Origin of the sequence: Paenibacillus piscarius, from assembly GCF_022234545.1 — a bacterium.
Lineage (GTDB): Bacteria > Bacillota > Bacilli > Paenibacillales > Paenibacillaceae > Paenibacillus_AQ > Paenibacillus_AQ piscarius.
In genome coordinates this window covers 1-55,864 of record NZ_JAIEUI010000030.1, presented here as the reverse complement: position 1 = coordinate 55,864, position 55,864 = coordinate 1, and the positions used below count along the sequence as shown (strand labels likewise).

71 protein-coding genes and 1 other annotated feature (1 of these 72 cut by a window edge) are annotated in these 55,864 nt (G+C 51.1%); of the genes, 4 read left to right on the top strand and 67 right to left on the bottom strand.

The genetic code is table 11. The features are described 5' to 3' along the window. The 34 genes from rplM to K1558_RS30030 all read right to left on the bottom strand — a co-directional run. On the bottom strand, nt 1-391 hold the 5' portion of the coding sequence (gene rplM / locus K1558_RS30195; protein ID WP_036692430.1) for a 50S ribosomal protein L13. It extends 47 nt beyond the left edge of the window; only the first 391 of its 438 coding nucleotides appear in the window; the start codon lies at nt 389-391; its stop codon lies beyond the left edge, outside the window. 187 nt (nt 392-578) lie between these two features. Next, a complete protein-coding gene (gene truA, locus K1558_RS30190) occupies nt 579-1,406 on the bottom strand; it encodes a tRNA pseudouridine(38-40) synthase TruA (RefSeq protein ID WP_238655670.1) in 828 nt (275 codons plus the stop codon). Between the two features lie 157 nt (nt 1,407-1,563). Next, nucleotides 1,564-1,929 (bottom strand): 50S ribosomal protein L17, encoded by a 366-nt coding sequence (gene rplQ / locus K1558_RS30185; protein WP_019908254.1) that lies wholly within the window; start codon nt 1,927-1,929, stop codon nt 1,564-1,566. 43 nt (nt 1,930-1,972) lie between these two features. Further along, nucleotides 1,973-2,917, bottom strand: coding sequence for a DNA-directed RNA polymerase subunit alpha (locus tag K1558_RS30180; RefSeq protein WP_238655669.1), 945 nt, complete (start codon nt 2,915-2,917; stop codon nt 1,973-1,975). A gap of 132 nt (nt 2,918-3,049) precedes the next feature. After that, nucleotides 3,050-3,445, bottom strand: a complete 396-nt coding sequence (rpsK, locus tag K1558_RS30175; protein ID WP_062520357.1) for a 30S ribosomal protein S11 — start codon at nt 3,443-3,445, stop codon at nt 3,050-3,052. 19 nt (nt 3,446-3,464) lie between these two features. Beyond that, nucleotides 3,465-3,833: a 30S ribosomal protein S13 gene (gene rpsM, locus K1558_RS30170; protein ID WP_036721817.1), complete on the bottom strand. Its 369-nt coding sequence runs from the start codon at nt 3,831-3,833 to the stop codon at nt 3,465-3,467. Between the two features lie 18 nt (nt 3,834-3,851). After that, nucleotides 3,852-3,965, bottom strand: a complete 114-nt coding sequence (gene rpmJ, locus K1558_RS30165) for a 50S ribosomal protein L36 (RefSeq protein ID WP_003322638.1) — start codon at nt 3,963-3,965, stop codon at nt 3,852-3,854. 53 nt (nt 3,966-4,018) lie between these two features. Next, the gene (gene infA, locus K1558_RS30160; RefSeq protein WP_018753971.1) at nt 4,019-4,234 is read right to left on the bottom strand and encodes a translation initiation factor IF-1; all 216 of its coding nucleotides are present in this window, start codon (nt 4,232-4,234) and stop codon (nt 4,019-4,021) included. Nucleotides 4,235-4,236: 2 nt separating this feature from the next. Then, complete coding sequence (locus K1558_RS30155) at nt 4,237-4,545, bottom strand: KOW domain-containing RNA-binding protein (RefSeq protein WP_238655668.1); 309 nt, start codon at nt 4,543-4,545, stop codon at nt 4,237-4,239. 11 nt (nt 4,546-4,556) lie between these two features. Next, a complete protein-coding gene (gene map, locus K1558_RS30150) occupies nt 4,557-5,309 on the bottom strand; it encodes a type I methionyl aminopeptidase (RefSeq protein WP_238655667.1) in 753 nt (250 codons plus the stop codon). A gap of 4 nt (nt 5,310-5,313) precedes the next feature. After that, nucleotides 5,314-5,958 (bottom strand): adenylate kinase, encoded by a 645-nt coding sequence (locus K1558_RS30145; protein ID WP_238655666.1) that lies wholly within the window; start codon nt 5,956-5,958, stop codon nt 5,314-5,316. A gap of 98 nt (nt 5,959-6,056) precedes the next feature. Further along, the gene (gene secY / locus K1558_RS30140; RefSeq protein ID WP_238655665.1) at nt 6,057-7,355 is read right to left on the bottom strand and encodes a preprotein translocase subunit SecY; all 1,299 of its coding nucleotides are present in this window, start codon (nt 7,353-7,355) and stop codon (nt 6,057-6,059) included. Continuing rightward, nucleotides 7,355-7,795 (bottom strand): 50S ribosomal protein L15, encoded by a 441-nt coding sequence (gene rplO / locus K1558_RS30135; RefSeq protein WP_238655664.1) that lies wholly within the window; start codon nt 7,793-7,795, stop codon nt 7,355-7,357. The genes secY and rplO overlap by 1 nt, the downstream gene beginning before the upstream one ends. A 41-nt stretch (nt 7,796-7,836) precedes the next feature. After that, nucleotides 7,837-8,022 (bottom strand): 50S ribosomal protein L30, encoded by a 186-nt coding sequence (rpmD, locus tag K1558_RS30130; protein WP_019908243.1) that lies wholly within the window; start codon nt 8,020-8,022, stop codon nt 7,837-7,839. 14 nt (nt 8,023-8,036) lie between these two features. Next, nucleotides 8,037-8,534 (bottom strand): 30S ribosomal protein S5, encoded by a 498-nt coding sequence (rpsE, locus tag K1558_RS30125; protein WP_036652980.1) that lies wholly within the window; start codon nt 8,532-8,534, stop codon nt 8,037-8,039. 27 nt (nt 8,535-8,561) lie between these two features. Further along, entirely contained in the window at nt 8,562-8,930 is a 369-nt protein-coding gene (rplR, locus tag K1558_RS30120; RefSeq protein ID WP_238655663.1) for a 50S ribosomal protein L18, read from the bottom strand. An 84-nt stretch (nt 8,931-9,014) separates the two neighbouring features. Beyond that, on the bottom strand, nt 9,015-9,557 hold the full coding sequence (gene rplF / locus K1558_RS30115; RefSeq protein WP_238655662.1) for a 50S ribosomal protein L6: 543 nt from the start codon (nt 9,555-9,557) through the stop codon (nt 9,015-9,017). A 30-nt stretch (nt 9,558-9,587) separates the two neighbouring features. Next, a complete protein-coding gene (rpsH, locus tag K1558_RS30110; protein ID WP_238655661.1) occupies nt 9,588-9,986 on the bottom strand; it encodes a 30S ribosomal protein S8 in 399 nt (132 codons plus the stop codon). A gap of 32 nt (nt 9,987-10,018) precedes the next feature. Then, entirely contained in the window at nt 10,019-10,204 is a 186-nt protein-coding gene (locus K1558_RS30105; protein ID WP_036589425.1) for a type Z 30S ribosomal protein S14, read from the bottom strand. Nucleotides 10,205-10,248: 44 nt separating this feature from the next. After that, nucleotides 10,249-10,791 carry a 50S ribosomal protein L5 gene (gene rplE, locus K1558_RS30100; RefSeq protein WP_238655660.1) on the bottom strand — a complete coding sequence of 181 codons (543 nt, stop codon included), beginning with the start codon at nt 10,789-10,791 and terminating at the stop codon, nt 10,249-10,251. A 30-nt stretch (nt 10,792-10,821) separates the two neighbouring features. Next, nucleotides 10,822-11,175: a 50S ribosomal protein L24 gene (gene rplX, locus K1558_RS30095; protein WP_019908235.1), complete on the bottom strand. Its 354-nt coding sequence runs from the start codon at nt 11,173-11,175 to the stop codon at nt 10,822-10,824. Nucleotides 11,176-11,232: 57 nt separating this feature from the next. Further along, nucleotides 11,233-11,601, bottom strand: a complete 369-nt coding sequence (gene rplN / locus K1558_RS30090; protein ID WP_036680556.1) for a 50S ribosomal protein L14 — start codon at nt 11,599-11,601, stop codon at nt 11,233-11,235. Nucleotides 11,602-11,641: 40 nt separating this feature from the next. Beyond that, on the bottom strand, nt 11,642-11,908 hold the full coding sequence (rpsQ, locus tag K1558_RS30085) for a 30S ribosomal protein S17 (protein WP_036692400.1): 267 nt from the start codon (nt 11,906-11,908) through the stop codon (nt 11,642-11,644). A 43-nt stretch (nt 11,909-11,951) separates the two neighbouring features. After that, entirely contained in the window at nt 11,952-12,149 is a 198-nt protein-coding gene (gene rpmC / locus K1558_RS30080; RefSeq protein WP_019908232.1) for a 50S ribosomal protein L29, read from the bottom strand. Then, on the bottom strand, nt 12,139-12,573 hold the full coding sequence (rplP, locus tag K1558_RS30075) for a 50S ribosomal protein L16 (protein ID WP_020427064.1): 435 nt from the start codon (nt 12,571-12,573) through the stop codon (nt 12,139-12,141). Before rplP ends, rpmC begins: the two co-directional genes overlap by 11 nt. A 2-nt stretch (nt 12,574-12,575) precedes the next feature. Beyond that, complete coding sequence (gene rpsC / locus K1558_RS30070) at nt 12,576-13,241, bottom strand: 30S ribosomal protein S3 (protein WP_238655659.1); 666 nt, start codon at nt 13,239-13,241, stop codon at nt 12,576-12,578. Nucleotides 13,242-13,254: 13 nt separating this feature from the next. Beyond that, nucleotides 13,255-13,587 carry a 50S ribosomal protein L22 gene (rplV, locus tag K1558_RS30065; RefSeq protein WP_019908228.1) on the bottom strand — a complete coding sequence of 111 codons (333 nt, stop codon included), beginning with the start codon at nt 13,585-13,587 and terminating at the stop codon, nt 13,255-13,257. Between the two features lie 31 nt (nt 13,588-13,618). Next, a complete protein-coding gene (gene rpsS / locus K1558_RS30060) occupies nt 13,619-13,897 on the bottom strand; it encodes a 30S ribosomal protein S19 (RefSeq protein WP_019908227.1) in 279 nt (92 codons plus the stop codon). Nucleotides 13,898-13,973: 76 nt separating this feature from the next. Further along, a complete protein-coding gene (gene rplB, locus K1558_RS30055; RefSeq protein ID WP_238655658.1) occupies nt 13,974-14,804 on the bottom strand; it encodes a 50S ribosomal protein L2 in 831 nt (276 codons plus the stop codon). Between the two features lie 27 nt (nt 14,805-14,831). Next, nucleotides 14,832-15,125 (bottom strand): 50S ribosomal protein L23, encoded by a 294-nt coding sequence (rplW, locus tag K1558_RS30050; RefSeq protein ID WP_238655657.1) that lies wholly within the window; start codon nt 15,123-15,125, stop codon nt 14,832-14,834. After that, nucleotides 15,125-15,748: a 50S ribosomal protein L4 gene (gene rplD, locus K1558_RS30045; protein ID WP_238655656.1), complete on the bottom strand. Its 624-nt coding sequence runs from the start codon at nt 15,746-15,748 to the stop codon at nt 15,125-15,127. The genes rplW and rplD overlap by 1 nt, the downstream gene beginning before the upstream one ends. Before the next feature lie 25 nt (nt 15,749-15,773). Beyond that, nucleotides 15,774-16,397: a 50S ribosomal protein L3 gene (gene rplC / locus K1558_RS30040; protein ID WP_238655655.1), complete on the bottom strand. Its 624-nt coding sequence runs from the start codon at nt 16,395-16,397 to the stop codon at nt 15,774-15,776. A 39-nt stretch (nt 16,398-16,436) separates the two neighbouring features. Continuing rightward, nucleotides 16,437-16,745 (bottom strand): 30S ribosomal protein S10, encoded by a 309-nt coding sequence (gene rpsJ / locus K1558_RS30035; protein ID WP_009226637.1) that lies wholly within the window; start codon nt 16,743-16,745, stop codon nt 16,437-16,439. 282 nt (nt 16,746-17,027) lie between these two features. Beyond that, complete coding sequence (locus tag K1558_RS30030) at nt 17,028-17,747, bottom strand: Crp/Fnr family transcriptional regulator (RefSeq protein WP_238655654.1); 720 nt, start codon at nt 17,745-17,747, stop codon at nt 17,028-17,030. A gap of 161 nt (nt 17,748-17,908) precedes the next feature. Between K1558_RS30030 and K1558_RS30025 the strand changes: the two genes are divergently transcribed. Together K1558_RS30025 and K1558_RS30020 are read left to right on the top strand one after the other, a co-directional pair. Further along, nucleotides 17,909-18,358, top strand: a complete 450-nt coding sequence (locus tag K1558_RS30025) for a V4R domain-containing protein (protein WP_238655653.1) — start codon at nt 17,909-17,911, stop codon at nt 18,356-18,358. A 27-nt stretch (nt 18,359-18,385) separates the two neighbouring features. Then, the gene (locus K1558_RS30020; RefSeq protein ID WP_238655652.1) at nt 18,386-18,727 is read left to right on the top strand and encodes a cupin domain-containing protein; all 342 of its coding nucleotides are present in this window, start codon (nt 18,386-18,388) and stop codon (nt 18,725-18,727) included. A gap of 87 nt (nt 18,728-18,814) precedes the next feature. On the opposite strand, the gene tuf is transcribed toward K1558_RS30020, so the two are convergent. From tuf to K1558_RS29895, 25 genes are all read right to left on the bottom strand, one after another. Continuing rightward, complete coding sequence (gene tuf, locus K1558_RS30015) at nt 18,815-20,005, bottom strand: elongation factor Tu (protein WP_238655651.1); 1,191 nt, start codon at nt 20,003-20,005, stop codon at nt 18,815-18,817. A 107-nt stretch (nt 20,006-20,112) separates the two neighbouring features. Next, nucleotides 20,113-22,191, bottom strand: a complete 2,079-nt coding sequence (gene fusA / locus K1558_RS30010; protein WP_238655650.1) for an elongation factor G — start codon at nt 22,189-22,191, stop codon at nt 20,113-20,115. A gap of 47 nt (nt 22,192-22,238) precedes the next feature. Beyond that, complete coding sequence (gene rpsG / locus K1558_RS30005) at nt 22,239-22,709, bottom strand: 30S ribosomal protein S7 (protein WP_020427074.1); 471 nt, start codon at nt 22,707-22,709, stop codon at nt 22,239-22,241. Nucleotides 22,710-22,754: 45 nt separating this feature from the next. Continuing rightward, on the bottom strand, nt 22,755-23,174 hold the full coding sequence (gene rpsL, locus K1558_RS30000) for a 30S ribosomal protein S12 (RefSeq protein WP_020427075.1): 420 nt from the start codon (nt 23,172-23,174) through the stop codon (nt 22,755-22,757). Nucleotides 23,175-23,309: 135 nt separating this feature from the next. Beyond that, nucleotides 23,310-23,561: a ribosomal L7Ae/L30e/S12e/Gadd45 family protein gene (locus K1558_RS29995; RefSeq protein WP_238655649.1), complete on the bottom strand. Its 252-nt coding sequence runs from the start codon at nt 23,559-23,561 to the stop codon at nt 23,310-23,312. A 178-nt stretch (nt 23,562-23,739) separates the two neighbouring features. Continuing rightward, a complete protein-coding gene (rpoC, locus tag K1558_RS29990) occupies nt 23,740-27,351 on the bottom strand; it encodes a DNA-directed RNA polymerase subunit beta' (protein ID WP_238655648.1) in 3,612 nt (1,203 codons plus the stop codon). Nucleotides 27,352-27,465: 114 nt separating this feature from the next. Beyond that, the gene (rpoB, locus tag K1558_RS29985) at nt 27,466-31,011 is read right to left on the bottom strand and encodes a DNA-directed RNA polymerase subunit beta (protein ID WP_238655647.1); all 3,546 of its coding nucleotides are present in this window, start codon (nt 31,009-31,011) and stop codon (nt 27,466-27,468) included. Between the two features lie 428 nt (nt 31,012-31,439). Continuing rightward, the gene (locus K1558_RS29980) at nt 31,440-32,036 is read right to left on the bottom strand and encodes a class I SAM-dependent methyltransferase (protein WP_238655646.1); all 597 of its coding nucleotides are present in this window, start codon (nt 32,034-32,036) and stop codon (nt 31,440-31,442) included. Nucleotides 32,037-32,168: 132 nt separating this feature from the next. Next, nucleotides 32,169-32,528: a 50S ribosomal protein L7/L12 gene (gene rplL, locus K1558_RS29975; protein ID WP_238655645.1), complete on the bottom strand. Its 360-nt coding sequence runs from the start codon at nt 32,526-32,528 to the stop codon at nt 32,169-32,171. A gap of 62 nt (nt 32,529-32,590) precedes the next feature. Next, nucleotides 32,591-33,094, bottom strand: a complete 504-nt coding sequence (gene rplJ, locus K1558_RS29970) for a 50S ribosomal protein L10 (protein ID WP_238655644.1) — start codon at nt 33,092-33,094, stop codon at nt 32,591-32,593. A 63-nt stretch (nt 33,095-33,157) separates the two neighbouring features. Further along, nucleotides 33,158-33,311 (bottom strand) — a sequence feature (ribosomal protein L10 leader region). Between the two features lie 68 nt (nt 33,312-33,379). Then, nucleotides 33,380-34,072, bottom strand: a complete 693-nt coding sequence (gene rplA / locus K1558_RS29965; protein WP_238655643.1) for a 50S ribosomal protein L1 — start codon at nt 34,070-34,072, stop codon at nt 33,380-33,382. An 80-nt stretch (nt 34,073-34,152) separates the two neighbouring features. Continuing rightward, nucleotides 34,153-34,578: a 50S ribosomal protein L11 gene (rplK, locus tag K1558_RS29960; RefSeq protein WP_042131235.1), complete on the bottom strand. Its 426-nt coding sequence runs from the start codon at nt 34,576-34,578 to the stop codon at nt 34,153-34,155. Between the two features lie 74 nt (nt 34,579-34,652). Next, nucleotides 34,653-35,186 (bottom strand): transcription termination/antitermination protein NusG, encoded by a 534-nt coding sequence (gene nusG / locus K1558_RS29955; RefSeq protein ID WP_238655642.1) that lies wholly within the window; start codon nt 35,184-35,186, stop codon nt 34,653-34,655. 21 nt (nt 35,187-35,207) lie between these two features. Beyond that, the gene (gene secE, locus K1558_RS29950) at nt 35,208-35,399 is read right to left on the bottom strand and encodes a preprotein translocase subunit SecE (protein WP_036692354.1); all 192 of its coding nucleotides are present in this window, start codon (nt 35,397-35,399) and stop codon (nt 35,208-35,210) included. Nucleotides 35,400-35,419: 20 nt separating this feature from the next. Further along, on the bottom strand, nt 35,420-35,569 hold the full coding sequence (rpmG, locus tag K1558_RS29945) for a 50S ribosomal protein L33 (RefSeq protein WP_074086515.1): 150 nt from the start codon (nt 35,567-35,569) through the stop codon (nt 35,420-35,422). Between the two features lie 318 nt (nt 35,570-35,887). Further along, nucleotides 35,888-36,532 carry an RNA polymerase sporulation sigma factor SigH gene (gene sigH / locus K1558_RS29940; RefSeq protein ID WP_019908203.1) on the bottom strand — a complete coding sequence of 215 codons (645 nt, stop codon included), beginning with the start codon at nt 36,530-36,532 and terminating at the stop codon, nt 35,888-35,890. A 192-nt stretch (nt 36,533-36,724) separates the two neighbouring features. After that, on the bottom strand, nt 36,725-37,246 hold the full coding sequence (locus K1558_RS29935; RefSeq protein WP_238655641.1) for an NYN domain-containing protein: 522 nt from the start codon (nt 37,244-37,246) through the stop codon (nt 36,725-36,727). A 2-nt stretch (nt 37,247-37,248) separates the two neighbouring features. Next, a complete protein-coding gene (gene rlmB, locus K1558_RS29930; RefSeq protein ID WP_238655640.1) occupies nt 37,249-38,010 on the bottom strand; it encodes a 23S rRNA (guanosine(2251)-2'-O)-methyltransferase RlmB in 762 nt (253 codons plus the stop codon). Between the two features lie 60 nt (nt 38,011-38,070). Beyond that, nucleotides 38,071-38,508 (bottom strand): Mini-ribonuclease 3, encoded by a 438-nt coding sequence (locus K1558_RS29925; RefSeq protein ID WP_238655639.1) that lies wholly within the window; start codon nt 38,506-38,508, stop codon nt 38,071-38,073. Further along, nucleotides 38,505-39,911: a cysteine--tRNA ligase gene (gene cysS, locus K1558_RS29920; protein WP_238655638.1), complete on the bottom strand. Its 1,407-nt coding sequence runs from the start codon at nt 39,909-39,911 to the stop codon at nt 38,505-38,507. Before cysS ends, K1558_RS29925 begins: the two co-directional genes overlap by 4 nt. 51 nt (nt 39,912-39,962) lie before the next feature. Further along, nucleotides 39,963-40,655 carry a serine O-acetyltransferase gene (cysE, locus tag K1558_RS29915; RefSeq protein WP_238655637.1) on the bottom strand — a complete coding sequence of 231 codons (693 nt, stop codon included), beginning with the start codon at nt 40,653-40,655 and terminating at the stop codon, nt 39,963-39,965. 472 nt (nt 40,656-41,127) lie between these two features. Next, a complete protein-coding gene (gene gltX, locus K1558_RS29910; protein WP_238655636.1) occupies nt 41,128-42,591 on the bottom strand; it encodes a glutamate--tRNA ligase in 1,464 nt (487 codons plus the stop codon). 59 nt (nt 42,592-42,650) lie between these two features. After that, nucleotides 42,651-43,139 carry a 2-C-methyl-D-erythritol 2,4-cyclodiphosphate synthase gene (gene ispF / locus K1558_RS29905; protein WP_238655635.1) on the bottom strand — a complete coding sequence of 163 codons (489 nt, stop codon included), beginning with the start codon at nt 43,137-43,139 and terminating at the stop codon, nt 42,651-42,653. Next, nucleotides 43,136-43,828 (bottom strand): 2-C-methyl-D-erythritol 4-phosphate cytidylyltransferase, encoded by a 693-nt coding sequence (gene ispD, locus K1558_RS29900; RefSeq protein WP_238655634.1) that lies wholly within the window; start codon nt 43,826-43,828, stop codon nt 43,136-43,138. Before ispD ends, ispF begins: the two co-directional genes overlap by 4 nt. A 93-nt stretch (nt 43,829-43,921) precedes the next feature. Then, nucleotides 43,922-45,010: a PIN/TRAM domain-containing protein gene (locus K1558_RS29895; protein ID WP_238655681.1), complete on the bottom strand. Its 1,089-nt coding sequence runs from the start codon at nt 45,008-45,010 to the stop codon at nt 43,922-43,924. 209 nt (nt 45,011-45,219) lie between these two features. Between K1558_RS29895 and K1558_RS29890 the strand changes: the two genes are divergently transcribed. Continuing rightward, a complete protein-coding gene (locus K1558_RS29890) occupies nt 45,220-45,615 on the top strand; it encodes a nucleoside triphosphate pyrophosphohydrolase family protein (RefSeq protein ID WP_238655633.1) in 396 nt (131 codons plus the stop codon). A 138-nt stretch (nt 45,616-45,753) separates the two neighbouring features. Here the strand turns inward: K1558_RS29890 and pssA are convergent, their stop codons facing one another. The 8 genes from pssA to K1558_RS29850 all read right to left on the bottom strand — a co-directional run bounded on the left by pssA (nt 45,754) and on the right by K1558_RS29850 (nt 55,352). Beyond that, the gene (gene pssA, locus K1558_RS29885; RefSeq protein WP_238655632.1) at nt 45,754-46,494 is read right to left on the bottom strand and encodes a CDP-diacylglycerol--serine O-phosphatidyltransferase; all 741 of its coding nucleotides are present in this window, start codon (nt 46,492-46,494) and stop codon (nt 45,754-45,756) included. Nucleotides 46,495-46,557: 63 nt separating this feature from the next. After that, the gene (gene disA, locus K1558_RS29880; protein ID WP_238655631.1) at nt 46,558-47,634 is read right to left on the bottom strand and encodes a DNA integrity scanning diadenylate cyclase DisA; all 1,077 of its coding nucleotides are present in this window, start codon (nt 47,632-47,634) and stop codon (nt 46,558-46,560) included. A 13-nt stretch (nt 47,635-47,647) separates the two neighbouring features. Beyond that, nucleotides 47,648-49,015 carry a DNA repair protein RadA gene (gene radA, locus K1558_RS29875; RefSeq protein WP_238655630.1) on the bottom strand — a complete coding sequence of 456 codons (1,368 nt, stop codon included), beginning with the start codon at nt 49,013-49,015 and terminating at the stop codon, nt 47,648-47,650. 180 nt (nt 49,016-49,195) lie between these two features. After that, complete coding sequence (gene clpC, locus K1558_RS29870; protein WP_238655629.1) at nt 49,196-51,664, bottom strand: ATP-dependent protease ATP-binding subunit ClpC; 2,469 nt, start codon at nt 51,662-51,664, stop codon at nt 49,196-49,198. Nucleotides 51,665-51,701: 37 nt separating this feature from the next. Next, complete coding sequence (locus K1558_RS29865) at nt 51,702-52,766, bottom strand: protein-arginine kinase McsB (RefSeq protein ID WP_238655628.1); 1,065 nt, start codon at nt 52,764-52,766, stop codon at nt 51,702-51,704. Between the two features lie 28 nt (nt 52,767-52,794). Further along, nucleotides 52,795-53,316, bottom strand: a complete 522-nt coding sequence (locus K1558_RS29860) for a protein-arginine kinase activator protein McsA (protein ID WP_238655627.1) — start codon at nt 53,314-53,316, stop codon at nt 52,795-52,797. A gap of 30 nt (nt 53,317-53,346) precedes the next feature. Then, a complete protein-coding gene (locus K1558_RS29855) occupies nt 53,347-53,808 on the bottom strand; it encodes a CtsR family transcriptional regulator (protein ID WP_238655626.1) in 462 nt (153 codons plus the stop codon). Between the two features lie 362 nt (nt 53,809-54,170). After that, a complete protein-coding gene (locus K1558_RS29850) occupies nt 54,171-55,352 on the bottom strand; it encodes a GNAT family N-acetyltransferase (RefSeq protein ID WP_238655625.1) in 1,182 nt (393 codons plus the stop codon). 99 nt (nt 55,353-55,451) lie between these two features. Here K1558_RS29850 and K1558_RS29845 point away from each other — a divergent pair. After that, on the top strand, nt 55,452-55,864 hold a 413-nt coding region (locus K1558_RS29845; protein WP_238655624.1), incomplete at its 3' end, for a hypothetical protein.

The window sequence follows — 55,864 nt, the reverse complement described above, 5'->3', positions numbered from 1 at the left end:
GTTCAGCGCCTGCATATACTTTGAGTCTCAGCTTCATGTGATTGCCTTGACGAGTCTTAGGAATCATACCATGAACTGCGAATTCAATCATACGCTCAGGTTTGGTCTTGATCAGGTCTTCTGCAACAGTAACCTTCAAGCCGCCTGGGTGCATCGAGTGACGGTAGTATTTCTTGTTCTGCATTTTCTTGCCTGTAAGGTGAATCTTCTCAGCGTTGATAACAATTACGAAATCTCCAGTATCAACATGTGGAGTGAATTGCGGTTTGTGTTTGCCGCGGATCAGGGCAGCGGCTTCGCTTGCCAAACGACCAAGTGTCTTGCCTTCGGCATCAATAATGTGCCAATTGCGTTCAACTTCGTTCGGCTTCGCCATATAGGTGGTACGCATGAATGTTTCCTCCTTGTTCTCGTACGAAAATCATCTGTTTCGTATATCTTGTTTTGCCTTTGGATTACGATTTTGTAAGTTGAATTAGCTTGATTGGTTGGCATTTCCTTGATCGGGGCTGTGGGATAGCCATCAAGAAAACACAACTTTTATATTACAGCATAAAACCGATGAGCGCAAGTGATTTTTAACTTTCAGAGACACTATTTTGCGAAAAAATAGAAGTCTCCTCTTCAGTTAGCACACTCTCGTCATATTCCACACTCCAGAGCGCCAGACCCTTGGATACAGCCGTAGGTCCGGCCGCTCCGCGGTCACAAGCCGCAAGTATGACGGGGATCCGATCCGCGCTGATCTTGCCTTCCCCGACCTGCATCAGCGTGCCCATAATAATGCGTACCATATGCTGCAGAAAGCCGCTGCCGGTAAGATAGGTATGAATGACTCCCTGGTCGGGAGAGCCCGGACGGCACATGCTACGGTCCACTTCAATATACGCTTCAAAGATCGTCCGGACGTGGGAGGTCTTGGTAGAGTGTCTGGATGCAAAGGAAGTGTAATCGTGGGTACCCAGCAGCGCCGCCAAGCCCTGCTCCATCGCCTGAAGATCCAGCCTGCCCGGATGATGATGCTGCCAGCGCCGCTGGAAGGGGTCCGGGAACCGGTTGCCGTTGATCGTGTACCGGTAGGTTTTGCGTTTCGCCCCTCTGCGCGAGTGGAACGAGAGCGGCACCTCAGCGGCCTCAGTAACCACGATATCCTGCGGCAGCCTGGCATTCAGTGCCAGACACCAGCGCTCCAGCGGAATCTGGGAGGAGGTGATGAAGTTAAAGGGCTGGCCATACGCATGAACACCTGCATCTGTCCGTCCCGAGCCCGTTATTTTGAGCGTCTCGCCGGTCAAATGCAGAATGGCATGTTCCAGCTTGTCCTGAATCGTATTGCCCTGAGGCTGGGTCTGAAAGCCATCATAATGGGTCCCGTCATAATTGACTCTCATCAATAGATTGCGCATTTCATTCTCCTCTTTCAAAAAAAAAGAGCCCCGGCGGGAGCTCCTTCTACTCTATCCAAGGTGATTCCCGCGGTTATTTGCACAGCAGGGGGATTATGCCCTGCAGTACAATAACGTTAAACGTAGTGCGTACATCCGGAAATCAAGGCTTGTGAAACTACGCGCGGTCTACCAGTTCAAGATAAACCATAGGCGCAGCATCGCCACGGCGAGGTCCCAGCTTCAGGATACGGGTGTATCCGCCTGGACGCTCGGTGTAACGAGGAGCAATGTCAGAGAACAGTTTCTGGATTGCATCTTGTTCACCATCTACAGTCTCGCGACGAACAAATGCAGCTACTTGACGGCGAGCATGAAGATCGCCCTTTTTCGCTTTAGTGATCAGTTTCTCAGCGATGGAACGAACTTCCTTCGCTTTGGCTTCTGTTGTCTGAATACGTTCGTATAGGAACAGATCCGTTACCATATCGCGGAACAATGCTTTACGCGCGCTGGAATCACGGCCCAATTTTTGGTATGCCATTTTGTTTTCCCTCCTTCACTCAAGTCTCAAGTGCTACGACAAGCTATTCTTCTGTACGCAGTCCCAATCCAAGCTCCTCAAGCTTCTCTTGTACCTCTTCCAAAGATTTGCGGCCCAGGTTACGAACCTTCATCATATCTTCTTCAGTTTTGGTAGTCAGCTCTTGCACGGTATTAATACCGGCGCGTTTGAGGCAGTTGTAGGAACGGACAGAAAGATCAAGCTCCTCGATCGTCATCTCGAGTACCTTTTCCTTTTTGTCTTCTTCTTTTTCAACCATAATTTCGGCGTCTTTCGCTTCGTCCGTAAGACCTACGAACAGAACGAGGTGCTCGTTCAAAATTTTGGCTCCCAGGCTAACGGCTTCTTCCGGTCGGATACTGCCATCTGTCCAGATTTCCAGCGTCAATTTGTCGTAGTTGGTTACTTGACCGACACGGGTATTATCAATACCGTAATTCACACGTGAAATAGGGGTGTAGATAGAGTCAACTGGAATTACACCAATTGGCTGATCGTCGCGTTTGTTCCGGTCCGCTTGGACGTAGCCGCGACCACGGCCTGCAAAAATGCGCATGTGCAGTCTCGCGCCGGGTCCCAGCGTTGCAATATGAAGATCCGGGTTCAGGATCTCAACATCGCTGTCCGCACGAATATCACCTGCGGTAACGATGCCCTCTCCTTCAGCATCAATCTCGAACACTTTCTCTTCGTCCGAATGAATCTTCAGCGAGAGAGCTTTAAGGTTCAGGATGATCTCCGTCACATCTTCCATTACGCCGGGAACGGTCGAGAACTCATGCAGAACGCCGTCAATTTGGACCGAAGTCACTGCGGCTCCCGGAAGGGAGGACAGCAGAATCCGGCGAAGCGAGTTCCCCAGAGTCGTGCCATATCCACGTTCCAGCGGTTCAACTACGAATTTCCCATAGGTCCCATCCTCATTGGCTTCTACGGTCTCAATCTTCGGCTTTTCGATTTCTATCACGAGTGTACCCCTCCTTCAAACGTCGCTCCTATATGAAACAGTCACCCCATCAGGTGTATCATGTAGTATGCCTAAACACCTATTATTAGCAGATGCGTCAGAATTATACCACAATCACAATTCTGATTTCTACTAAACGCGGCGACGCTTCGGCGGACGGCATCCATTGTGAGGAACTGGAGTAACGTCTTTAATGAGGTTAACTTCTAGGCCGGCGGCCTGAAGGGAACGGATGGCTGCTTCGCGGCCCGCGCCCGGTCCTTTAACCATAACTTCTACAGACTTCATGCCGTGTTCCATCGCTGCCTTAGCGGCAGTCTCGGCTGCCATTTGCGCTGCAAATGGAGTCGATTTACGGGAACCTCTGAATCCTTGACCGCCGGAGCTTGCCCAGGAAATTGCATTTCCGTGAGGGTCCGTGATCGTAACGATCGTGTTGTTGAACGTGGAACGGATGTGTGCCACGCCAGACTCGATATTTTTCCGGTCGCGACGTTTGGTACGTACGACTTTTTTCGGTTTAGCCATTGTCTCTTCTCACCTCTTCTTATTTCTTTTTGTTTGCTACAGTGCGACGCGGGCCTTTACGGGTACGGGCATTGGTTTTGGTGCGTTGACCGCGAACAGGCAATCCACGACGGTGACGGACACCGCGGTAGCAGCCGATCTCAGTAAGACGCTTAATATTCAAGGAAATTTCACGACGCAGGTCACCTTCAACCTTAACCTCTTTGTCGATCGTTTCACGCAGTTTGCTGACTTCATCTTCCGTCAAATCACGGACACGTGTGTTAACGTCAATGCCTGTTTCATTAAGAATTTTCTGGGAAGTCGTTTTACCGATTCCGAAAATATAAGTCAAGGCGATCTCAACGCGTTTGTCACGTGGCAAATCCACTCCAGCTATACGAGCCATTACGCTACACCCCCTTCTTTAACCTTGTTTTTGTTTGTGTTTCGGATTTTCGCAAATTACCATAACAGTCCCTTTGCGGCGGATGACTTTGCATTTTTCGCAAATGGGCTTTACAGAAGGTCTTACCTTCATGTTAATTACCTCCTCAAAGTTCTGCGAAGCAAAACTTTTGTTGTAGTTCCCATCTATTTACGGTAAGTTATACGGCCTTTTGACAGATCATAAGGCGATAACTGCACGACCACTTTGTCCCCGGTCAGGATACGGATAAAGTGCATCCGCAATTTCCCGGACACATGGGCAAGTATCTGGTGACCATTCTCAAGCTCAACCTTAAATGTTGCGTTGGGCAACGGTTCAATAACCGTTCCTTCTACCTCAATGACATCTTCCTTAGCCACAGTTAGTCTCCTCTCTCCTTAGCACTTTTTCCAGCGGGCTGTCCGTACTTCATCACTGCAAACCGCAGCTTTCCGTTGGTGACCCGGCCGGTTTCTTCCAAACTGTCTACAATCTCACTGCTGATGAAGGGTATGAGCTCCAAATGCTGAATATTCTTCTTCTTTGGGCTGTCAAACTTGCGTTTGTCCCCGTCAGCAATGTATACAAATCTGCTATCCACAACTGCGATAACAACGGCAGCCTCTCCGGCATCCTTGCCTTTGAGAATTCTCACGATCTGACCAATCTGCGGGCTGCTCCCAGTATTCACGTGAAGATCACCTACGCATTCAGTTTTGTGAAAATCTCCATGCCGTCCGGCGTAACCGCCACGGTATGCTCAAAGTGAGCACACAGTGAACCGTCTACCGTAACGACCGTCCAGTTATCTTCCAGCGTTCTGACATACCGTTCCCCTGCGTTAACCATCGGCTCAATGGCGAGTACCATCCCCGGCTTCAGACGTGGTCCGCGGTCCGCTATGCCATAGTTCGGAATTTGCGGTTCTTCATGCAGTTCTGCCCCAATGCCATGGCCCACATACTCGCGGACTACGGAGAACCCCGCATCTTCGATGTATGCTTGGATGGCGTGGGAGATTGTAAACAGGCGCACATCCGGTTTGACTAACGCCAGGCCAGCGTAGAGAGAGCCTTCCGTAACATCCAGCAGACGCTGGGCTTCTTCGGAAATGCGGCCTACCCCGTAGGTCCAAGCGGAGTCCCCATGATAACCGCGGTACTCTGCACCGATATCCAGCGTCACAATGTCGCCTTCCACCAGTTTGCGTTTCCCTGGAAATCCATGCACCAATTGTTCGTTTACTGAAGCGCAAATGCTGGCAGGAAAACCGTTGTAGCCTTTAAAAGACGGCACTGCATCCTGACTGCGGATGTATTGATCAGCAATTCTGTCGAGCTCCCCGGTCGTTACACCTGGCTTGATAGCCTCAGCAATACGGCGGTGACACTCGGCAACGATTCGACCAGCTTCCCTCATGAAGACAAGTTCCTGTTCGGATTTACAGATGATCATTACATTAACCCCGCAGCATAGATACAATTTCAGAAGAAACGACATTGATTTCGTTTTCTCCGTTGACCTGACGCAAAAGACCTTTATCATCATAGAATGCAAGCAGCGGTGCTGTCTTGTTATCATACTCATCCAGACGCTTGCCTACACTCTCTTCGTTGTCATCCGGACGCTGATACAGCTCGCCGCCATCAATGTCGCAGATGCCTTCTTGCTTCGGCGGGTTGAAAATCAGATGGTAGGATGTTCCGCATACTGTGCAGATCCGGCGTCCCGTAAGACGTGCCATCAGCAATCCGCGGTCCACATTCAGGTTGATTACGTGATCCAGTGAAGTCCCGAGACGGCTCAGGATCTCTCCCAGCGCTTCCGCTTGCGAAAGGGTTCTTGGAAAGCCATCCAATAAGAAACCTTTTTCGCAATCGGACTGCTGCAGCCGTTCTTCAACGATTCCAATCGTCACATCATCAGGTACAAGCAAGCCTTGATCGATGTATGACTTGGCCTTCAGTCCGACCGGAGTTCCTTGCTTGATGGCCAAGCGGAAGGCATCACCTGTCGAAATATGCGGAATACCAAGTTCTTTGACAACCACTGAGGCTTGTGTTCCCTTGCCTGCCCCAGGAGGGCCCATGAATAGAATGTTCACGATTCTTTACTCCCCCCAAAAGTTCGACACCAAGCAAGAAACAGCACAATAGGTACCGGGAAGTCTAAGAATCCAGGTACTTCACCGGAACCTATCGCCTATTTATTGATGAAGCCTTTGTAATGGCGTTTGATCAATTGGCTCTCGATCTGCTTCATAGTATCCAGTGCAACACCGATAACGATCAGCAGTGCCGTACCGCCAATCTGTACTTGCTTCGGCAACCCGGACAACGAACCAAATAATACAGGCAATACAGAGATCAATGACAGGAACAGCGCACCAGACATGGTCAGACGCGACATTACTCTAGTCAGGTACTTTTCTGTAGCCTTACCTGGACGTATACCTGGAATGTATCCGCCATTCTTTTTCATATTATCAGCCATTTGCTGCGGGTTCATCTGGACAAACGTATAGAAGAACGTAAATCCGATGATCATCACCACATAAAGCAGCATCCCGAGCGGCTTGGTATGATCCAGATTAGCTGAGACCCATTTAGCCCAAGCATGGGTGGACCAGAAGCTCGATAACACAATCGGGAATTGAAGCAATGAAACGGCGAAGATAACAGGAATTACACCAGCCGCATTAATTTTAAGCGGAATATGTGTATTCTGTCCACCGTACATTTTGTTACCGACCACGCGTTTTGCGTATTGTACAGGGATTTTGCGGATACCTTGCTGAACAAAGATAACCCCGACAATAATCGCAACGATCACGACCAGAACAATAACGACTTTAAGAATATTCAGGAACATCTGATCCGGCTGGATGAAGCTTGATTGCGCTGTAGCCGTGATATATCCCGGAAAGGCGGCGACGATTCCCGCAAAAATCAGGATCGAGATCCCGTTTCCTATTCCCTTTTCAGTGATCTGTTCACCTAACCACATCAAGAACGATGTACCCGCCGTCAATATGATCGCGATAAGCAGGTAATCCGCAAAGGTTGCATTTGGAATCATCTCAGTGCCATAAATCCGGTTAAATCCGATAGATGTGGCAAACGCTTGAATCAAACCTAGCACGACTGTGCCGTAACGCGTAATTTGCGCCAGCTGCTTTTTCCCGTGCTCCCCTTGCTTTGCCCATTCGGCAAACTTAGGAACAACATCCATCGAGAGCAATTGCACAATGATGGATGCCGTAATGTACGGGTAAATGCTGATCGCAAAAATCGAGAAGTTTTTGAGCGCTCCGCCCGAGAAGGTGTTCAAAAGACCCATCAAAGCGTCTCCGCCCTGATTTGTTGATTCCAGCACTTCTTTGTTCACACCGGGAACCGGCACAAACGAACCGATGCGGTAAATGATCAGAACGAACAGGGTAAACAGGATCTTTTTGCGCAAATCTTCAACATGCCATATATTCTTAAGCGTCTTGAACATTAGATCACCTCGGTTTTACCGCCGGCAGCTTCGATTTTCTCTACCGCAGATTGAGAGAACTTATTTGCTTTGACAGTCAATTTAACAGCCAGTTCACCATTGCCGAGAATCTTGATGCCGCTCTTAGTGTTGCTGACAACACCAGTTTCAAGCAAAAGTTCTGGAGTTACTTCTGTGCCTTCAGCAAAGCTGTTCAGATCTTCAAGGTTCACAATCGCGTACTCTTTACGGGTAGGATTGATGAAACCACGTTTAGGCAGACGACGATAGAGTGGGTTTTGTCCACCCTCGAAGCCTGGACGCACACCACCGCCGGAACGGGAGTTTTGACCTTTGTGACCGCGGCCCGAAGTTTTACCGTTTCCGCTACTTGGTCCACGGCCCACGCGGTTGCGTTCTTTCCGTGATCCAGGAGCTGGAGCAAGTTCATGTAACTTCATCGTTTGCACCTCCTTATGTTTGTTAATGGTATACGAGGCGATTAGCCTTCAATTTCTGTAACGGACAGCAAGTGGCTCACTTTGTTGATCATCCCGCGAATTGCAGGAGTGTCGTTGTGAACCACGGACGAGTTGGTTTTGCGCAGGCCGAGCGTCTTAACAGTAACACGTTGTGTTTCTGGACGTCCAATTACACTGCGAACGAGGGTAATCTGCAACTTTGCCATTGACGTTCCCCTCCTTAACCGCGTAATTCTTCGACAGATTTGCCGCGAAGCTTCGCGACTTCTTCAATGCGCTTCAGGCGGGAAAGTCCCTCCAGAGTAGCATTGACCATGTTCATGGAATTCGAAGAACCCAGAGATTTTGTCAAGATGTCGCCAACGCCTGCCAATTCAAGTACCGCACGAACCGGTCCACCAGCGATAACGCCGGTACCTTCGGATGCTGGTTTCAGCAGAACACGTCCTGCGCCGAAATGACCAGTAACCAGGTGAGGAATCGAAGTCCCTACGATTGGAATGTGGATCAGGTTTTTCTTGGCGTCTTCAATGCCTTTACGGATGGCATCCGGAACTTCTCCGGCTTTACCGATACCCGCACCGACATAACCGTTGCCGTCGCCCACAACAACAAGTGCGCTGAAGCTGAAACGGCGTCCGCCCTTTACAACTTTTGCAACACGGTTAATGTGTACAACTCTTTCTGTCAGTTCTAAACTGTTCGGATCTACACGCAAGTCGTTAACCTCCTTTTAAGAATTATTCTAGAATTCAAGACCAGCTTCGCGGGCTGCGGTTGCCAGAGCCTGAATCCGTCCATGGTACAGGTATCCACCGCGGTCAAATACTACCGCTGTATGACCCTTTTCTTTGGCGCGCTCAGCGATCAGTTGACCAACTTTGCTTGCAGCTTCAACGCTGCCGCCATTTCCGATTGTAGCACTCAGCTCTTTATCCAGTGTGGAGGCAGATACGATAGTAACGCCTGTCACGTCATTGATCAGTTGAGCATAGATGTGTTTTGAAGAACGGAATACGTTCAAACGCGGACGCTCAGCAGTACCCTGGATTTTTTTACGAACACGCAGGTGTCTTTTGAGACGGGCCTTGTTTTTATCCTCTTTTGTAATCATGACTTCCCTTTCACTCCCTTCAGTTTGCCGTAGACAGCTTCACTTTAAGATGCACGGGGTATCTTACAATTAAGGTAGAGCTGGTTATTTCTTCTTACCAGCTTTACCTTCCTTGCGGATGATACGCTCGCCTTCGTATTTGATACCTTTACCTTTGTACGGCTCAGGTTCACGTACAGAACGGATCTTGGCAGCATAAGCGCCAACGCGTTCTTTGTCGATCCCTTTAACGATGATCTTCGTGTTCGCAGGAACCTCGAACTCGATACCCGCTTCCGGTGTAATTTCAACCGGGTGGGAGTAACCAACGTTCAGTACGACTTTATCTCCGGATTTGCTTGCACGATATCCGACCCCAACCAGCTCCAGAGATTTCGAGAAGCCTTCAGTCACACCACTCACCATGTTGCTGACAACGGAGCGGGTTGTGCCGTGAAGTGAACGATGCAGTTTGTTGTCCGACGGGCGAACAACAGTGATTTCGTTATTTTCAACTGTAATCTTCATGTCTTTATGAAGCTCACGAGTCAAAGTGCCTTTAGGACCTTTTACTGTAATAACGGCGTTGTTCAATGTAACATCTACACCGCTAGGTACTGCGATTGGTTTGCGACCAATACGAGACATGTGTTGCACCTCCTTATCTTGTGACGTTTATTACCAAATGTAGCAGATAACTTCTCCGCCCGATTTTGATTGACGAGCTTCCTTATCGGTCATAACTCCCTTAGATGTGGAGATAATCGCGATTCCCAGACCGCCAAGTACACGAGGAACCTCGTTGCTCTTCGTGTAAACGCGCAGACCTGGTTTACTGATTCTTTTCAGACCGGAGATAACGCGCTCCTGGTTCGGGCCGTATTTCAGGAAAATACGGATAATCCCCTGTTTGCTATCTTCAACGAATTCAGCATCACGGATGAAGCCTTCGCGCTTCAGGATGTCCGCGATTTGTTTCTTCATAGTAGAAGCAGGCATTTCTACTGTCTCGTGACGCACAGTGTTGGCGTTACGAATACGAGTAAGCATATCTGCAATAGGATCAGACATAGTCATGTGTGTAAACCTCCTTCCCGTTTATAAGCTTCTTACCAGCTTGCTTTCTTCACGCCAGGGATCTGGCCTTTATACGCTAATTCGCGGAAACAAATTCTGCAAATTTTGAACTTTTGCAGTACCGAATGTGGACGACCGCAACGCTCGCAACGTGTATAGGCACGTACTTTGAACTTAGGCTCGCGTTGTTGTTTAACTTTCATTGAAGTCTTTGCCACTTAGACTGACACCTCCTAAACAGTTTCGGAGAAATGGATGATGCTTATTTTGTGAAAGGCATTCCCAGCTGATTCAGCAGCTCACGGGATTCCTCATCCGTCTTTGCAGTCGTTACGATAACGATGTCCATACCGCGGACCTTATCTACCTTGTCATACTCGATTTCCGGGAAGATCAATTGCTCTTTCAGACCCAGTGTGTAGTTACCACGGCCGTCAAAGGCTTTGCTGGATACACCACGGAAGTCACGAACGCGTGGAAGCGTTACGTTGATCAATTTGTCCAGGAAGTAATACATACGCTCGCCGCGCAGTGTTACTTTAACCCCGATCGGCATATTTTCGCGCAGTTTGAAACCGGCGATGGACTTTTTAGCTTTAGTGATAACCGGCTTTTGGCCAGAGATCAATTGCATATCATTTACTGCAGCATCAAGTACTTTAGAGTTCTGAACCGCGTCACCCACACCCATGTTGATGACGATCTTCTCGATCTTCGGTACTTGCATAACAGTAGTATAGTTGAACTTCTGCATCAGGGCAGGAGTAATTTCATTCAAGAAACGTTCTTTCATTCTTGCTGTCATGAAGCTTTACCTCCTTTCATTAGGACTGTATTAGTCGATAATCTCGCCGGATCTCTTAGCTACCCGAACTTTCTTACCGTTATCAAGCACTTTATAGCCGATGCGTGTTACTTTTCCGCTCTTCGGATCAATGTGCATTACGTTGGACACATGGATCGAAGCTTCCTGTTCGATGATTCCGCCCTGCGGATTCAGCTGGTTAGGCTTCTGGTGTTTTTTCACCATGTTCACGCCTTCTACCAGAACGCGGTTTTCACGGGGATAAGCAGCGATGACACGGCCTTTTTTACCTTTGTCCTTCCCGCTGATCACAAGCACCACATCATCTTTTTTCACGTGCAGTTTATTGTTATGGGATTCCAGAACTTTTTTCACTCTAGGCATTGATTACACCTCCTATAACTGACCTTCTCATGTAGAACCCGTACGAATACGGATGGTTTAGATAACTTCCGGTGCCAAGGAAACGATCTTCATGTAGTCCTTGTCGCGAAGTTCGCGGGCTACTGGTCCGAAGATACGTGTTCCGCGCGGGCTTCTGTCGTCTTTAACAACAACAGCTGCATTCTCGTCGAATGCGATGTAAGATCCGTCTTTACGGCGTACCGAACGTTTTGTACGAACAACTACCGCTCTAACAACATCACCTTTTTTGACAACGCCGCCTGGTGTTGCTTGTTTAACGGAACAAACGATCAGATCGCCGATTGCTGCTGTACGGCGTCCAGTACCACCCAGTACGCGGATACACATCAGTTCCTTCGCACCAGAGTTGTCAGCCACATGCAAACGTGTAAATGGTTGAATCATTATTAATTTCCTCCTTCCGGAAAGGGATCAGCTTCTAGTCTTAGATGATAACCGCTTTTTCTACCACTTCAACCAGTCTCCAGCGTTTGTCTTTCGACAGTGGACGAGTCTCCATGACTTTCACGACATCACCAATTTTAGCTACATTCTCTTCATCATGTGCCTTGAATTTCTTCGTAGACTTGATGCGTTTGTGGTACAGATTGTGCTTTTTATAGGTTTCAACAGCAATTACGATGGTCTTATCCATTTTGTCGCTGACTACTTTACCGATCAGCACTTTACGTGCATTACGTTCTTCACTCATAGTTAGCCTCCTTCCTGATTACGGATTACGAATCCGCCGTCACTTAACTGATCCCAAGAACTCTTTGATGGATAACGGTTTTAGCACGAGCTATTTCCTTGCGCACATCACGAATCCGAGTCGGGTTATCCAGTTGGCCAGTAGCCAATTGAAAACGGAGATTGAAAAGCTCTTCCTTGAATCCGGCGATCTTCTGTTCAATCTCGGCAGTGGTTAAGTTGCGAAGTTCATTAGCTTTCATTTGCTTCACCACCCAATTCTTCACGTTTCACAAACTTAGTCTTTACAGGCAGCTTGTGAGCGGCAAGACGCATCGCTTCACGAGCGATTTCTTCCGACACGCCTCCGAGTTCGAACATAATCTTGCCCGGTTTAACTACTGCTACCCACTTCTCAACGTTACCTTTACCACTACCCATACGAACCTCGAGAGGCTTCTGAGTAATTGGCTTATCCGGGAAAATCTTGATCCAGACCTGACCGCCACGTTTGATGTAACGTGTCATCGCGATACGTGCAGCTTCGATCTGACGGTTAGTGATCCAGGATGGCTCCAGAGCCTGCAGACCGAATTCGCCGAAGTTCAGCTCGGTTCCGCCTTTTGCCATACCCTTCATGTGACCGCGCTGTTGCTTGCGGTGTTTAACGCGCTTTGGTACCAACATGATTAGTTGCCTCCTTCCTGAGCAGCTTGTTTCTTAGCTGGGGGAAGAACTTCTCCACGGTAGATCCATACTTTTACGCCGATACGGCCGTAAGTTGTATGAGCTTCAGCTGTTCCGTAATCGATATCAGCACGAAGCGTATGAAGTGGAACTGTTCCTTCGCTATAACCTTCTGAACGGGCAATCTCAGCACCGCCAAGACGTCCGCCAACTTGTGTTTTGATACCCTTTGCGCCGGAACGCATAGTTCTCTGAATCGCTTGCTTCAGTGCACGGCGGAACGATACGCGACGCTCCAGCTGTTGTGCAATGCTCTCAGCAACAAGAATTGCATCCAGTTCAGGGTGTTTAATTTCGTTGATGTTGATGTGTACTTTTTTGCCGCTGGCGATCGCTGTAACTTCGCTGCGCAGTACTTCAACTTCTGCTCCGCCTTTACCGATTACCATACCTGGCTTGGCAGTATGAATCGTAACATTCACTCGGCTTGCCGCTCTTTCGATCTCGATGCGGGAAACAGAGGAATCCTTCAATTTGCCTTTAAGGTATTCCCGGATTTTGACGTCTTCCATTAAAAGAGTACCGAAATCTTTGCCTGCATACCATTTTGATTCCCAATCGCGAATAATACCGACTCGGAGTCCGACTGGATTTACCTTTTGACCCACGTGTTATCCCTCCTTATTTCTCAGATACCACCAAAGTAATGTGGCTGGTACGTTTATTGATCCGGCTTGCACGGCCCATGGCGCGTGGACGGAAACGTTTCATTGTTGGACCCTGGTTAACGAAAACTTCGCTTACGAACAAGCTGTTTACGTCCATAGAGTAGTTATGCTCAGCGTTCGCAATCGCCGAGTTCAGCAGCTTCTCAACAACCGGAGAAGCGGACTTCGGAGTGTGGCGAAGAATTGCAATAGCTTCCCCCACTTGCTTGCCGCGAATCAAGTCAACAACCAGTTTCGCTTTACGCGCAGAAATCCGCACCGATCTTGCATGTGCTTTTGCTTCCATTGTTTTCCCTCCTCTCAAACAGAGACGTTAATTATCTTCTGGTTTTCTTATCGTCACCCGCGTGGCCTTTGTAAGTACGTGTTGGCGCGAACTCGCCCAACTTGTGACCTACCATATCTTCCGTTACGTATACAGGCACGTGCTTACGGCCGTCATATACACCAAACGTATGTCCGATAAACTGAGGGAAAATGGTTGAGCGACGGGACCAGGTTTTAACGACAACTTTCTTATCTGCCGCGTTCAGTTCCTCAACTTTTTTCAGCAGGTAGCCATCAATGAACGGCCCCTTTTTTAAACTGCGACCCATGTGTGAATCCTCCCTTCATCCGGTTCTTCAAACCGCGAATCGACGCTTCGCGCTAGCTTAACTTGCCTGAAGCGTCTTATTTTGTGCGGCGGCGAACGATATATTTATCAGATGCTTTGTTCTTCTTACGCGTCTTGTAGCCGAGGGTTGGTTTGCCCCAAGGAGACATTGGCGATTTCCGTCCGATTGGAGCGCGGCCTTCACCACCACCGTGCGGGTGATCGTTAGGGTTCATGACAACACCGCGTACTTCAGGACGGCGTCCCAGCCAGCGGCTGCGTCCGGCTTTACCAATCTTGATCAGTTCGTGATCTTCGTTACCAACGGATCCGATAGTTGCACGGCATACGCTGAGAATTCTGCGAACTTCACCGGAGTTCAGACGAACGGATACGTATTTTTCTTCTTTACCGAGCAATTGAGCTTCTGTACCGGCTGCACGAACCAATTGTCCGCCTTTGCCTGGCTTCAACTCAATGTTGTGGATAACTGTACCCACAGGGATGTTGGCGAGCGGAAGGCTGTTACCGATTTTGATGTCAGCAGCAGGGCCGGATTCGATTTTATCCCCAACTTTAAGGCCTTTAGGAGCGATGATGTAACGTTTCTCTCCATCAGCATAGTTGATCAATGCGATATTGGACGTACGGTTCGGGTCATACTCGATTGTAGCAACGCTACCTGGTATGCCGTCTTTCGTCCGTTTGAAGTCGATAATACGGTATTTACGTTTGTGTCCGCCGCCGTGGTGACGAACCGTAATTTTACCTTGGTTGTTGCGTCCCGCATGCTTGAACAGCGGAGCGAGCAACGATTTCTCAGGCTGGTTTGTTGTGATTTCTTCAAACGTAGACACGGACATAGCGCGTCTTGCCGGAGAGGTCGGTTTGTACTTTTTGATTGGCACTGTAGTTCCCTCCTTACTTTAAGAGTATTATTCTACCGCTTCAAAGAATTCGAGCGGCTTGCTGTCCGGGCTGAGCTTAACGATGGCTTTTTTCCATTCCGGAGTGTATCCGGAGTATTTGCCGTAACGTTTCAGCTTGCCAGGTACGCGCATTGTGTTCACACTAACGACTTTAACTTTAAAAATAGCCTCGACAGCTTTTTTGATTTCGGTCTTGTTAGCACGAATATCCACTTCAAAAGCGTACTTCAGTTCGCTCATGTATTCGGATGTGCGTTCCGTAATCACAGGTCGCTTAACAATATCACGAGGATCTTTCATTACGCGAACACCTCCTCTACCTTCAGAACTGCATCTTTAGTGATGATCAGTTTGTCGTACAGCAGTACGTCAAGAACATTGATGCCATCAGCCGCTACGAATTTCACCCCAGGGATGTTACGAGCGGAAAGAGCCACATTGTCATCATAGCCAGGAGCTACAATCAGGGCTTTGCTGCCTACTTTAAGATTGTTCAGAATCGCTGCGAATTCTTTCGTCTTCGGAGCATTCATAGTCAGGCTATCCAATACGATGATGTCATTCCCGAGAACTTTCGAGGACAACGCGGATTTGATGGCCAACCGGCGAACTTTCTTAGGCAGTTTCCAGGAATAGCTGCGTGGTGTCGGTCCGAAGACTACGCCGCCGCCTTTCCATTGTGGAGAACGAATGGAGCCTTGACGGGCACGACCTGTACCTTTTTGCTTCCAAGGCTTACGTCCGCCGCCACGCACTTCAGAGCGTCCTTTGACTTTGTGAGTACCGCGACGAAGGGAAGCTCTCTGCATCAGTGCAGCTTCATGCAGCACATGTGTATTCGGCTCAATACCGAACACGGAATCACTCAGTTCAACTTCGCCAACTTCGTTACCACTAGTATTAAAAAGTGTTACTTTTGGCATTTCATGTTCCTCCTTTCTTCAGTCGTTATTTCTTAACGGTTTCTTTAACTTTCACGAAGCTGTTCTTAGGGCCTGGGATAGCGCCTTTAACCAGCAATACATTACGTTCTACGTCAACCCGGATGATTTCAAGTCTTTGAACCGTTACGGTCGTGTGACCCATATGTCCTGGCAGGCGTTTGCCCTTAGGAACACGGTTAGCCTGAATGGAACCCATCGAGCCCGGTCTTCTGTGGTAACGCGATCCGTGTGCCATTGGTCCGCGGCTTTGTCCCCAGCGTTTGATGTTACCCTGGAAGCCTTTACCCTTGGTCGTACCTGTTACGTCAACAAATTCACCTTCGGTGAAGATGTCAGCCTTAAGCTCTTGTCCAACCTCGAGGGACCCGAGGTCAACACCGCGAATTTCGCGAACGTAGCGCTTAGGTGTTGCATTTGCCTTTTTGGCGTGACCCTGTTCAGGCTTGTTGGAGCGGCTTTCTTTCTTATCGGAAAAGCCCAACTGCACTGCTTCATATCCGTCGATATTCAGGTCTTTCTTTTGCAGTACCACACAAGGACCCGCTTCGATAACCGATACAGCGATCACGTTACCTTCTGGAGTAAACACTTGAGTCATACCGAGTTTTTTTCCTAAGATACCTTTCATGTTGACACCTCTTTTCTTTTCCTAGTTGCTTGAAATGAATTACAATTTGATTTCGATATCTACACCGGACGGCAGATCCAAGCGCATCAAGGCATCCACAGTTTGTGGTGTTGGGTTCACAATATCGATCAGACGTTTGTGAGTCCGTTGCTCAAACTGTTCACGGGAATCCTTGTACTTGTGCACCGCACGGAGAATGGTAATAACTTGTTTCTCGGTTGGCAGCGGAATCGGCCCGGATACACCAGCACCCGAACGTTTTGCTGTTTCAACGATTTTCTCTGCGGATTGATCAAGAATTCTGTGGTCGTATGCTTTCAAGCGGATACGAATTTTTTGCTTTGCCATTTTAGTCCCTCCTTCTATCGCCCAATTTATTATCGGACATACTCCGTGAAAATTTTCTGACATCGACCTCATGGCAAAGGGGCCGGGTGTGTCAGTAACCTCTCACATCATCGCAACGTCTCAGAACAACATTTATTATTATATAGAATAGGCGGCTATATTGCAAGAGCATTTGCGAAAGTAATCAGCCTTTTCCAAAAAAAATTCAAAAAAAGCATATCTCCGGTTCAGAAAGGCGCCATAAGTTCCGGGATGACATGTATTTCTTCTATTATAATAGAGCTAATCCCTGATTTCTGCCAACTGCTGCAGTGCCTCCATCTCCAGAATATTTACCGTTCTTTTATGCATGGCAATAATCTTCAGCGCTTCGAGCTTGTTCAGCTTCCGGCTCAGCGTCTCAGCAGTGGTTCCAATCATGGCCGCCACCTCTTTCTGGGCAGATGGCAAATCTACGGATTGTCTCAGAGCTTGCATTGTCCTACCTGAATCTGAGAGATTCCTGGTATACAGATAGATCAGCAGCCGGGCTAACCGCTTCTCCACTTCAAGCATATGCATGGCTCCTGCAGTCTCCTCCGCCATATGCAGCTGCTCACTGACAGACATCAGGAAGCTGAAGGCAAGCCCTGCATTCTGCTCCAGCAGTGGAATGAAATCTTTCCGGTGCATCCGGCACACCACTCCGCTCTCGATCATCTCAGCTGTTACATCATTGTTCTTATTATGCAGCAGCGCAAACTGCCCGAAGTAATCCCCCGGAAAAAGAAAACGGACAATATGCTGCTTCCCCTCCATACTGTTCTTGGTCAACTTGATTAGCCCGCTTTTGACTACATACAAGGCTTCGGAAGGCTCCCCTTCTCTGCAGACCTGGCTGCCTCTGGGATACGCTTCTGAGTCAGTAATCGAATCTATCATGATCAGTTCCTCATCGGATAAGCTGCTGAATACCGGAACCTGACGTACACAGGCATGAGAACCGCAAGTCTTACAATCCATGAACCCTCATCCTCTCCCTCTTGCTGCTTCCACCATAACAAGGATCTGCAGTCTGCCGGGTGACTGGACGCACAACAATTATTAAAACTTGATCTATATCAAGGAAGCTTCTTCCAAGCTGCTATACAATAGGTTCATAGAGAGAAAAGGAGTTGAGGAGCATGCAGCAATACACGTTTGAGGATATGCGCCAGATGAACAGAACCTCACTCGGCAATATGGTTCCACTTGAATTGTTCCGGACGATCCGCCTTATTGGCATGAATCAAGGATTGCCGTTAGGCGGCAAGGGAACTACGGTTACTATCGGACGCAAAATCGGGGAGAGCCTGCCTGTCACTTCCGTTGACGATCTGCTGCATCTGTTTGAGGAACTGAGAATCGGGATCCCCCGCATTGTTCACTCGGACGAACGCAAATTGAATATTGCCGTGGATGACTGCTTCTGTAAAGGGTTGCCGTCCCTGGAGGACGAGAAGATGGTCTGTGATCTGGAGGGCGCTATCATTGAAGGAGCGCTGTGCAAAATCCTCAGCCGCAAGGTATCGGTGAAGGAAATCAAGTGCAATGTGACCGGCCATGAGCACTGTGAGTACGAGGTTAAGCTGTAAACACTAATTTGAAAGCAGGGATGAAGAATGGAAAAGAAGAATATTGCTGAAGCTGTACAATATCACGAGGAACGTTTCACGAAAAAAATCATCTTCCAGAAAGGTGAGAGTGTAGTGTTCGTTCTGAACTTTATGCCGGGCCAGAAGCTGCCTGTGCACAAGCATCCGGGCGCCGATGTATACATCCTGGCCTTGAAGGGGGACGGAGCCATTCATGTAAATGAAGAGGAATTCGCCTTCACTCAAGGTGATACGGTTCATATCGCCGGCGATGAATCCTTTGCCTATGCGAACAATAGCTCAGCTCCTTCCAGTCTGTATGTTACATTATCCAAATTACCCGGTGCCGAGTATGCCAAGGAAATCTAAAATCAATAATATAAAAACAGATCAGGGCTCCTTCATATGAAGGAGCCCTGATCTTATATTTGGTCTATCCTAACGGATAGAGCCGAATTATTTCTGGATTGTTGCTACGGATCCGGCACCAACTGTACGGCCGCCTTCGCGAATGGAGAACTTAGTTCCTTCTTCAATAGCGATTGGGGAGATCAGTTGTACGGTTACAGTGATGTTATCACCAGGCATAACCATTTCAGTACCTTCTGGCAGGTTGATGATGCCAGTTACGTCAGTTGTACGGAAGTAGAACTGTGGACGGTAACCAGTGAAGAATGGTTTGTGACGTCCGCCTTCTTCTTTAGTCAGGACGTAGATCTGAGCAGAGAACTCAGTGTGCGGGTTAACGGAGTTTGGCTTGGACAGTACTTGACCACGTTCGATCATGTTACGGTCTACACCACGCAGCAATGCGCCGATGTTGTCGCCCGCTTGTGCGGAATCGAGCAATTTGCGGAACATTTCTACGCCGGTAACAACGGATTTTCTCTTCTCTTCGTGGATACCCACGATTTCAACTTCTTCCCCAACTTTAACTGTTCCGCGTTCTACGCGACCAGTTGCCACAGTACCGCGGCCAGTGATGGAGAATACGTCTTCGACAGGCATCAGGAAAGGCTTGTCAGTTGCACGTTCTGGAAGTGGGATGTAAGTGTCGATAGTTTCGAACATTTCGACAATCTTGTTAGCCCATTCGCCGTCTGGGTTCTGCAGCGCTTCACGAGCGGAACCGCGAACGATTGGAGTGTCATCGCCTGGGAAGTCGTATTCGCTCAGCAGATCGCGAACTTCCATTTCAACCAGTTCCAGAAGCTCTTCGTCTTCAACCATGTCGCATTTGTTCAGGAATACGACGATGTAAGGAACGCCTACCTGGCGGGACAGCAGGATGTGCTCGCGAGTCTGTGGCATAGGGCCGTCAGCTGCGGATACAACCAGGATTGCTCCGTCCATCTGCGCTGCGCCGGTGATCATGTTTTTAACATAGTCGGCGTGTCCAGGGCAGTCTACGTGTGCGTAGTGACGGTTAGGAGTTTCATATTCAACGTGAGCGGTGGAGATAGTGATACCGCGTTCGCGCTCTTCTGGAGCTTTATCGATTTGGTCGAATGCTACAGCAGCACCACCGTATCTTTTGGACAATACAGTTGTGATAGCAGCAGTCAGGGTTGTTTTACCATGGTCGACGTGACCAATAGTACCGATGTTAACGTGCGGTTTGTTACGTTCAAACTTTGCCTTTGCCATTTGAACAGTTCCTCCTTATTGGGTTCCTTATATTTGAGCCGCCCGTCTATGTGCAGTTCTGAGATGACTTGTGTGGTATACCCGGACGGCAAGTTAAAAACTTAAGCTTATTCTCCGCCCTTGTTCTTGGATACGATTTCTTCTGCAATGTTCTTAGGCACTTCTTCATAGTGCGAAAGCTCCATTGAGAATACGCCGCGTCCTTGAGTACCGGAACGAAGTGTTGTGGAATAACCGAACATTTCGGAAAGAGGTACCTTTGCACGGATAATCTGCGCGCCACCACGGGAGTCCATACCTTCGATACGGCCGCGGCGGGAGTTCAGCATACCCATTACATCGCCCATGTATTCCTCAGGAACAGTTACTTCCACTTTCATGATTGGCTCCAGCAGAACAGGCTTACACTTGTCCTTGGCGGCCTTAAGTGCCATGGAACCGGCAATCTTGAACGCCATTTCGTTGGAGTCAACATCATGGTAGGAACCATCTACGATGGTAGCCTTAACGTCTACAAGCGGGAAGCCTGCGAGAACGCCGTTTTTCATTTGCTCTTCAATACCGGCCAGTGCAGGCGCGATGTATTCTCTAGGTACAGAACCACCGACAACCTTACTTTCGAACTGGCTGCCAGTACCTGGCTCGAGGGGTTCGAACTCAACCCATACGTGACCGTACTGACCGCGACCGCCGGATTGGCGAACGAATTTACCTTCGACGCGTGCTGGTGCTTTGAATGTCTCACGGTAAGCAACCTGTGGTTTACCCACGTTGGTCTCAACCTTGAATTCGCGGCGCATACGGTCGATGATAATATCCAGGTGAAGCTCACCCATACCTGCCAGGATCGTTTGACCTGTTTCTTCATCGGTGTGTGCACGAAGAGTTGGATCTTCTTCGGTCAGCTTGCCGAGAGCAACGCCCATTTTATCTTGGTCAGCTTTGGTTTTTGGCTCAACCGCGATTTCGATAACCGGATCAGGGAAGTTCATGGATTCCAGGATAACCGGGTTCTTCTCGTCGCAAAGGGTATCACCAGTGCTTGTGTCCTTCAGACCCACGGCTGCCGCGATATCACCAGCGTATACGATGGAGATTTCTTGACGGCTGTTCGCGTGCATCTGCAGGATACGGCCGATACGTTCACGTTTGCCCTTAGTAGCGTTCACTACATAAGAACCGGATTCCAGGATACCGGAGTATACACGGAAGAACGTGAGCTTACCAACATAAGGGTCAGTCATGATTTTGAATGCCAGCGCTGCGAACGGCTCTTCGTCGGAAGAGTGACGCTCAATTTCCGAACCATCTTCAAGGTGACCTTGAATGGAAGGAACATCCAGCGGGGATGGCAGATAATCAACGACTGCGTCCAGCATAAGCTGAACCCCTTTGTTACGGTAGGAAGAGCCGCAGATTACAGGGAAGATTTTAACTTCACATACGCCCTTGCGCAGTGCAGCCTTGATCTCGTCTACTGTAATTTCTTCGCCTTCCAGGTACTTCATAGTGAGGTCCTCGTCAAGCTCTGCTACCTTCTCGATCAGCTCAAGACGCAGCTCCTCAACTTGTTCCAGGAATTCCGCAGGAATTTCTGTTACCTCGATGTTCTGACCCAGATCATCCTTGAAGATGTGAGCTTTCTGCTCAACCAGGTCAATGATGCCATTGAAGTCGTTCTCTGCACCGATCGGCAGCTGAATAGCAACCGAGTTGGCTTGAAGACGATCACGCATATCCTTAACAACGTTAAGGAAATCGGCACCGATGATATCCATCTTGTTCACATATGCAATCCGGGGAACGCCATAACGGTCAGCCTGTCTCCATACGGTTTCGGACTGAGGTTCAACGCCCTCTTTTGCACTAAATACACCAACTGCCCCATCCAATACACGCAGGGAGCGTTCAACTTCAACAGTGAAGTCAACGTGCCCAGGGGTATCAATGATATTGATGCGGTGACCCTTCCAGGAAGCAGTTGTTGCAGCGGAAGTAATGGTGATTCCGCGCTCTTGCTCTTGTTCCATCCAGTCCATTGTAGCAGCACCCTCGTGAACTTCACCGATCTTGTGCGTGCGGCCTGTGTAGAAAAGAATACGCTCCGTAGTAGTTGTCTTACCAGCATCAATATGTGCCATGATCCCGATATTACGTGTATTTTTTAAGGAGAACTCTCTTGCCATGAAATGGATCTCCTTCCAAAATAGAAGTTATTTGGTCGACTGTAATCCTACCAACGGTAGTGAGCAAACGCTTTGTTCGCTTCAGCCATTTTGTGTGTGTCTTCACGTTTCTTGACAGAAGCGCCTGTGTTGTTGGAAGCATCGATAATCTCAGCCGCCAAACGTTCTTCCATAGTCTTCTCGCCGCGGTTGCGCGAGTAGTTCACGAGCCAGCGTAATCCCAAAGCAGTACGTCTTTCAGGTTTAACCTCGATCGGCACTTGGTAGTTAGCGCCACCGACACGGCGGGCTTTAACTTCCAATACAGGCATGATGTTCTTGATGGCAGCTTCGAACACTTCCATCGGTTCTTTACCTGTACGTTCTTGAATCAACTTGAATGAATTGTACAAAATGCTTTGAGCGACACCTCTTTTACCACCCAGCATAATACGGTTGATCAAACGGGTAACCAACTTGCTATTATACAATGGATCTGGTAATACATCTCTCTTCGTAACTGGACCTTTGCGTGGCATGGATATCCCCCTTTCTTAAATGTTTATTAATCAGATAGTCTAATCTTATTTCTTGGCCTTAGGACGTTTCGCACCATATTTGGAGCGAGCCTGCATCCGGTTAGCTACACCTGCAGTATCCAGTGCACCACGAACGATGTGGTAACGAACTCCTGCAAGGTCTTTAACTTTACCTCCGCGCAGCAATACTACGCTGTGCTCTTGAAGGTTGTGTCCGATCCCCGGAATGTAAGCAGTCACCTCAAGACGGTTCGTCAGACGAACACGGGCATACTTACGAAGTGCTGAGTTAGGTTTACGTGGAGTCATCGTGCCTACACGAGTGCACACACCGCGTTTCTGCGGAGCGCTCAAATTTGTAGCCTCACGCTTGAGGGCGTTGAACCCCTTTTGAAGAGCGGGAGATTTGGATTTTTCGATTTTGGCTTGACGGCCTTTGCGAACCAATTGATTGATAGTTGGCATGTTGTGCCACCCCCTTCCTGAAATGATAGTCTCTTCATGAACTTTAAGTCCACAGACCCAGGTGGTTCATAAAAAGACAAATGAAAAGTCCTTGCTGCCGAAGTGTACCCCCGGTACAAAAACATTCTCTTGCTGCTATTGTTTTAAGACGGCTGCCATCGCAGCACCAACTTCTATACCGCAGGCCTTGCCCAAATTCAGCATAGTATCCACATAGGTTACCTTAACGCCTTGTTTGTTGCAAAGCATAACAATCCTGGAAGTAAGCCGTTGATCTCCGTCCTCTGCCACATAGACTTCTGCAGCTTGGCCCATCTCCACCGCCTTGACGGTTTGCTTGGAACCGATCTTGACCTGAGCATCCTGTAACCCTCTATCATCAGTCATAAAACCATACCTCCACTGAATTAGAATGACAAGGCTACTCACGCACCTTAGACATATTAGCATCCTCAGCAGATGATGTCAAGAAAAACAGTAATAATTTTATGGATAATCATTGGCAGACAGCCGCGTCACGCTACACCTGCAGCGTGACGCTTATGCTGATGCCATGAGTATTCATTTATTCAGCGGAAACGGTCTCCAGAGCTTCTTCAGTAGCCTCTTCATTCGGATCGCTCAGCTTCACGTTACGGTAACGGTTCATGCCAGTACCCGCAGGAATCAGCTTACCGATGATAACATTCTCCTTGAGTCCCAGAAGTTTATCCACCTTGCCCTTGATCGCTGCATCCGTTAGGACACGTGTAGTCTCCTGGAAGGAAGCTGCCGACAGGAAGGAATCGGTCTCCAGGGAAGCCTTGGTGATCCCGAGCAGAACCGGTTTGGCAACCGCAGGCTCATTGCCAGAGAGAATGGCTTCTTTGTTGGCTGCTTCATATTCATGAATATCGGCGAAGGCACCTGGAAGAAGGCTGGTGTCTCCGGCATCGATAATCCGGATTTTGCGCAGCATCTGCTTGATCATAACCTCGATATGCTTGTCATTGATCTCAACGCCCTGGTTACGGTATACACGCTGTACTTCCTGCAGGATGTAGTTCTGTACCCCGCGGATACCTTTGATGCGCAGCATTTCCTTAGGGTCGATCGAACCGTCTGTCAGCTCATCCCCGGCTTCAATCTCCTGGCCTTCGCTGACACGCAGACGTGAGCCGTAAGTGATGGAATAGGTCTTGGATTCCGCTTCACCCTGAACCTCAATTTCACGGCGGTCCTTGGTTTCACGGATTTCCTTGATTACTCCGTCAATCTCACTGATTGTCGCCTGACCTTTAGGGTTACGGGCTTCAAACAGCTCCTGGATACGCGGCAAACCTTGCGTGATATCGTCTCCGGCTACACCACCGGTGTGGAACGTACGCATGGTAAGCTGTGTTCCCGGTTCACCGATGGATTGGGCGGCGATAATGCCGACTGCTTCCCCGATTTCCACGAATTTACCTGTTGCCAGGTTGCGTCCGTAGCACTTCTTGCAGACCCCGTGACGGGCACGGCAGCTCAGCACAGAGCGGATCTGCAGCTTCGTCACGCCGGCGTTCACAATTTCCTCAGCCTTATCCGAGTCGATCAGATCGTTACGGTGAACGATGATCTCCTTGGTCTCCGGATGACGGACGGTCTCGAAGGAATAACGGCCTTCAATACGGTCGTACAGATCCTCGATCACTTCCTTGCCATCCTGAATCCGGCTGACGGTGAAGCCCTTATCAGTTCCGCAGTCTTCTTCGCGGACAATCACGTCCTGGGCCACGTCAACCAGACGGCGGGTCAGATACCCGGAGTCGGCTGTACGCAGCGCTGTATCGGCCAGACCTTTACGCGCTCCGTGCGTGGAGATAAAGTACTCGAGGACGGTCAGACCTTCACGGAAATTCGCTTTGATCGGCAATTCAAAGATCCGGCCTGACGGGGTAGCCATCAGTCCGCGCATACCGCCCAGCTGGGTGATCTGCGATTTGTTACCGCGTGCCTTGGAATCAACCATGAGCATGATGGAGTTGAAGCGGTCCATCGATTTCAGCAGCACGTTAGTCAGATCATCCTTGGTCTTCGACCAGATCTCGATAACACGGTCATACCGTTCATCGTTAGTGATCAGACCGCGGCGGTATTGGTTCGCAACCACATCAACCTTAGCTTCCGATTCTTTCAGAATGGTCGCTTTTTCCTCAGGCACGATAACGTCGGATACGGCAACCGTAACACCGGAACGTGTAGAGTAAGTGAAGCCGAGCTGCTTGATTTTGTCCAGAATCATAGAAGTCTGGGTGGTGTGATATGTCTCGAAGCAGCGTGCAATGATCAGACCGAGATATTCCTTACCTACAGCACTGGCATCCGGAGCATTCATGATCAGCTCACGGATATCTGCACCCTTGTCATAGATAAAGTATTTATCTGGTGTTCCTTGCAGCAGGTTCGATTTAGTTGCTTCGTTGATATAAGGGAAGCTGCTCGGATAAATCTCGTTGAAGATGATTTTTCCGACAGTCGTAATCAGCATAGCGTTCTGCTGTTCATCTGTGAAGCTGGTCTTGCCGAGAGCTTTGGCAGGAATAGCGACACGAGCGTGCAGCCCTGCGGTTCCGCGCTGGTAAGCCGATACCGCTTCGTTGACATTCCGCAGAATCATGCCGGTACCCTTCTCTTCCTTGTTGTCCATTGTCAGGTAGAAGGTACCCAAGACCATATCCTGGGAAGGGGTAACGACCGGTTTGCCGTCCTTAGGGTTCAGGATATTACCGGATGCCAGCATCAGCAGGCGTGCTTCAGCTTGGGCTTCTGCCGATAGAGGAACGTGCACGGCCATCTGGTCACCGTCGAAGTCAGCGTTGTAGGCTGTACATACGAGCGGGTGAAGACGGATTGCATGACCTTCGACCAGAATCGGCTCGAACGCCTGGATTCCGAGTCTGTGCAGCGTAGGTGCACGGTTCAGCAGAACCGGGTGCTCTCTGATTACCTCTTCAAGCACATCCCAGACCTCTGGACTTACGCGCTCTACCTTGCGTTTGGCGCTCTTGATGTTATGGGCAAGGCCTTTATTGACCAGTTCCTTCATAACGAACGGCTTGAAGAGCTCCAGTGCCATCTTCTTAGGAAGACCGCATTGATACATCTTCAGATAAGGGCCTACGACGATAACGGAACGACCGGAATAGTCAACGCGCTTACCCAGCAGGTTCTGACGGAAGCGTCCCTGCTTACCTTTGAGCATATGGCTGAGCGATTTGAGCGGACGGTTACCGGGACCCGTTACCGGGCGGCCGCGGCGGCCGTTGTCGATCAGCGCATCCACTGCTTCCTGAAGCATCCGTTTCTCGTTCTGCACGATGATGTCAGGAGCGCCGAGATCCAGCAGTCTCTTCAGACGGTTGTTCCGGTTAATAACACGGCGGTACAGGTCATTCAGGTCAGACGTCGCAAAACGGCCGCCGTCGAGCTGAACCATCGGACGCAGCTCCGGAGGAATGACCGGGAGCACATCCATGATCATCCAGTCCGGCTTGTTGCCGGAGTTACGGAAGGCCTCGATGACTTCCAGTCGTTTGATCGCCCGGTTGCGGCGCTGGCCTTGAGCCGTACGTAGCTCTTCCTTGAGGAATTCCAGCTCTTTGTCGATGTCGATATCCTGCAGCAGCTTCTTAACAGCTTCAGCGCCCATGCCGGCCTGGAAGCCGTAGCCGTATTTCTCACGGTAGCTGCGGTATTCCTTCTCGGACAACAGCTGTTTCTTCTCCAGCGGAGTTTCGCCCGGGTCAGTTACAACATAGGATGCGAAGTAGATAATCTCTTCGAGCGATCTTGGAGACATATCGAGCGCCAGACCCATGCGGCTTGGAATCCCTTTGAAATACCAGATATGAGATACCGGAGCTGCCAGCTCAATGTGGCCCATGCGTTCGCGGCGGACCTTTGCGCGGGTTACTTCAACGCCGCAGCGGTCGCACACAACGCCTTTGTAACGGACGCGTTTGTATTTACCGCAATGACATTCCCAGTCCTTCTGCGGTCCAAAAATACGCTCGCAAAAAAGACCCTCTTTCTCCGGTTTCAATGTACGGTAGTTAATGGTTTCCGGTTTTTTAACTTCTCCGCGGGACCAAGAACGAATTTTCTCCGGGGAAGCGAGCCCGATTTTCATAAATTCAAAATTGTTAACGTCCAACAAGGAGCAACCCTCCTTAACCTATATCCTGAATTAGTACCACAGCCCTCTCTTGACGCTGAAGGTCAACAGAGGGCGTGGTCCTTTGTGTATTGAAATTAGCGGTTTGCTGACGAATTACTCGATACCGACCTCTGCACCTTCCAGATTAAGGCTGAGTTTGTCGCCTGACGTCTCGTCCTCATCGTCCAATTCCTTCATCTCGATCTCCTGCTCATCACCGCTGAGGATCTTCACATCCATACCAAGGGACTGCAGTTCCTTGATCAATACCTTGAACGATTCAGGCACACCCGGTTCTGGAACATTCTCGCCTTTGACAATGGATTCGTACGTCTTCACACGGCCGACCACGTCATCGGACTTCACTGTCAGAATCTCCTGCAGGGTATAAGCCGCGCCGTAAGCTTCAAGCGCCCATACTTCCATCTCCCCGAAGCGCTGTCCGCCGAACTGAGCTTTACCGCCCAGAGGCTGCTGCGTAACGAGAGAGTAAGGACCGGTGGAACGGGCATGAATCTTATCGTCAACCATGTGCGCCAGCTTGATCATGTGCATGACACCGACGGTAACTTCACGTTCGAAGCGCTCGCCTGTACGTCCGTCGTAGAGCACGGTTTTACCATTGCGCTGCATTCCGGCTTCTTCCATCGTATCGAACACGTCGTATTCGCGGGCTCCGTCGAAGACCGGCGTAGCCACATGAATCCCCAGCTGCAGTGCAGCCATACCAAGATGGACTTCAAGCACCTGTCCGATGTTCATACGGGAAGGTACGCCCAGCGGGTTCAGGACAACCTGTACCGGTGTACCATCCGGCAGGAACGGCATATCCTCTTCCGGCAGGATGCGGGCAACGACACCCTTGTTACCATGACGTCCGGCCATCTTATCGCCTTCAGAGATCTTGCGCTTCTGGGCGATGTAGACACGCACCAGCTGATTCACACCAGGAGGCAGCTCATCGCCGTTCTCACGGGTGAACACCTTGACGTCCACGATAATCCCGTCACTACCATGCGGTACGCGCAGGGAGGTGTCACGGACTTCACGCGCCTTCTCTCCAAAGATTGCATGCAGCAGACGCTCTTCAGCGGTCAGCTCGGTTACGCCCTTCGGTGTAACTTTACCTACCAGAATATCGCCGGCATTGATTTCCGCACCGATGCGGATGATTCCGCGCTCGTCAAGATTGCGGAGCGCCTCTTCCCCAACGTTAGGGATATCACGCGTAATCTCTTCTGGACCGAGCTTGGTGTCGCGGGCTTCGGATTCATATTCCTCGATGTGGATCGAAGTGTATACATCCTCCTTCACCAGCTTCTCGCTCAGCAGGATCGCATCCTCGTAGTTGTACCCTTCCCAGGTCATGAACGCAACCACTACGTTGCGGCCCAGAGCCAGTTCGCCCATCTCTGTGGAAGGACCGTCTGCCAGAATATCACCCTTCTTGACGATATCGCCGCGCTTGGCCAGCGGACGCTGATTAATGCAGGTTCCCTGGTTAGAACGCATAAATTTGTGTAATTTATATTTAACGATATCACCTTTCACTTCTTTGCCATCCACTGCCTCAACACGGCGCAGCCAGATTTCATTGGCAGAGGAGCGTTCAATAATACCATCATATTTGGAGACAATACATACACCGGAGTCCTTCGCAGACTTGTGCTCCATCCCTGTTCCTACCAGCGGTGCCTTCGGAATCAGCAGCGGAACAGCCTGGCGCTGCATGTTCGAGCCCATCAGTGCGCGGTTGGAGTCATCGTTCTCAAGGAACGGAATGAGCGCCGTAGCGACCGATACAACCTGCTTCGGTGAAACGTCCATGTAGTCAACCCGGTTACTCGGCATCGTGGTGATGTTATCCGAGTCCTTGTTGTAACGGACGATAACCTGGTCTTCCTTGAAGGAGCCGTCCTCATCAATCTGTACGTTCGCCTGTGCAACAACGTAATTATCCTCTTCATCGGCGGTCAGATAATCAATCTGTTCGGTAACCTTACCGGTCTTCGGGTCCACCCAACGGTACGGAGCTTCAATAAAGCCGTATTCATTGATGCGGGCGAAGGTCGACAGAGAGTTGATCAGACCGATGTTCGGACCTTCCGGGGTCTCGATAGGACACATACGGCCATAGTGACTGTGATGGACGTCGCGGACTTCAAAGCCGGCGCGTTCACGGGTCAAACCGCCGGGCCCGAGGGCCGACAGACGGCGCTTGTGTGTAAGCTCGGCAAGCGGGTTCGTCTGGTCCATAAACTGGGACAGCTGCGAGCTGCCGAAGAACTCTTTGATGGACGCGATAACCGGACGGATGTTGATCAGGGCCTGCGGTGTAATCGCATTGGCATCCTGAATTGACATTCTCTCACGGACTACGCGTTCCATACGGGACAAGCCGATCCGGAACTGATTCTGCAGGAGTTCACCGACAGAACGCAGACGGCGGTTACCCAGATGGTCAATATCATCCGTATTGCCGATTCCGTGCAGCAGATTAATAAAGTAGCTGATTGAGGATATAATATCAGCCTGGGTGATATGCTTCACCGATTTGTCAATGTTGCCATTGGCAATCAGCTTGATGACCCGGCCGTCTTCAATCGGCGAGAAGACCTCAACCGTCTGAAGCGGAATATCCTCGCTGTCCATAACCCCGCCGGTAACCCGGTAGGTTTTGGCAGCCATGCTCTTCTCGAAATAAGGAATCAGCTCATCAAGCAGACGGCGGTCCACCATTTGTCCGGATTCTGCCAGAATTTCTCCGGTAGTTTCATCAACCAATGGCTGAGCCAGACGCTGGTTGAACAGACGATTCTTGATGTGCAGCTTTTTGTTGATTTTGTAACGGCCGACATTGGCCAGGTCATAACGCTTCGGATCAAAGAAACGTGCAACCAGGAGGCTCTTGGCATTATCAAGCGTCGGTGGTTCACCTGGACGCAGACGCTCGTAAATCTCAATCAGCGCCTTCTCCGTGGAATCCGTGTTGTCCTTATCCAGCGTATTGCGAATATATTCATCATTACCCAGCAGTTCCAGGATCTCGGCATCACTGCCGAAGCCCAGAGCACGCAGAAGCACGGTAACAGGAATCTTACGGGTCCGGTCGATACGGACATACATAATATCCTTAGCGTCGGTCTCGAGTTCCAGCCAGGCTCCGCGATTCGGAATCACTGTGGCGGTGTAAGTTTTTTTGCCGTTCTTATCCACTTTCGTGCTGAAATAGACGCTTGGAGAGCGAACCAACTGGCTGACAATTACCCGTTCCGCACCATTGATAATAAAGGTACCGGTCTCCGTCATCAGAGGGAAATCTCCCATGAACACTTCCTGCTCTTTGACCTCACCGGTCTCCTTATTGATGAGCCGCACCTTCACACGCAGAGGAGCAGCATATGTTACGTCCCGCTCTTTAGCGTCGTCAACCGTATACTTCGGTTCACCCAGGCTGTAATCAATGAACTCAAGCACCAGATTCCCTGTGAAATCCTGGATCGGCGAGATGTCCTGGAACATTTCACGCAATCCTTCCTCCAAAAACCAGTCATAAGACTTTTGTTGGATCTCGATCAGGTTCGGGACCTCGAGTACCTCTTTAATTCTCGCATAGCTCCGCCGAGTGCGTCGACCATACTGAACAAGATGTCCTGCCAACTTTACTCACCCCTCATGTCTACTCACTTAAAAATTGATTGCGAACCCTTGTTTGGACCCGTATAATGGAACCATACCACAAGGGCTCAGCCATAAATACAGAAAAGCCCCTTATCGAATTCTTTCGAAAAAAGAGCACATCTATCCACGGCCAAAATACTCCTTATCCAGTAGATTTGCCCAAAACGTACGTATTATACGTCACCAGGCCTCAGTTCATGCGCTATCATCTATGGTCTAGGGCGACCCTCGCCTTGACAGAAACATAGATAACCGAATCCGCAAAAACCTGCCTTGCGTCATGCGCTTACCGGGCGACAATATATCACTTGACATTTCAGCAAACTAAAGACATGGAGCCTAGCTTAATACTGACATTTTATAATAATACCACTACGGGCATTGCATGTCAATATGCAGTGCTGTTTTTATTTCTGCGCCCTAATAATACGGTAGCCCTTGTCCTTCCCAACTTCCTCTACCACCGGGAACAGACTCTCCAGCTTGGCGACAGCCGATGGTGCACCCTGCTTCTTCTGAATGACGATCCACAGGCTGCCGCCTTCCTTCAAATGGTCACAGGCCTGTTCAAAGATCTCATGCACCACGCTCTTGCCGGCGCGAATCGGCGGATTGGTAAGCACCACATCGTACTTCCGCCCGGCTAACGCAGACAGCTTATCGCTCTCCATGACTGTAACATTGGATACGCCGTTGTGCCTGGCATTCTCTTGGGCCAGTTCAACTGCCCGGCTGTTAATATCAATCATCGTGACATGGCCCTTGGGAGCAAGCAGCGCGGCACTAATTCCTATGGGTCCGTACCCACAGCCCACATCCAGCACCTCCGCCCCGTCAGGGATCTCCATCGCTTCAATCAGAACACGGCTGCCATGATCTATATCTCCCTTTGAAAAAACTCCGGCGTCGCTTACAAAGCGGAGGCTCCGGCCTCTCAGAACCGTCTCAATGCTTCGTCTGTCATGACGCGCTTCAGGCTGCTGCGAGTAATAATGCTGCGACATGCGATCCTCCCTTTCCATGTATTCTACACTATAGAGTATACCTTATAGAGCAACCCCCTTGAACAAGTTCAAGGGGGTTGCGGGAACCGGAGAGAATGACTCACGCTCCGGGGCAGTACCTATTGATTCGAACTATTTCAGTTCTACAGCTGCGCCTGCTTCTTCCAATTTTGCTTTGGTAGCTTCGGCTTCTTCTTTGCTTACTTTTTCTTTGATTGGCTTTGGAGCGTTGTCTACAACGTCCTTAGCTTCTTTCAGACCAAGACCAGTGATTTCGCGAACGATCTTGATAACGTTGATTTTGGAAGCGCCAGCGCTTGTCAGAATAACGTCGAATTCGGATTGTTCAGCTTCAACAGCTGCTACTGCGCCGCCAACAGCAACTGGAGCTGCTGCAGTTACGCCGAATTCTTCTTCGATTGCTTTAACCAGGTCGTTCAGTTCCAACACGCTCATGCCTTTAATTTCTTCCAGGATTGTTTCTTTGCTCATGATTGAACCTCCATTATATTTGAATTTGGTGTGGTATTGATTATGAAGCGGGAAGCAAAGCCTTACGCGCTTTGTTCTTCCTTCTCTGCAACAGCTTTAACTGCAAGCGCGAAGTTGCGCATTGGAGCTTGAAGCACGCTAAGCAGCATGGACAGCAAACCTTCGCGGGAAGGAAGCTCAGCCAGTGCTTTCAGCTGGTCAGCGTCGATTACCTTACCTTCTACTACGCCGCCCTTAAGCTTAAGAGCATCATTCTTCTTAGCGAAGTCGTTCAGAATCTTGGCTGCTACAACCGCATCAGTCTCACTGAAAGCGATCGCTGTAGGACCAGTCAGGACTGCGTCCAGATCAGTCAATTCAGCCGCTGCAGTTGCACGGCGCAGCAATGTGTTCTTCAGAACCTGGAACTCAACGCCAGCTTCACGAAGCTGCTTACGCAGTTCAGTCACTTGCGATACGTTCAGTCCGCGGTAATCTGCAACAACAGTGGAGACACTGTTCTGCAGTTTGCCGGTAACAACATCAACCGCATCCTGTTTAGCTTGGATTACTTTTGCATTTGCCAATGGTATACACCTCCTGAAAATTTATGTCACGGCAATTCTTCCGAAGATCCGCGATATTCCTACGCAGGCATTAGAAAAGCCTCCGCAGATTCACGAAGGCTTGATAAAACGGAAAGTTAGTCAGGCGAGCCTGGCACTTCTTGTTTCTATCACAACACCTCGGTAGGAAATTAAGCCCTGCGGCACCTACTGTCTACGGTAAGCATATTCACATTTAAGATTGATCACCTTAATGTTCACAACTGTTATAGATTATCAAAGATAACTCAAAGAGTCAACCTTTAATTATCTGAATGCAGTAGTGTTCACACGAGCGCTAGGTCCCATAGTGGACGAAATCGCGATGCCCTTCAGGTATACACCCTTGGCAGCAGCCGGTTTCGCACGGTTCAGAGCGTCGATCAGAGCTTTAAGGTTATCGTTCAGTTGTTCAGGGTTGAAAGACACTTTGCCGATTGGCGCGTGAATTTGGCCCGCTTTGTCGAGACGGTATTCGATTTTACCGGCTTTGATTTCTTGAACAGCCTTGGTAACGTCGAAAGTAACTGTACCTGCTTTAGGGTTAGGCATGAGGCCCTTACCGCCGAGCAGACGACCCAGTTTACCGACTTCACTCATCATGTCAGGTGTAGCTACGCAGACATCGAATTCAAACCAGCCCTGTTGAATCTTATTGATCATGTCAGCATCGCCAACATAATCGGCACCGGCAGCTTCCGCTTCCTTCGCTTTTTCACCTTTTGCAAATACAAGCACGCGCTGGGTTTTGCCTGTGCCGTGAGGCAGGACAACAACACCGCGAACGGCCTGGTCTTGTTTACGAGGGTCTACACCCAGACGCACTGCTGCTTCAACGGTTTCGTCGAACTTGGCAGTGGCTGCCTTTTTCACAAGCTCTACAGCTTCTGAAGGCTCATAGGTTGCTTCGCTGTTGATCAGCTTAGCAGATTCCAGGTATTTCTTACCATGTTTAGCCATGAAAATGTTCCTCCTTTGTGGTAATAGCGGAAATTCCTCCCACATAATGCGGTCATGAATGACCGGTTCATCGAATACAATTAGTCTTCGATTGTGATACCCATACTGCGGGCAGTACCTTCAACCATACGCATTGCAGCTTCAACAGATGCAGCGTTCAGGTCAGGCATTTTGGTTTCGGCGATTTCACGAACCGCTGCGCGGCCGATTTTCGCTACCTTTTTCTTGTTCGGTTCACCGGAGCCTTTTTCTACTTTTGCAGCGATGCGGAGCAGAACAGCAGCCGGAGGAGTTTTGGTGATGAAGGTAAAGGAACGGTCTTCAAATACTGTAATTTCAACCGGGATGATCAGGCCAGCCTGGTCGGCAGTACGAGCGTTGAATTCCTTACAGAATGCCATAATGTTGACACCTGCTTGACCTAACGCCGGACCTACTGGAGGCGCTGGGTTCGCTTTCCCTGCAGGAATCTGCAGTTTCACCATTTTAATAACTTTTTTAGCCATGAGTGACACCTCCTTGCGTAAATAGTGGTATTCGAATGTCTACGACATTCTCCCACAAGAAACCCTTGCGCTTGTTATATTTTCTCCACTTGAGTGAAATCCAACTCGAGCGGGGTTTCCCGTCCAAACATGTTGACGTGCACCTTGATCTTGCTCTTGTCTGCCAAAATTTCTTCCACGGAGCCCACAAAATTCGCAAATGGACCGACCATAATACGTACGGATTCCTTAATTTCGAAATCAATCTTCGCTTTAGGTTCAACCATGCCCATATGCTTCAGAATTTGTTCAACCTCTTCAGGGAGCAGTGCGGTAGGCTTGGACCCCGAACCAGTTGAACCGACGAATCCGGTCACGCCCGGCGTATTGCGGACTACATACCAGGAATCATCCGTCTGAATCATTTCGACCAAAACGTAACCAGGGTAAACTTTGCGCATGACCGTTTTTTTCTTGCCATCCTTGTTTACCAGTTCTTCTTCCATAGGAACAAGAACGCGGAATATTTTGTCCTCCATGCCCATGGACTCAACGCGTTTTTCCAAATTGGCCTTGACCTTATTCTCATACCCGGAATAGGTATGAACAACGTACCATCTTTTTTCCATATCAAGCCACCTGGGACCTCTCTAAATAATCGCTTCAATCACAGCGGAAATACCGATGTCCAGAACCCAGAAGTAAAGAGAAATAACTACAATTGTACCGAGAACGATCAAAGTGTAGTTCTTCAATTCTTTACGGCTAGGCCAGCGAACCTTTTTGAGTTCACTCCAGCTCTCAGTGAAAAAGGAAAACAAAGACTTGAAACTACGTTTCACGCCGACTACACCTCCACAGACTATCTGGTTTCGCGATGAGGAGTTTGCTCGTTACAGAACTTGCAAAATTTCTTCATCTCCAAGCGGTCGGGGTGATTTCGCTTGTTTTTGGTTGTTGCATAGTTTCTTTGTTTGCAACTAGTACAAGCCAAAGTGATAATTACCCGCATGATGTGCACCTCCCGAAGACGTACTTCTAACCGTTAAATTAGAAGACGCAAATATTGATTCAAAAAAAAGCCGCGAATTTAGGCCTACCTAAAACACTTTAGCATAATATCAACGCTTGTGTCAACGAAAGATTCCCCCATCGCACTGGGTAATTCCGGGTGCCGCCGCCTTGCGCCGTACGTGATCTTTGCACATGCTATTCCTTTTGCCACTCGCTGTCTACCATAATCATTATGGAGCATTCCGCCTAGGCTTAAACCTGCTGCCGGCAACTAAAAAAAGACTCGAGTCCCGAGCCTTCCTGGTTCATTATATCATTAATTGTCACGCACTTCCAGATATCTTTCCAATTTACGTTTCACCCGCTGCAGAGCATTGTCGATAGACTTCACATGCCGCTTCAAATCCTCGGCGATCTCCTGGTAGGAGCGCCCGTCCAGATAGAGCATCAGCACCTTGCGTTCCAGATCACTCAGAATCTCCGCCATCTTATCTTCCAGTCCGATGAACTCTTCCTGGTTAATAATCAGCTCTTCCGGGTCAAGCACCTGTGTTCCGCAGATCACATCCATCAGTGTCCGGTCGGAATCCTCATCATAGATAGGCTTGTCCAAAGAGACATAGGAATTCAGCGGAATATGCTTCTGGCGCGTAGCCGTCTTGATGGCCGTGATAATCTGGCGGGTAATGCACAATTCGGCAAACGCCTTGAACGAAGACAGCTTGTCACCCTTGAAATCACGAATGGCCTTGTACAGGCCGATCATGCCTTCCTGGACAATATCTTCACGGTCGGCTCCAATCAGGAAATAGGAACGGGCCTTGGCACGCACGAAATTGCGGTACTTGTTAATCAGATGCTCCAATGCGCCACTGTCGCCACCACGGAAGATCTCGACAATCTCTTCATCACTTATGAAATCATACTCGGACAGCATTATTTCCTTGAGGTCGACACTCACCAAGAATCCCCCCGGCTGCAACGCAAGACACATCGTTACTTCGCGAAATATAGGAACAGTATATATTATGTTACCTTACACCGTCAACCGCAGATTGACCAAAAACAATCTTCAATAACATTTTATGTCATTTCCCTGCGGAAGCCTGCTGACCTGGCACTTGATCCCTGACCGGCCGGCGAGTTTCCGGATTCACTGTCTGCGCCAGTCCTCCAGCCGTTTGCGTGTCTCCGGCGGCAGCTTGTCTTCGAGCGAGTGGCGGGTAGCGCTCACGCTTCCCGGCTCAATCGCTTTCTTCACCTGCTTCTGGTTCTCTTCAATCGCCAGCCGCAGCTCCCTGGCCGATACGCGCAGAGCCCCCTGCGCGAAGATGACATGCTGCTCAATGAAGTCACTGGTGGCTACTGAAATCTGCCTGCGGCGGTGTGCAAATTCTCCAACCAGCCGTTCAATGCACTCATCCGCCGTCTCTTTCTCTTTGGTGAAAAAGACCTGGACCTTGCCCTGCACAAAGGACCTGCCAAGACCCGGCACCCGGTAGGCGTCAAATACAGCAATGACGCGCAGCCCGGAGAAAGCCTGGTAATCAGCCAGCAGATCAAGCAGGCGGTCGCGTGCGCCCTGCATGTCGGTCTGCGACATTGCGGCAAGCTCCCGCCAGCCGCCGATCATATTATAGCCGTCCACAAGCAGGATATCGCGCCAGTCTGCCATACTCAGCCCTGTTCTTGGCGGCGGCGGAGAACCTCGTACATAACTACACCGGCAGCTACCGAAGCATTAAGAGAGTTGATTCTTCCCGCCATCGGCAGCTTCAGCAGCACATCGCATTTCTCGCGGATCAGGCGGCCCATCCCCTTGTTCTCATTGCCGATAACCACCGCTACCGGGCCTGTGAAGATATCCGAGCCGAACAGATTCTGGTCAGTGTCCACATCGGTCCCAACCACCCAGACACCCAGCTCCTTCAGCCGGTCGATCGTCTGGCCGAGGTTGGTTACGCGGGCAACGGGTACGTATTCAACGGCACCGGCAGAGGTTTTGGAGACCGTGGCCGTGATCTGCGCGGAGCGGCGCTTCGGCACAATTACTCCATGCACACCTGTGCAGTCTGCAGTACGCAGAATGGACCCCAGGTTGTGCGGATCTTCAATCTCGTCCAGCAGGAGCAGAAAAGCCGGCTCTCCCTTGGCCTCTGCCGCCGCCAGAATATCAGCAACCTTCGTATAGGCAAACGGCGCTGCCTGCGCCACCACACCCTGATGCTGAACGCCCGGTGCGAGCTGATCCAGCTTGCGTTTGTCCACATGCTGGATGACAATGCCCGCCTTGCGTGCTTCCGCCATAATCGGTGCGGTCAGATGTTTTTGTGCGGTTTCCGCAATCCATATTTTATTCAGTGTACGTCCGGCTCTAAGCGCTTCAAGCACAGAATGCTTACCTGCCAGAATTTCCTCTTCCGTTCTCAATTCTTCCATTGTTTTATCTCCTGTTCTATATACCCATATATACCTATAAACATCTGGCCGGATTTGAACTCACCCGGGCCTGTGCTGCATGAATCCGATGCCGCTGTGAACCAGTTCCAGTATTCTCCCCTGCTGCCCGGTGTAATATAAATACCCGATCAGACATTCAAATGCGGTGGCGTGGCGGTATTCCAGCACATCCGCATTCTTCGGAACAGAGCCGGATTTGGCATTGCGCCCCCGTCTGACGACATCCTTCTCCTCTTCCGTAAGCTGCGGCTCCAGATGCGCAAGAATCGTGCTCTGCGCTCTGGCGGATACCAGGCCGGTGGCTGAACGGTGCAGATGATTCGGACGCAGATTGGGCAGCGAGATCAGATATTGCCGCACAGCTACCTCATAGATGGCATCACCGGCATACGCGAGCACGATAGGCGGGAGCAGATGGGCCGCCTTGGAGGGCTCATACGGAAACCAGGCGCTGCCTGGATCAAACTGCCCGCTCATTTGCGCCGCCACCGCATTCCCTGGGGAGTATCCTCCAGCAGAATCCCCATTGCATTCAGTTCATCACGGATCTCATCGGACCGGGCCCAGTTCTTGTTCTTGCGCGCCTCTGCCCGCTCAGCAATCAGACGTTCCACCTCTTCGCCTGCGACCTCTTCCTCCGCCTCCGCAGTCAGTCCCAGTACCCCGTTCATCTCGGCGTATGCCTTAAGGAGTGCTGCGAGATCCGCTTTGCGCGCCTCCTGGTCAGCAAGCGTGAGATTGGCCAGGCTGACCCAGTCGAACACCGCGGTGATGGCATCCGGCGTGTTGAAATCATCCTGCATCCGGGCATGGAAAGTACCCGTGATCTCAGCAAGCCGCTCTGTCATGTGCGGGCTTGCTTCGGCGTTGCCGCCATCCGTACCCAGCTCAAGACGGTGCTTCACGTTGCCTTCCGCCAGAGCGATACGCTCAACGCTTTTCTCAGCAGACAACAAGGCTTCCTCAGTGAAGTTAAGCGGATTGCGGTAATGGCTGGACAGCATAAAGTAACGGATCGCCCCCATCTTGAAGCGCGCACGGATATCCTTCACCAGCAGTCCGTTCCCCAGTGACTTGGACATTTTCTCATCACCGATGTTCAGGAAAGCATTATGCATCCAGTAATTCGACAACGGCTCGCCCGTCAAGGCCTCCGTCTGGGCGCATTCGCATTCATGATGAGGGAATTTCAGATCCTCTCCGCCGCCATGAATATCAATCGTGGTGCCCAAATATTCGCGGACCATCGCGGAGCACTCGATATGCCAGCCGGGACGCCCTTCCCCCCATGGACTGGACCAGTGTACCTCACCCGGCTTGGCAGCCTTCCAGAGCACGAAGTCTTCCTGGTTCTCTTTACGCGGATCAACCTCAATCCGGATACCGAAGCGCAGCTCCTCCAGATTCTGCCGGGACAGCTTGCCGTAATCTGCAAATTTGCCGGTCCGGTAGTACACATCCCCGCCATTCTCATAAGCATAGCCTTTCTCTTGCAGCTCACGGATGAATTCGATAATTTTGTCCATGCTCTCTGTCACGCGCGGATTCATCGTTGCCGGCTTCACCCCGAGCCCGGCCAGATCCTCCTGGTAAGCGGTGATGAACATGTCAGCAACCTCGGCTACGGTGATATTCATCTCTTCCGCCTTGCGGATCATTTTGTCATCCACATCCGTGAAGTTAGTCAGGTAGCGGACTTCATTGCCAAGCGCTTCGAGATAGTTGCGTACCATATCAAACACGATGACCGGTCTTGCGTTACCGATATGCATATAACCGTAGACGGTGGGTCCGCAAACGTACATTTTCACCTTACCCGGCTCCTGCGGCACAAAAACTTCCTTGCTGCGCGACATGGTGTTATAAATCTGCATTGCCATTCTTCATCCAACCCCTTCTATTATCCCCGGACCTCTGAGCTGCCGGTAGCTTCATATTTCGTAATCCCCGATATATTGCTGGCTCTCCAGCCGCCGCTGCTCCTGCTTCTGTTTGTCTTCAGCGCCGAGCTGCTCCCGGATCTCCTCGATCTCTTTCTGCAGGAAGCGCAGGGAATCAATCAGCGGGTCAGGCATCTTCGTATGATCCAGCCGGTCGGAGACACGTTCCCCGTTACGCTTGACCACACGTCCGGGATTGCCCACAACCGTACTGTTGCTCGGAACCTCACGCAGCACGACGGCGTTGGAGCCGATATTGCAATTATCACCGATTCGGAACGATCCCAGTACTTTGGCCCCGGAGCCTATGACCACATTGTTGCCGACGGTTGGATGGCGTTTGCCCTTCTCCTTGCCGGTTCCCCCCAGGGTAACCCCTTGATAGATGATCACATCATCGCCAATCTCGCAGGTCTCCCCAATGACAATCCCCATGCCATGGTCAATGAACAGCCTGCTGCCGATTACGGCGCCCGGATGAATCTCCACGCCGGTCATGAACCGGCTGATCTGGGAGACAATGCGTGACAACGTATACCAGCGGCGTTTGTAAAAAGAGTGGGCAATCCGGTGAGCCCAAATCGCGTGAAGCCCGGCGTAAGTAAACACAACCTCGAACCGGCTGCGGGCGGCCGGATCGTTGTCGAATACGGCCTGAATGTCCGACTTCATATGCTTAAACAACACGGTTCCCCTCTTCCTGGATTCCCCGCCTCCTGTGTACAGGTAAGCAAAGGAAGGTATTATCCGCTATATTTCAACAAAAAACGCCCCTGCAGCTTATCGCTGCAGAGACGTCTAACCGCGGTCCCACTCTGCTTGAACATCCCAGTACAGCGATGCCGTTATCAGCAGCAGCGTATGCACCCGGTGTTCCTCTTGGCGTCTGTAACGGCAACGGTCCCGGCACAGTCTACAGTCCCCTGTCCGGGGCATTCAACCGTGCAGCTCACAGGTGCATGTTCAGCGGCAGACAAATGAATAACTCCCAGCCTGCTAAGGGCAAGCGCCCTTAAGCGGTTATTCTCTCTGGCAATTGTCCGTGTACGCGTACTTTTCCTGATCCCAGCTGTTATCCTATACGTTCTATCTTAACCTATATCTTAGCGAAAAGCCGCTGAACTGACAAGTGGTCCCGTTCAGGTAATCGCCCATTTCATGCGCCTTTGATCTGTGACTTCAGGCGTTCGATGACACGGTCGCGGCCGAGCAGTGCAATCGTCGCATTCAGATCGCGGCCGTGCATCTGGCCGGTAAGTGCGACACGGATCGGCATAAACAGCGCTTTGCCTTTGTGGCCGGTCTCCTTCTGCACTTCCTTAATCAGCACAGCCATATTGGCAGCGCTGAAATCCCCGGTGGCCTCCACCTTCGCCAGGAAGGCGGACAGCACCTCAGGCACCTGGGCTTCTGCCAGCACCCCAGCCGCTTCCGTCTCAAGCTCCAGGTGGCTGCGGAAGAACAGCTCGGAGAGGGCGACAATATCCGAGGCTGCGACCATTTGCTCCTGGTACAGCGCAACAAGACTCTCCGCCCAGCTCTGCTGCTCCTCGCTCAGCACCTCAGGCAGTCGGCCCGCCTTCTGCAGATGAGGAATGGCAAGGGAAGCAATCCGCTTAGGATCAGCATGCTTAATATAATGATTGTTGAGATGAGCCAGCTTATTCGTATCGAAGACTGCAGGGCTCTTAGAGAGGCGGTCAGCTGTGAAGATCGAGATCAGCTCTTCCTTGCTGAATATCTCCTCTTCGCCCTCCGGCGACCAGCCGAGCAGGGTGATGAAATTGAACAGCGCCTCCGGCAGATAGCCAAGCTGGTCATATTGCTCGATGAACTGAATGATGGATTCATTGCGCTTGCTCAGCTTCTTGTGGTCATCGCCGACAATCAGCGTCATATGTCCGAACAGCGGGGCTTCCCAGCCCAGCGCTTCATAGATCATGAGCTGGCGCGGTGTATTGGAGATATGATCTTCTCCGCGCAGCACGTGGGAAATCTCCATCAGATGGTCGTCTACTGCCACAGCGAAGTTGTAGGTCGGAATCCCGTCTTTCTTCACAATGACGAAGTCGCCCATTTCCTTGGTGTTGAAGGAGATGCTGCCTTTGACAATATCATTGAAGGTATAAGTGCGGTCTTCAGGCACCTTGAAGCGGATGCTGGCAATGCGTCCTTCCGCCTCAAAGGCCAGGCGCTGCTCCTCAGTCAGATTGCGGTGTCTGCCGGAATAACGCGGAGTTTCGCCGCGTGCTGTCTGCTCTTCCCGTTCAGCCTCCAGCTCTTCTTCCGTGCAGTAGCAGCGGTAAGCCAGGCCTCGGTCCAGCAGGTCCTGCGTGTACACACGGTAGATGTCCAGACGCTCCGTCTGGCGGTAAGGCCCGTATTCCCCGCCTACATCCACACTTTCATCCCAGTCGATGCCCAGCCATTTCAAATATTTCAGCTGGCTCTGCTCCCCTTCTGCAATATTACGCTTCAGATCGGTATCCTCGATCCGGATAATGAATTTGCCGCCCAGATTGCGGGCGAACAGATAATTGAATAGCGCTGTTCTGGCATTTCCGATATGTAAATGTCCTGTAGGGCTCGGTGCGTAACGCACCCGAACTTGATCGGCCATGGGTATCCCTCCGCTTGTGTATGGTTAGAATTAAACAATCAGCTGCTGGTAAAACCGTCTCACGATGATATCACATCTTGGAGCAGACAGACAATAGATTGGGCGGCAATTCCTTCCCCGCGCCCGGTGAAGCCAAGCTGCTCGGTCGTAGTCGCTTTGACATTGACCTTCGACCGGTCAGCATCCAGGGCACGGGCAATAATCTCCGTCATCTGCGGAATATACGGCGCCATCTTCGGCTTCTGTGCAATGATGGTCGAATCGATATTGCCGAGCCGGTATCCACGCTCACGCGCAAGCGCCCATACCTGCTCCAGCAGCTTCAGGCTGTCGGCGTCCTTGAAGGCCGGATCGGTATCAGGAAAATGCCGGCCGATATCGCCCAGCCCCAGCGCTCCCAGAATCGCATCGGATACAGCGTGCAGCAATACGTCCGCATCGGAGTGCCCGACCAGCCCTTTCTCATAAGGAATGGTTACTCCGCCAATAATGCACGGCCTGCCCTCGACCAGCTGGTGTACGTCAAATCCTTGTCCTACAGCAATCATCGGTGTTCCTCCCTGCTTCTAATGTATTCAGCGAAATCCAGGTCCTCCGGCGTCGTGATCTTGATATTCCGGTAGCTTCCCTCCACGACAGAGACGCTAATCCCGCTGCGTTCCGCCAGACTGGAGTCATCTGTGCCGAGGAAGCCATCCCGCTCCGCCTCCTCATAGGCCAACAACAGATCAGACAAACGAAAAGTCTGCGGGGTCTGAATCGCCCACAGACTTCGCCGATCCGGCGTGGACAGCACCTTGCCTTCACCATCCACCAGCTTGATCGTATCCTTAACCGGAACCGCAAGCACAGATGCACCTGCAGCCCGCGCCTGTTCATAACAAGCCTTGATCTCACTGCCCTGCACGAACGGACGGACACCGTCATGCACCATGACCCAAGTGGTCGTAAGTTCATTGAGTCCCCGGCGGACCGAGTGCTGGCGTTCAGCGCCTCCGGGAATTACCGCAGTCACTTTATCCAGCTTGTAGGTCTGCACCCATTGCCGGCAGCGCTGCACATCCTCTTCACCGGTAACCAGCACAATTTCTGAAATGAGCTCATGCTTCTGGAACACCTCCAGCGTATGCACGATAATCGGCTTGTCCTGCAGCAGTAAATATTGTTTGCTCTCTGCTGTCCCCATCCGGGTTCCTCTGCCTGCCGCGACGATAACGGCGCCTACACTGTTTGACATTCTTTCGGCTCCTGTCTTTCACGTATACTCCCATCATAACGCGTTTGGCTGGCATTTCCAAGCTAATCCGGCGCAGACGGAAGCCGATAGAGCTTATTGCGCTTTTTCCAGGAGCTTCGGTTTGGCAAAAATCATCCGGCCCGCCGAGGTCTGCAGCACGCTGGTCACCAGAACCTCCATCGTAGTGCCGATATAATCCCGGCCGCCTTCGACCACGATCATCGTACCGTCATCCAGATAAGCCACGCCTTGTCCATGCTCCTTGCCGTCCTTGATCACCTGAACAATAATCTCCTCACCCGGCAGCACTACCGGCTTCACCGCATTGGCCAGATCATTGATATTCAGCACCGATACACCCTGAAGCTCACAGACCTTGTTGAGGTTGAAATCGTTCGTGACCACCTTGCCGTGCAGTACTTTAGCCAGCTTGACCAGCTTGCTGTCCACCTCGGAGATCTCCTCGAAATCCCCCTCATAGATCAGCACCTTGACATCCAGCTCCTTCTGGATCTTGTTGAGGATATCCAGACCTCTGCGTCCCCGGTTGCGCTTCAGCAGATCCGAGGAATCGGCGATATGCTGCAGCTCCTCCAGCACGAACTCGGGAATTACAATTGTTCCTTCAATGAAGCCTGTTTTGCAGATGTCAGCGATCCGGCCGTCGATAATGACGCTGGTGTCCAGAATCTTATGCTCCTGGGTACCGGGAGTATCCGGCTCCGCAGAACGCGCCCAGCGTCCGGTGTTCCAGAGCGAAGCCAGCTCCTCCTTCTTCTCCAGCCCCACTCGCAGGCCCAGGTAACCGAGCGCAAGTGTGGCAGCGACCTGCAGCAGCTCTCCAGCCTTGCCCAGCCAGGCCATGGCAGGATAGAGCAGCAGGGACAGCAGCAGGCCTCCTGTCAGGCCCGCCATCGCTGCCGCCAGCTCGCCCATCGGCAGACGCGAGCAATAGCGGACCGCCTCCCGCAGTCTAGAAGCCGCCCAATCTGCGCATAAAGTCCCGGCGATCAAAAAAATAATGGCACCCAGCACCGCAAACAAAATACCCCCATGCAAAGGCAAGCTATCCTCCAGTTTCCCCACACCTACAGGGAACCCTCTTTCTGCTGCGTGATATAGCGAATAACCTGACCAGGCGCCACATAATCCGGCGAATGTCAAAATAACCTTTTTCCACATCATCCCGCACCTCCTTCTATTCATCCAAAGTTCATCTATACCTCACCAGTATGTTCCAATTTTTAGGACGGTAATCCGCCAAGAGATTATTTTTTACAAATAATACAAATCACCACCCAAAGCCCTGCCGGAAACTGTTATTCCTGGTTGAAAATGAGGGAGAGCCTGGCATATAATGTACTCAATTATGAATCCAGGGGGGAAGGGAAATGAGCGCACCAAGTCTACAGGCCTTTCAGGATCAAGTCTCCGAACTGCTGCTCCGCCACCGAAGTCTTCTGGATGTAATGTCCAAGAACGGGCAGAGCAGCGCTTCCGTCAACCGGGCGGTCGTCAAGGCCATCACCGAATGCGGCTGCATCCAATTACACGCCACCAAGCAGGTGTTTGAGCCGGGCCTCGGTCTGGAACAGGCCAAGGAGCTGGCAGGCACCCATCTTGAAGGCGAGCTGTGCGAGAACTGCCGGGAGGTCATTGGCTCTGAACTGGGCCGCGAATTATTCTATATGTCAGCGCTCTGCAATTTGCTTGGCATCCAAATGGACGAGGTGGTCGCCAAGGAATCCCAGAAGTGCGCAACGCTCGGATTGTTCAACCTGTCGTAGGCAAGCAGAACTACCCCGGATGTCTTTCCATCCCAGCCAATAGAAGATCAAACAAAAAGGCATTGCCTCTTTCCGGTTAAGGGAAGGGCAATGCCTTTTGCATAGCGGAGTATGAAAGGTATTAGTTCTGAATACGGACTAACCGTTCTTGGAATGATAGACTTTATCTTCGGTGCGTCTCTTTCTGCGGCGGCGCTGGCGGCGGGCGGTAAGCACACCTACACTTTGCCGGAAGCCGTACAGAGCGTACAAGGCCAGTAGTCCGAAGATCAGCTTCGCAATCTGTTCAGGGAAGACCACAGCAACCGCTACTGCGATTACAATGACGACAGGTGCGCCTACGTATGCTTTTTTGGGCAGGCCGATCTTCTTGAAGTTCGGGTATTTCACGGTACTGACCATCAGATACGAGAGCAGAAGCGTGGCCACAATCATGAATGGAGCAGACACGTCTTTATGGAAAAGCGCCAGCGTGGCAAGCACCCCGCCTGCAGCAGGAATCGGCAATCCTACGAAATATCCCGGAATCCCCGGGCGGACATTGAACCGGGCCAGACGCAAAGCGCCGAATACCGGGAAAATAGCCGTTACGGTCCATCCCAGAGCAGAGTTAAGCTCCTGCAGACTGGTCAGGTACATGATCAGCGCCGGCGCTACCCCGAAGGAGACGACGTCGGATAAGGAATCCAGTTCCTTGCCGAATTCACTCTCACACTTCAGCGCCCGGGCCACCCGGCCATCCAGCCCGTCGAGCAGCATGGCAATAATGACCAAGATCGCGGCCATACTCAGCTTGCCGTCAAAAGCCATCAAGATACCAAACATTCCAAGCATCAGGTTACCGATGGTAAACAGACTTGGAAGTGATTTCTGGATCATTTCTTCACCTCATTATGTTACTTGTACTGCTTGAGCTGCCAATATTACGTGATTGTATGTTATTTACATTTGCCTGTCAATAAGAACTTGCTTCTGCAGCCGTTTGAGTCCGTCCTGAATATTGCGTGCGCGCACCTCGCCGATGCCGTCCACTTCATCAAGCTCGGCAATGCTCGCCGTCATCAGGTTAGGCAGCATCTCGAAGCGTTCGACCAGATTGTGGATGATGACATTCGGCAGCCGCGGAATCTTGTTCAGCAGCCGGTACCCGCGCGGAGTTACCGCTTCCTCCGACGAAATGGCGGTCGAGGAATAGCCCAGCAGGCGGGCGATATGGTTATCATCCATCAGCTCATCGTCACTGCTGCGCTTCAGCCCGGCAATGATCTCACGGATCTTGTCCTCCTGCTCCATTCTTGCATAGTCTCTGTACAGAAGCCATGCTTCTTCCTCTGTATTTCCCACCAGCTCTTCCATCTGCATACTGATCAGCCGGCCTTCATTGCCAAGCTCGTTGATGTAACGCTTAATTTCCATCTTGATCCGCAGTACCATTTCTACCCGTTGGATGACGCCGACCACCTCAGCCACGGTCACAATCCCTTCGTATTCAGAGGCGGAGAGGTTGGTCAGCCCTTGGGTAAGAACAGCCCTGTACTTCTCAAGTGTCTGAATCGCCTGGTTAGCCTTGGCCAGAATCGCACCGATCTCCTTAAGCGCATAACGGATAGAGCCCTGGTACAGTGTAATGATATTACGGCGCTGGGAGATGGAGACCACCAGCTTGCCGGTCTGCTTGGCAACCCGCTCCGCCGTGCGGTGGCGGATTCCGGTCTCGATGGAGGAAATGGAGGAATCCGGAATCAGCTGGGTGTTGGCGTATAGTATCCGCTTCAGATCCTCACTCAGAATAATAGCCCCGTCCATCTTGGCCAGCTCATATAAATAATTGGGCGAAAAATCGCAGTTAATGGAGAAGCCGCCATCGACAACCTCCATCACCTCCGGACTATATCCGACAACGATCAGTGCCCCGGTCTTCGCGCGCAGCACGTTCTCCAGCCCCTCCCGGAACGGGGTTCCGGGTGCAGCCAGTCTAAGCAGATCATTCATATTATCTGATGGATTATTATCTTTCATGTTCCTGTGCCCCCTAATCTAACGCGACCGCTAATGCATCTGCTACAGTGTTGACGCCAATAATCTGGATATCCTGCGGATGCTTCCAGCCTTTCATGGATTTCTCGGGCATAATCACCCGCCGGAAGCCGAGCTTAGCGGCCTCCCTCACCCGCATTTCTGCGCGCGATACTCCTCTCACCTCACCGGTCAGCCCTACCTCGCCGAAGAACACATCATAAGGCTTGGTCGGAAAATCACGGAAGCTTGAGGCAATGCTGATAGCCACCGCCAGATCAACCGCAGGTTCATCCAGCTTCACGCCGCCGGCAACGTTGAGGTAAGCATCCTGATTCTGCAGGAACATGCCCATCCGCTTCTCCAGGACCGCAATGATCAGCGACATCCGCTGATGATCCATGCCGGTACACATTCTGCGGGGCGAAGGGAAATGTGTCGAAGCAACCAGCGCCTGCAATTCGACAAGTACAGGTCTGGTGCCCTCCATGCTGGCTACCACCGCCGAACCGGCCACGCCGAGCGGACGCTCGGACAGGAACAGCTCAGAGGGGTTCTCCACCTCAGTCAGCCCCATCTCCCCCATCTCGAAAATACCGATCTCATTCGTGGAGCCGAAGCGGTTCTTCACTGCCCGCAGCAGCCGGTACGTATGATGCCGCTCACCCTCAAAGTAGAGGACACAATCCACCATATGCTCCAGCATCCGCGGACCGGCGATGGCACCTTCCTTGGTAACATGCCCTACCAGCACGGTGGCAATGCCCCGGATCTTGGCGATACGCATGAATCTTGTCGTACATTCCCGGACCTGAGCCACACTGCCCGGCGCACTGGTGACCTCCGGCATGAACACCGTCTGGATGGAGTCAATGACCAGGAACTGCGGGTTGATCTGCTCAATGGCTTCCTCAATGCTCTCCAGATTGGTCTCACACAGCACATATAATTCAGCTGACAGCGCTCCGAGGCGGTCTGCCCGCAGCTTGGTCTGACGCACCGATTCTTCTCCTGAAATATACAGCACGCGCAGCCCCTGGGTGGTAAGTGCATGGGAGGTCTGCAGCAGCAGTGTCGACTTACCGATTCCGGGGTCTCCTCCGACCAGCACCAGCGAGCCGGGAACGATTCCGCCGCCAAGCACACGGTTCAATTCACCAATGCCCGTCAGAATACGCGGCTCCTTGTCACTTTCTATATTTATGATCGATTGCGCCTTTTCTTTACTCTGAAAAACAGGTGCGCTCATTCCTTGTGTCTTCACTACGCTTTCCGTTTCCTCCACCATGGAATTCCATTCCTGGCAGCCCGGGCATTTCCCGAACCATTTGGGGGATTCGTAACCGCATTCCGTACAGTAAAATTTTGTTTTTGGTTTAGCCATGTGCACTCCTTAACTCCAAACTTGCTAAAATTGCGGATAAAATACGCTTATTCAAAGTTTACCATTTCTGCACACTTAACGGAAGGACACTTAAGATCTAGTTTTTGGTTGCGTCCTGCACAACAAAGCTCCCGCCTCTCTATACGGAGAAGCGGGAGCTTTGTTTCAAACCGGTGTGTCTTATTCTTTTTCGGCAGCTTTCTCCAGGGCGGATTCGCCCGGGGCCGCTACAGTAGTCACGGCCAGCTCGCCGTTCACCTCATCGATCTTGAGGGAATCGCCCTTTTTGATGTTGCCCTTAAGCAGCTCTTCCGACAGGCGGTCCTCAATATGCTTCTGGATCGCCCGGCGGAGCGGACGTGCTCCGAAGGCCGGGTCATAGCCCTCTTTGGCCAGGAACGCCTTAGCGCCGTCGGTAAGCAGGAAGTCTACATCGTATTCACGCAGCCGCTTGCGCAGCTCGTCGGACATCAGGGTCACGATCTCGGCGATATGCTTCTCCTCCAGCGAGTGGAAGACAATGATCTCATCGATACGGTTGAGGAACTCAGGGCGGAAGCTCTTCTTCAGCTCTTCCATCACCTTGCCCTTCATGTTGCTGTAATCAGCGCCTGCATCCTGAACAGCCGTGAAGCCAAGGGTCGAATTCTTCTTGATTGCCTGCGCCCCTACGTTCGAGGTCAGAATAATCAGCGTATTGCGGAAATCGACGACACGGCCTTTGGAATCGGTCAGACGGCCGTCTTCCAGCACCTGCAGCAGGATGTTGAACACTTCCGGATGCGCCTTCTCGATCTCATCCAGCAGCACAACAGAATATGGCTTGCGGCGCACCTTCTCAGTCAGCTGTCCGCCTTCTTCATATCCGACATACCCTGGAGGTGCTCCGACCAGACGGGAGGTCGAGTGCTTCTCCATATATTCCGACATATCGATGCGGATTACGGCATTCTCGTCGCCGAACATCGCCTCGGCCAGCGCACGTGCCAGCTCGGTTTTACCTACCCCGGTTGGACCGAGGAAGATGAAGGAGCCCATCGGACGTTTCGGGTCCTTCAGGCCCGCACGCGCCCGGCGGAGCGCCCGGCTGACCGCTTTGACCGCTTCATCCTGCCCGATAACACGTTCATGAAGCAGGGCTTCCATGTTCAGCAGGCGGTCGGTCTCTTCTTCCTTCAGCTTGCTGACCGGAATGCCGGTCCAGCTGGCCACCACCTGGGCGATATCCTCAGGCGTAACCTGGGAATCGGTGCGGCCCTGCTTTTCCTTCCACTGGTTCTTGGTCGTATCCAGCTCTTCCCGGATCTTCTGCTCGGTATCACGCAGCGCCGCGGCCTTCTCGAATTCCTGGCTCTGTACGGCGGAATCCTTCTCCTTGCGGATATCATCCAGGCGCATTTCCAGTTCCTTCAGATTCGGCGGGATCGTGTAAGAGTTCAGTCTCACCTTGGAGCCCGCTTCATCAATCAGGTCAATCGCTTTGTCCGGCAGGAACCGGTCAGAGATATAGCGGTCGGACAGCTTCACAGCCTCCACAATCGCTTCATCCGTAATCTTCACCCGGTGATGGGCTTCATAACGGTCGCGTAGACCGAACAGAATCTGCACAGCTTCTTCAGGCGAAGGCTGATCTACCGTAATCGGCTGGAAGCGGCGCTCCAGCGCGGCATCCTTTTCAATATATTTGCGGTATTCATCCAGCGTGGTTGCACCAATGCACTGCAGCTCTCCGCGGGCCAACGCCGGCTTCAGGATATTGGAGGCATCAATCGCACCTTCCGCACCGCCCGCACCAATCAGCGTATGCAGCTCGTCGATGAACAGCACGATGTTGCCAGCCTGGCGGATCTCATCCATGATTTTTTTGAGGCGGTCCTCGAACTCACCGCGGTATTTCGTACCGGCTACTACAGATCCCATATCTAGGGTCATAACGCGCTTATCACGCAGGGTTTCCGGAATTTCATTATTGATGATCTTCTGGGCCAGGCCTTCGGCAATCGCCGTTTTACCAACCCCAGGCTCCCCGATCAGCACCGGATTGTTCTTGGTCCGGCGGCTCAGCACCTGAATGACACGTTCAATCTCCTTGCTGCGTCCGATGACCGGATCAAGATTGCCGTCTTTGGCATAGGCGGTCAGGTCACGGGCCAGGCCGTCCAGTGTAGGTGTGCTGACATTCGCCGGCGTACCGCTGTGGCTGGAGGTGGCTTCACTGCTGCCAAGCAGCTGCAGCACCTGCTGACGGGCCTTGTTCAGGCTGATTCCCAGATTATTCAGCACGCGGGCGGCAACGCCCTCACCTTCACGGATCAGACCGAGCAGGATATGCTCAGTTCCCACATAGGTATGCCCCAGCTTGCGGGCTTCGTCCATGGAGAGCTCAATCACCTTTTTGGCACGGGGAGTATACGCGATGTTGGTCGGTTGTTCTTGACCTCTGCCAATCAGTGTTTCCACCTCATCCTGGATTTTCTCCAGACCCAGACCGAGTCCGATCAATGCCTTCGCGGCAATGCCGTCTCCTTCACGAATCAGTCCGAGCAAAATATGTTCTGTCCCGATGTTGTTGTGTCCCAAACGAACGGCTTCTTCCTGCGCCAGTGCCAGCACCTTTTGTGCGCGTTCCGTAAATCTTCCAAACATCATATCTCCTGCACCTCCACGGATAAATAGATATCTATAATTAATGTTGTGATCCCAGTGTCTCCCGGAGCAGCTTCGCCCGGTACATATCACGTTCGGCAGGCGACAGCTCGTCACCGAACAGCTTCTGCAGGAAGCCCGGCTGAGTCTTGACATTCAGCTCATTGAGCACTGAAATCGAAGGCCCTTCCAGAATCCCCAGATCTACCCCTAGCCGCAGATCGGATAGCCGCTGTGCAGACTCTTTAAGCTCCATCACAGCCGCATAGGACAGTATCCCGTAGGAACGCTTAATGCGGTCGGTAATGCGAAGTGCAGAATCAGCCAGCAGGCGCTCCCGCGCATTCCGCTCGTGTTCAATGATCTGGGTGACTACGCTATGAAGATTCTCGATAATCTCGTTCTCCGTCTGTCCAAGCGTAATCTGGTTGGAGATCTGAAAGATATTCCCTACTGCTTCGCTGCCTTCCCCGTAAATTCCTCTAACGGTAAGTCCAACCTGATTGACAGCGGACAAAATGCGGTTGATCTGGTGAGTCATCACCAATGCCGGCAAATGAACCATCACTGAAGCCCGGAGCCCGGTTCCGACGTTGGTGGGACAGCTTGTCAGATATCCTCTGCGGTCATCGAAGGCGTAATTGACAGCAGACTCGAAAATATCATCGATGGCCGTGGCCCTTACCCAGGCTTCTCTGACCTGGAGGCCGGGAAACAGGCATTGAATGCGGAGATGGTCCTCCTCATTGATCATAATGCTGACCGACTCGTCATCGTTCAGAATGACAGCTCCGCCCTTGGATTCATCCGCCAGATTCGGGCTGATCAGATGCTTCTCGACCAGCACCTTTTTATCGAGCTCACCCAGCTCATCCAGCCGGATCAGTTCAAAGTTGCCAAAATCAGCAGCAGCCTCACCCTGAAATACAGGAGCCAGCTGCTCCAGCACCTCTTCCGACTGCTCTGCTGAAGCCAGCAGCGGAAAGGGCAGATGCTCCAGATTGCGGGCGATGCGCATCCGGCTGCTGATCACAATCTCGGAGTGGCTGCCGCCGCAGCGCATCCATTCACTGAGTGCCTGTTCGGTAAACCGGAGACTTGACATATCCAATCCCCCCTATATATCAAAGACTTTACTCTTGTGGCATTTCTTTTTCAAGTTTGCGTATACGGTCCCTCAGCTCTGCCGCAGTTTCGAATTCCTCCTGGACAATGCTCTGCTGTAATTCCTGCTTCAATTCTTCAATCTGGCGTTTGCACATAATCTGTGCGCCGGCCCGTTTGGGCAGCTTGCCGACATGAGCCGTACTGCCATGTACCCGCCGGAAGAGCGGGTCAAGTGTACTGTCAAAGTACTTGTAGCAAGAGCTGCAGCCGAACCTTCCCAGCTTGCTGAACTGCGAGTAGGTCATGCCGCAATTCTCACAGTGCAGTCCCTGCACATTTTGCGCTGCCGCCTTGCCCTTGCCCGCACCTTCCAGATCAAGCAGTCCGGACAGCAGGCTGTGAATCGAGAAGCCTCCGGATGTTCCCGGAATCAGCTCACCCTTCTCCCGTGCACAGCTTTCGCAAATATGAAATTCTGTCTTCTCTCCGTTCACAATCTTCGTGAAGTGGAGTGTAGCCGGTCTGACACCGCATTCCTGGCATAGCATAAGCGGAGTCCCTCCTTACGAATATGGCCATTATTTGCCCAACAAAGAGATCAGCATCGCCTTCATGATCTTGGCGCGAATCTCATCCCGGTACGGCAGATTAACCGTCAGGCAGTCCCGGGATACCGCGGAACGCATCAGACACGCCTCGCGTTTGGAGAGGAAGCGGGCCTCCTCCAGCTGATAAATCAGTCCTTCCGCAGAATTCTGATCGATATCATTCCCTATCGTGGAGTTCAGATGTGCATACAGGGCCACATTCTGAGGCAGCTCGAACCGCTGAATCCGGATGTACCCGCCCCCGCCGCGTTTGCTCTCTACCACATAGCCCTTCTCCAGGGTGAAGCGTGTGCTGATAACATAGTTGATCTGCGACGGCACACACGAGAACTGGTCCGCCAGCTCATTGCGCTGAATTTCCACCGTACCTTCGGGACTTTCATGCAAAATATTCTTCAGATATTGTTCAATAATATCGGAGATATTACGCATCACTCATCCTCCAGTGTCTAAGCCTTCGTCAATCTGTGCTGCGCCTTACGCCTGCCGTCCAGACATGCTCTTAAGAATTTAACCCTGGCAAAGAATTAAGAATCGGCAAAAGCCGCCTTGGACCTCCTAATTCATCCAATTGTTACATTCCTGAGAACGCCGCTATCAGACTTGCGTTGACTTTGACTTTCTTTGACTTTTTTCATATTATAACACATTCTCACTGATTGCCAAGGGGTTAGTTATATTTTTTACGTTTTTGCTGCATTGTATTCCCTATGTACGTAGATGAGTTCTCTGATATGCGGCTGAATATAAGACAGCTCCTCCGCCTTATGCTGAAGGGGAAGAGCTGTAATCTGTCAGAAAAAATCGAATAATGCCGTGTTAGCCTGCGGAATCAGCGCTTCGAACCATTCCACCGCCTCAGCACTTCCGGTTAATTGCTCATACCGGGCGGTCTCAACCGGACGCTTGTACCCCATGAGCAGTGCAGTCAAGGTTCCGATGCTGCATACCAAGTCGGCCTCTGCCCGCTCCCCCTGAACCTGAATCAATGATGCCGTGCCCTCCGCCGATACACGCCAGCGCCATAATCCTTCATTCCACGGAGCGTACTTATCTTCTATATATATCTGCCGTTCCTGAACACCCTGCGGCGCACTGAATATCATACTCTCCACCAATGCCTTCATGTTGACAATCCGCGCCATGAAGTAAGGGTGATTCTCCTGTGTGATCCGCGGATCGGGCAGCAGGAAGGGCAGGATGTCGTCAGCAGGCACCATCTTCAGCTTGGCTCCGTTAATCATCGAGTCATGATTGGCCAGGAAGGTCCACAATCCCTGCCGGGCCTGCTCGTTCCTATAGATGAATTCGTCGATGACCAGCTCTTTGTTGATAATTTTATACAGCACATATCCTTCCGGTTCACCCAGCTCCGAATAAAATACGCCAAGATGCACAGCATCATCCAGCACGCTATCCCTCCACCAATCCGTACTGCGGTTCAGTGTACCATTGTAACGGACGGCAAATTGGTCATAGAGCTGCTGCAATATCGCCAGATCTGCGTTTGCAGCGTTTCCCCGCTTCACAGTGCCTTTAATCTCAGTCTTGTGCGGGAAATTCCTCACAGGAATGGTGTATTGCTTATATTCGCAGTAAACCTCCCAGCCAAATTTGCGGTAGAACGGAATCAGGAACGGATGCAACAGGGACAGCATATGGCCCGCATCATTCATCGTCTGCAGCGCATGAGTCAACAGCTGAGCCACATATCCCTGCCGGCGGTTCTCCGGCCAAGTCGCTACCCCGGCAATTCCGCCCATAGATACCGGTTTGCCTTGAATGTTCACCTGCAGCGGAAGCAGCGTCAGCTTGGCCCCAATTCCTTCCCCGTCAAACAGTCCCCATACCTGTTCCGGCTTGAAATTCTCTCTGGCCCGCTCCCGGTCCTCTCCAGACACCTTATACTGAAAAGCATATTCAGATAAGCTTAGGCTATCTTCAAATTCCTCTGCACGCAGTTGTCTTATTTCCATTCTGCTCACCCCGTTAGTAGATTGAGATTTTAGACAGCAAGAGTACAATATTTGCTTCAATAGTGAGTATAACAAGCCTTCCCCTAAGATGCTAACCGGGTGGCCGAAATATCTTATACCCACAACTTATCCACAGCTTCTGCACAGCAAAATAAAAAACCGGGAAGACCCTCTCCCCGGCAAAAAATAGTTATCCACGATTTGTCTATGACTATCCACATTATTCACTTTTTATCCACAAAAACGGTGTATTACTTAGGTTTTCTCTTGACTCATCCACATAAATATGCCTCACCAGGGAATCATCCACATCTAGTAACATTGCTGAAATCATATCCACATGTGCGTAATTTTTCTGCATTTCCTGAAATCTATCCACAGCTTTTCCACAGGCTCACTTCCACGCAAAAAAGCCACTGTCGATTACTCAACAGTGGTGTATTTCTGCTTGGCGGCGTCCTACTCTCCCAGGACCCTTCGGTCCAAGTACCATCGGCGCTGGAGGGCTTAAC

Coding starts and splice junctions, on each gene's coding strand:
- truA (WP_238655670.1), bottom strand. CDS start 1,406: ATGCGCAATCTATTGATGAGAGTCAATTATGACGGGACCCATTATGAT.
- rplQ (WP_019908254.1), bottom strand. CDS start 1,929: ATGGCATACCAAAAATTGGGCCGTGATTCCAGCGCGCGTAAAGCATTG.
- rpsK (WP_062520357.1), bottom strand. CDS start 3,445: ATGGCTAAACCGAAAAAAGTCGTACGTACCAAACGTCGCGACCGGAAA.
- rpsM (WP_036721817.1), bottom strand. CDS start 3,833: ATGGCTCGTATAGCTGGAGTGGATTTGCCACGTGACAAACGCGTTGAG.
- rpmJ (WP_003322638.1), bottom strand. CDS start 3,965: ATGAAGGTAAGACCTTCTGTAAAGCCCATTTGCGAAAAATGCAAAGTC.
- map (WP_238655667.1), bottom strand. CDS start 5,309: ATGATCATCTGTAAATCCGAACAGGAACTTGTCTTCATGAGGGAAGCT.
- secY (WP_238655665.1), bottom strand. CDS start 7,355: ATGTTCAAGACGCTTAAGAATATATGGCATGTTGAAGATTTGCGCAAA.
- rplO (WP_238655664.1), bottom strand. CDS start 7,795: ATGAAGTTACATGAACTTGCTCCAGCTCCTGGATCACGGAAAGAACGC.
- rpmD (WP_019908243.1), bottom strand. CDS start 8,022: ATGGCAAAGTTGCAGATTACCCTCGTTCGCAGTGTAATTGGACGTCCA.
- rplR (WP_238655663.1), bottom strand. CDS start 8,930: ATGATTACAAAAGAGGATAAAAACAAGGCCCGTCTCAAAAGACACCTG.
- rplF (WP_238655662.1), bottom strand. CDS start 9,557: ATGTCTCGTATTGGTCGCAAACCAATCGCAGTACCTAGCGGTGTAGAT.
- rpsH (WP_238655661.1), bottom strand. CDS start 9,986: ATGACTATGTCTGATCCTATTGCAGATATGCTTACTCGTATTCGTAAC.
- rplE (WP_238655660.1), bottom strand. CDS start 10,791: ATGACAGCAAGAATGAAAGAACGTTTCTTGAATGAAATTACTCCTGCC.
- rplX (WP_019908235.1), bottom strand. CDS start 11,175: ATGCCTAGAGTGAAAAAAGTTCTGGAATCCCATAACAATAAACTGCAC.
- rplN (WP_036680556.1), bottom strand. CDS start 11,601: ATGATTCAACCATTTACACGTTTGCATGTGGCTGACAACTCTGGTGCG.
- rpsQ (WP_036692400.1), bottom strand. CDS start 11,908: ATGAGTGAAGAACGTAATGCACGTAAAGTGCTGATCGGTAAAGTAGTC.
- rpmC (WP_019908232.1), bottom strand. CDS start 12,149: ATGAAAGCTAATGAACTTCGCAACTTAACCACTGCCGAGATTGAACAG.
- rplP (WP_020427064.1), bottom strand. CDS start 12,573: ATGTTGGTACCAAAGCGCGTTAAACACCGCAAGCAACAGCGCGGTCAC.
- rplV (WP_019908228.1), bottom strand. CDS start 13,587: ATGGAAGCAAAAGCACATGCAAGATCGGTGCGGATTTCTGCGCGTAAA.
- rpsS (WP_019908227.1), bottom strand. CDS start 13,897: ATGGGTCGCAGTTTAAAAAAGGGGCCGTTCATTGATGGCTACCTGCTG.
- rplW (WP_238655657.1), bottom strand. CDS start 15,125: ATGAAAGATCCTCGTGATATTGTTAAGCGACCTGTGATTACGGAACGC.
- rplD (WP_238655656.1), bottom strand. CDS start 15,748: ATGCCAAAAGTAACACTTTTTAATACTAGTGGTAACGAAGTTGGCGAA.
- rplC (WP_238655655.1), bottom strand. CDS start 16,397: ATGAAAGGTATCTTAGGAAAAAAACTCGGTATGACTCAAGTGTTTACT.
- rpsJ (WP_009226637.1), bottom strand. CDS start 16,745: ATGGCAAAGCAAAAAATTCGTATCCGCTTGAAAGCATACGACCACAGA.
- K1558_RS30030 (WP_238655654.1), bottom strand. CDS start 17,747: ATGGATTGTAAGACTTGCGGTTCTCATGCCTGTGTACGTCAGGTTCCG.
- K1558_RS30025 (WP_238655653.1), top strand. CDS start 17,909: ATGCAGCAATACACGTTTGAGGATATGCGCCAGATGAACAGAACCTCA.
- K1558_RS30020 (WP_238655652.1), top strand. CDS start 18,386: ATGGAAAAGAAGAATATTGCTGAAGCTGTACAATATCACGAGGAACGT.
- tuf (WP_238655651.1), bottom strand. CDS start 20,005: ATGGCAAAGGCAAAGTTTGAACGTAACAAACCGCACGTTAACATCGGT.
- fusA (WP_238655650.1), bottom strand. CDS start 22,191: ATGGCAAGAGAGTTCTCCTTAAAAAATACACGTAATATCGGGATCATG.
- rpsG (WP_020427074.1), bottom strand. CDS start 22,709: ATGCCACGCAAAGGTCCAGTTACGAAGAGAGATGTATTACCAGATCCA.
- rpsL (WP_020427075.1), bottom strand. CDS start 23,174: ATGCCAACTATCAATCAATTGGTTCGCAAAGGCCGTCAAGCCAAAATC.
- K1558_RS29995 (WP_238655649.1), bottom strand. CDS start 23,561: ATGACTGATGATAGAGGGTTACAGGATGCTCAGGTCAAGATCGGTTCC.
- K1558_RS29980 (WP_238655646.1), bottom strand. CDS start 32,036: ATGTCGCAGCATTATTACTCGCAGCAGCCTGAAGCGCGTCATGACAGA.
- rplL (WP_238655645.1), bottom strand. CDS start 32,528: ATGAGCAAAGAAACAATCCTGGAAGAAATTAAAGGCATGAGCGTGTTG.
- rplA (WP_238655643.1), bottom strand. CDS start 34,072: ATGGCTAAACATGGTAAGAAATACCTGGAATCTGCTAAGCTGATCAAC.
- rplK (WP_042131235.1), bottom strand. CDS start 34,578: ATGGCTAAAAAAGTTATTAAAATGGTGAAACTGCAGATTCCTGCAGGG.
- nusG (WP_238655642.1), bottom strand. CDS start 35,186: ATGGAAAAAAGATGGTACGTTGTTCATACCTATTCCGGGTATGAGAAT.
- rpmG (WP_074086515.1), bottom strand. CDS start 35,569: ATGCGGGTAATTATCACTTTGGCTTGTACTAGTTGCAAACAAAGAAAC.
- K1558_RS29935 (WP_238655641.1), bottom strand. CDS start 37,246: ATGGCAGACTGGCGCGATATCCTGCTTGTGGACGGCTATAATATGATC.
- rlmB (WP_238655640.1), bottom strand. CDS start 38,010: ATGGAAGAATTGAGAACGGAAGAGGAAATTCTGGCAGGTAAGCATTCT.
- K1558_RS29925 (WP_238655639.1), bottom strand. CDS start 38,508: ATGAGCGGGCAGTTTGATCCAGGCAGCGCCTGGTTTCCGTATGAGCCC.
- cysS (WP_238655638.1), bottom strand. CDS start 39,911: ATGGCAATGCAGATTTATAACACCATGTCGCGCAGCAAGGAAGTTTTT.
- gltX (WP_238655636.1), bottom strand. CDS start 42,591: ATGGCCGATCAAGTTCGGGTGCGTTACGCACCGAGCCCTACAGGACAT.
- ispF (WP_238655635.1), bottom strand. CDS start 43,139: ATGATTGCTGTAGGACAAGGATTTGACGTACACCAGCTGGTCGAGGGC.
- ispD (WP_238655634.1), bottom strand. CDS start 43,828: ATGTCAAACAGTGTAGGCGCCGTTATCGTCGCGGCAGGCAGAGGAACC.
- K1558_RS29895 (WP_238655681.1), bottom strand. CDS start 45,010: ATGTGGAAAAAGGTTATTTTGACATTCGCCGGATTATGTGGCGCCTGG.
- K1558_RS29890 (WP_238655633.1), top strand. CDS start 45,220: ATGAGCGCACCAAGTCTACAGGCCTTTCAGGATCAAGTCTCCGAACTG.
- pssA (WP_238655632.1), bottom strand. CDS start 46,494: ATGATCCAGAAATCACTTCCAAGTCTGTTTACCATCGGTAACCTGATG.
- disA (WP_238655631.1), bottom strand. CDS start 47,634: ATGAAAGATAATAATCCATCAGATAATATGAATGATCTGCTTAGACTG.
- radA (WP_238655630.1), bottom strand. CDS start 49,015: ATGGCTAAACCAAAAACAAAATTTTACTGTACGGAATGCGGTTACGAA.
- clpC (WP_238655629.1), bottom strand. CDS start 51,664: ATGATGTTTGGAAGATTTACGGAACGCGCACAAAAGGTGCTGGCACTG.
- K1558_RS29865 (WP_238655628.1), bottom strand. CDS start 52,766: ATGTCAAGTCTCCGGTTTACCGAACAGGCACTCAGTGAATGGATGCGC.
- K1558_RS29860 (WP_238655627.1), bottom strand. CDS start 53,316: ATGCTATGCCAGGAATGCGGTGTCAGACCGGCTACACTCCACTTCACG.
- K1558_RS29855 (WP_238655626.1), bottom strand. CDS start 53,808: ATGCGTAATATCTCCGATATTATTGAACAATATCTGAAGAATATTTTG.
- K1558_RS29850 (WP_238655625.1), bottom strand. CDS start 55,352: ATGGAAATAAGACAACTGCGTGCAGAGGAATTTGAAGATAGCCTAAGC.